At 73.0% G+C, this 55,670-nt stretch carries 52 protein-coding genes, 1 tRNA gene and 1 pseudogene (2 of these 54 running past the window's edge); 33 read left to right on the forward strand and 21 right to left on the reverse strand.

Annotation, left to right across the window (positions count from 1 at the left end; translation table 11 throughout):
- Positions 1 to 1,037, forward strand: partial view of an AMP-binding protein gene (locus ACIRNI_RS07980; protein ID WP_403549345.1) — the 3' portion only. The gene continues 667 nt to the left of window position 1, outside the view; the window shows 1,037 of its 1,704 coding nt (coding positions 668-1,704); the start codon falls outside the window, past its left edge; its stop codon occupies positions 1,035 to 1,037.
- Here the strand turns inward: ACIRNI_RS07980 and ACIRNI_RS07985 are convergent.
- Positions 1,012 to 2,310: a M6 family metalloprotease domain-containing protein gene (locus tag ACIRNI_RS07985; protein WP_403549347.1), complete on the reverse strand. Its 1,299-nt coding sequence runs from the start codon at positions 2,308 to 2,310 to the stop codon at positions 1,012 to 1,014. The two genes, ACIRNI_RS07980 and ACIRNI_RS07985, sit on opposite strands and share 26 nt — an antisense overlap.
- A 260-nt stretch (positions 2,311 to 2,570) precedes the next feature.
- Here ACIRNI_RS07985 and ACIRNI_RS07990 point away from each other — a divergent pair, with 260 nt between their 5' ends.
- The 3 genes from ACIRNI_RS07990 to ACIRNI_RS08000 all read left to right on the forward strand — a co-directional run bounded on the left by ACIRNI_RS07990 (position 2,571) and on the right by ACIRNI_RS08000 (position 5,194).
- Positions 2,571 to 3,476, forward strand: coding sequence for a LysR family transcriptional regulator (locus ACIRNI_RS07990; RefSeq protein WP_403549349.1), 906 nt, complete (start codon positions 2,571 to 2,573; stop codon positions 3,474 to 3,476).
- A gap of 84 nt (positions 3,477 to 3,560) precedes the next feature.
- The gene (locus ACIRNI_RS07995; RefSeq protein ID WP_403549351.1) at positions 3,561 to 4,124 is read left to right on the forward strand and encodes a cysteine dioxygenase; all 564 of its coding nucleotides are present in this window, start codon (positions 3,561 to 3,563) and stop codon (positions 4,122 to 4,124) included.
- Positions 4,124 to 5,194 (forward strand): YeiH family protein, encoded by a 1,071-nt coding sequence (locus ACIRNI_RS08000; protein ID WP_403549353.1) that lies wholly within the window; start codon positions 4,124 to 4,126, stop codon positions 5,192 to 5,194. Before ACIRNI_RS07995 ends, ACIRNI_RS08000 begins: the two co-directional genes overlap by 1 nt.
- A 24-nt stretch (positions 5,195 to 5,218) precedes the next feature.
- On the opposite strand, the gene ACIRNI_RS08005 is transcribed toward ACIRNI_RS08000, so the two are convergent.
- Positions 5,219 to 5,716, reverse strand: a complete 498-nt coding sequence (locus ACIRNI_RS08005; protein WP_403549354.1) for a MarR family winged helix-turn-helix transcriptional regulator — start codon at positions 5,714 to 5,716, stop codon at positions 5,219 to 5,221.
- A 151-nt stretch (positions 5,717 to 5,867) separates the two neighbouring features.
- Here ACIRNI_RS08005 and ACIRNI_RS08010 point away from each other — a divergent pair, with 151 nt between their 5' ends.
- Both ACIRNI_RS08010 and ACIRNI_RS08015 read left to right on the forward strand, forming a co-directional pair.
- Positions 5,868 to 6,638 carry a dioxygenase gene (locus tag ACIRNI_RS08010; protein ID WP_403549356.1) on the forward strand — a complete coding sequence of 257 codons (771 nt, stop codon included), beginning with the start codon at positions 5,868 to 5,870 and terminating at the stop codon, positions 6,636 to 6,638.
- Positions 6,639 to 6,737: 99 nt separating this feature from the next.
- Entirely contained in the window at positions 6,738 to 8,990 is a 2,253-nt protein-coding gene (locus tag ACIRNI_RS08015; RefSeq protein WP_403549358.1) for an FG-GAP repeat domain-containing protein, read from the forward strand.
- Here the strand turns inward: ACIRNI_RS08015 and ACIRNI_RS08020 are convergent.
- Positions 8,987 to 9,514, reverse strand: coding sequence for a GNAT family N-acetyltransferase (locus ACIRNI_RS08020; RefSeq protein WP_403549360.1), 528 nt, complete (start codon positions 9,512 to 9,514; stop codon positions 8,987 to 8,989). The genes ACIRNI_RS08015 and ACIRNI_RS08020 overlap by 4 nt on opposite strands.
- A 150-nt stretch (positions 9,515 to 9,664) precedes the next feature.
- Between ACIRNI_RS08020 and ACIRNI_RS08025 the strand changes: the two genes are divergently transcribed.
- Positions 9,665 to 10,678, forward strand: coding sequence for an RNA polymerase sigma factor RpoD/SigA (locus ACIRNI_RS08025; protein WP_403549362.1), 1,014 nt, complete (start codon positions 9,665 to 9,667; stop codon positions 10,676 to 10,678).
- Positions 10,679 to 10,792: 114 nt separating this feature from the next.
- On the opposite strand, the gene ACIRNI_RS08030 is transcribed toward ACIRNI_RS08025, so the two are convergent.
- Positions 10,793 to 12,037 (reverse strand): helix-turn-helix domain-containing protein, encoded by a 1,245-nt coding sequence (locus ACIRNI_RS08030; protein WP_403549363.1) that lies wholly within the window; start codon positions 12,035 to 12,037, stop codon positions 10,793 to 10,795.
- A 566-nt stretch (positions 12,038 to 12,603) separates the two neighbouring features.
- On the opposite strand from ACIRNI_RS08030, the gene ACIRNI_RS08035 reads away from it, so the two are divergent.
- Both ACIRNI_RS08035 and ACIRNI_RS08040 read left to right on the forward strand, forming a co-directional pair.
- Positions 12,604 to 12,858, forward strand: a complete 255-nt coding sequence (locus ACIRNI_RS08035) for a hypothetical protein (protein ID WP_403549366.1) — start codon at positions 12,604 to 12,606, stop codon at positions 12,856 to 12,858.
- The gene (locus ACIRNI_RS08040) at positions 12,855 to 13,043 is read left to right on the forward strand and encodes a hypothetical protein (protein WP_403549368.1); all 189 of its coding nucleotides are present in this window, start codon (positions 12,855 to 12,857) and stop codon (positions 13,041 to 13,043) included. The genes ACIRNI_RS08035 and ACIRNI_RS08040 overlap by 4 nt, the downstream gene beginning before the upstream one ends.
- 112 nt (positions 13,044 to 13,155) lie before the next feature.
- On the opposite strand, the gene ACIRNI_RS08045 is transcribed toward ACIRNI_RS08040, so the two are convergent.
- Positions 13,156 to 14,115: a helix-turn-helix transcriptional regulator gene (locus tag ACIRNI_RS08045; protein ID WP_403549370.1), complete on the reverse strand. Its 960-nt coding sequence runs from the start codon at positions 14,113 to 14,115 to the stop codon at positions 13,156 to 13,158.
- A gap of 62 nt (positions 14,116 to 14,177) precedes the next feature.
- Here ACIRNI_RS08045 and ACIRNI_RS08050 point away from each other — a divergent pair, with 62 nt between their 5' ends.
- The 4 genes from ACIRNI_RS08050 (at position 14,178) to ACIRNI_RS08065 (ending at position 19,627) form a co-directional block, all read left to right on the forward strand.
- A complete protein-coding gene (locus tag ACIRNI_RS08050; protein WP_403549372.1) occupies positions 14,178 to 15,692 on the forward strand; it encodes an MFS transporter in 1,515 nt (504 codons plus the stop codon).
- A gap of 140 nt (positions 15,693 to 15,832) precedes the next feature.
- Positions 15,833 to 16,594, forward strand: coding sequence for a DeoR/GlpR family DNA-binding transcription regulator (locus ACIRNI_RS08055; RefSeq protein WP_403549374.1), 762 nt, complete (start codon positions 15,833 to 15,835; stop codon positions 16,592 to 16,594).
- Positions 16,591 to 17,559: a 1-phosphofructokinase gene (gene pfkB, locus ACIRNI_RS08060; protein WP_403549376.1), complete on the forward strand. Its 969-nt coding sequence runs from the start codon at positions 16,591 to 16,593 to the stop codon at positions 17,557 to 17,559. Before ACIRNI_RS08055 ends, pfkB begins: the two co-directional genes overlap by 4 nt.
- A complete protein-coding gene (locus ACIRNI_RS08065; protein WP_403549378.1) occupies positions 17,552 to 19,627 on the forward strand; it encodes a fructose-specific PTS transporter subunit EIIC in 2,076 nt (691 codons plus the stop codon). The genes pfkB and ACIRNI_RS08065 overlap by 8 nt, the downstream gene beginning before the upstream one ends.
- A gap of 16 nt (positions 19,628 to 19,643) precedes the next feature.
- On the opposite strand, the gene ACIRNI_RS08070 is transcribed toward ACIRNI_RS08065, so the two are convergent.
- The 3 genes from ACIRNI_RS08070 to ACIRNI_RS08080 all read right to left on the reverse strand — a co-directional run bounded on the left by ACIRNI_RS08070 (position 19,644) and on the right by ACIRNI_RS08080 (position 22,776).
- Positions 19,644 to 20,402, reverse strand: coding sequence for a DUF6227 family protein (locus ACIRNI_RS08070; protein ID WP_403549380.1), 759 nt, complete (start codon positions 20,400 to 20,402; stop codon positions 19,644 to 19,646).
- 143 nt (positions 20,403 to 20,545) lie between these two features.
- Complete coding sequence (locus ACIRNI_RS08075; protein WP_403549382.1) at positions 20,546 to 21,592, reverse strand: P1 family peptidase; 1,047 nt, start codon at positions 21,590 to 21,592, stop codon at positions 20,546 to 20,548.
- A 5-nt stretch (positions 21,593 to 21,597) separates the two neighbouring features.
- Entirely contained in the window at positions 21,598 to 22,776 is a 1,179-nt protein-coding gene (locus tag ACIRNI_RS08080; RefSeq protein WP_403549384.1) for a low temperature requirement protein A, read from the reverse strand.
- Positions 22,777 to 22,884: 108 nt separating this feature from the next.
- Here ACIRNI_RS08080 and ACIRNI_RS08085 point away from each other — a divergent pair, with 108 nt between their 5' ends.
- Both ACIRNI_RS08085 and ACIRNI_RS08090 read left to right on the forward strand, forming a co-directional pair.
- Positions 22,885 to 23,076: a hypothetical protein gene (locus ACIRNI_RS08085; protein WP_403549386.1), complete on the forward strand. Its 192-nt coding sequence runs from the start codon at positions 22,885 to 22,887 to the stop codon at positions 23,074 to 23,076.
- Between the two features lie 63 nt (positions 23,077 to 23,139).
- Positions 23,140 to 23,346: a hypothetical protein gene (locus ACIRNI_RS08090; RefSeq protein WP_403549389.1), complete on the forward strand. Its 207-nt coding sequence runs from the start codon at positions 23,140 to 23,142 to the stop codon at positions 23,344 to 23,346.
- A 115-nt stretch (positions 23,347 to 23,461) separates the two neighbouring features.
- On the opposite strand, the gene ACIRNI_RS08095 is transcribed toward ACIRNI_RS08090, so the two are convergent.
- The 6 genes from ACIRNI_RS08095 to ACIRNI_RS08120 all read right to left on the reverse strand — a co-directional run bounded on the left by ACIRNI_RS08095 (position 23,462) and on the right by ACIRNI_RS08120 (position 28,889).
- The gene (locus ACIRNI_RS08095) at positions 23,462 to 23,971 is read right to left on the reverse strand and encodes an MscL family protein (protein WP_403549391.1); all 510 of its coding nucleotides are present in this window, start codon (positions 23,969 to 23,971) and stop codon (positions 23,462 to 23,464) included.
- A gap of 62 nt (positions 23,972 to 24,033) precedes the next feature.
- Positions 24,034 to 24,303 (reverse strand): hypothetical protein, encoded by a 270-nt coding sequence (locus tag ACIRNI_RS08100; RefSeq protein WP_403549393.1) that lies wholly within the window; start codon positions 24,301 to 24,303, stop codon positions 24,034 to 24,036.
- Between the two features lie 144 nt (positions 24,304 to 24,447).
- Positions 24,448 to 25,299, reverse strand: a complete 852-nt coding sequence (locus ACIRNI_RS08105; protein WP_355353780.1) for an S-methyl-5'-thioadenosine phosphorylase — start codon at positions 25,297 to 25,299, stop codon at positions 24,448 to 24,450.
- 97 nt (positions 25,300 to 25,396) lie between these two features.
- On the reverse strand, positions 25,397 to 25,720 hold the full coding sequence (locus tag ACIRNI_RS08110; protein ID WP_403549395.1) for an FmdB family zinc ribbon protein: 324 nt from the start codon (positions 25,718 to 25,720) through the stop codon (positions 25,397 to 25,399).
- Positions 25,721 to 25,789: 69 nt separating this feature from the next.
- A complete protein-coding gene (locus ACIRNI_RS08115) occupies positions 25,790 to 27,082 on the reverse strand; it encodes an MFS transporter (protein WP_403549397.1) in 1,293 nt (430 codons plus the stop codon).
- Positions 27,083 to 27,401: 319 nt separating this feature from the next.
- Positions 27,402 to 28,889, reverse strand: a complete 1,488-nt coding sequence (locus tag ACIRNI_RS08120; RefSeq protein WP_403549873.1) for a potassium/proton antiporter — start codon at positions 28,887 to 28,889, stop codon at positions 27,402 to 27,404.
- Positions 28,890 to 29,175: 286 nt separating this feature from the next.
- Between ACIRNI_RS08120 and ACIRNI_RS08125 the strand changes: the two genes are divergently transcribed.
- Positions 29,176 to 32,007: a penicillin acylase family protein gene (locus ACIRNI_RS08125; protein WP_403549399.1), complete on the forward strand. Its 2,832-nt coding sequence runs from the start codon at positions 29,176 to 29,178 to the stop codon at positions 32,005 to 32,007.
- An 18-nt stretch (positions 32,008 to 32,025) separates the two neighbouring features.
- Here ACIRNI_RS08125 and ACIRNI_RS08130 read toward each other — a convergent pair whose 3' ends face one another.
- Positions 32,026 to 32,637: a 5-formyltetrahydrofolate cyclo-ligase gene (locus ACIRNI_RS08130; protein ID WP_403549875.1), complete on the reverse strand. Its 612-nt coding sequence runs from the start codon at positions 32,635 to 32,637 to the stop codon at positions 32,026 to 32,028.
- 94 nt (positions 32,638 to 32,731) lie between these two features.
- Here ACIRNI_RS08130 and galU point away from each other — a divergent pair, with 94 nt between their 5' ends.
- The 8 genes from galU (at position 32,732) to ACIRNI_RS08170 (ending at position 38,740) form a co-directional block, all read left to right on the forward strand.
- Entirely contained in the window at positions 32,732 to 33,634 is a 903-nt protein-coding gene (galU, locus tag ACIRNI_RS08135) for a UTP--glucose-1-phosphate uridylyltransferase GalU (protein ID WP_403549401.1), read from the forward strand.
- Between the two features lie 3 nt (positions 33,635 to 33,637).
- Positions 33,638 to 34,948 (forward strand): gephyrin-like molybdotransferase Glp, encoded by a 1,311-nt coding sequence (glp, locus tag ACIRNI_RS08140; RefSeq protein WP_403549403.1) that lies wholly within the window; start codon positions 33,638 to 33,640, stop codon positions 34,946 to 34,948.
- Positions 34,949 to 35,076: 128 nt separating this feature from the next.
- On the forward strand, positions 35,077 to 35,580 hold the full coding sequence (gene moaC, locus ACIRNI_RS08145; protein ID WP_403549405.1) for a cyclic pyranopterin monophosphate synthase MoaC: 504 nt from the start codon (positions 35,077 to 35,079) through the stop codon (positions 35,578 to 35,580).
- Between the two features lie 92 nt (positions 35,581 to 35,672).
- Entirely contained in the window at positions 35,673 to 36,143 is a 471-nt protein-coding gene (locus tag ACIRNI_RS08150) for a molybdenum cofactor biosynthesis protein B (protein ID WP_403549876.1), read from the forward strand.
- 14 nt (positions 36,144 to 36,157) lie between these two features.
- Complete coding sequence (locus ACIRNI_RS08155; RefSeq protein ID WP_403549878.1) at positions 36,158 to 36,760, forward strand: GNAT family N-acetyltransferase; 603 nt, start codon at positions 36,158 to 36,160, stop codon at positions 36,758 to 36,760.
- Positions 36,761 to 36,905: 145 nt separating this feature from the next.
- Positions 36,906 to 37,961, forward strand: coding sequence for a gephyrin-like molybdotransferase receptor GlpR (gene glpR / locus ACIRNI_RS08160; protein WP_403549407.1), 1,056 nt, complete (start codon positions 36,906 to 36,908; stop codon positions 37,959 to 37,961).
- An 81-nt stretch (positions 37,962 to 38,042) separates the two neighbouring features.
- A tRNA-Ala gene (locus ACIRNI_RS08165) sits at positions 38,043 to 38,116 on the forward strand.
- Positions 38,117 to 38,245: 129 nt separating this feature from the next.
- The gene (locus tag ACIRNI_RS08170; protein WP_403549409.1) at positions 38,246 to 38,740 is read left to right on the forward strand and encodes an FBP domain-containing protein; all 495 of its coding nucleotides are present in this window, start codon (positions 38,246 to 38,248) and stop codon (positions 38,738 to 38,740) included.
- On the opposite strand, the gene ACIRNI_RS08175 is transcribed toward ACIRNI_RS08170, so the two are convergent.
- Complete coding sequence (locus ACIRNI_RS08175) at positions 38,725 to 40,374, reverse strand: amidohydrolase (protein WP_403549411.1); 1,650 nt, start codon at positions 40,372 to 40,374, stop codon at positions 38,725 to 38,727. The two genes, ACIRNI_RS08170 and ACIRNI_RS08175, sit on opposite strands and share 16 nt — an antisense overlap.
- Positions 40,375 to 40,473: 99 nt before the next feature.
- Entirely contained in the window at positions 40,474 to 41,664 is a 1,191-nt protein-coding gene (locus tag ACIRNI_RS08180) for an FAD-dependent monooxygenase (RefSeq protein WP_403549880.1), read from the reverse strand.
- 64 nt (positions 41,665 to 41,728) lie between these two features.
- On the opposite strand from ACIRNI_RS08180, the gene ACIRNI_RS08185 reads away from it, so the two are divergent.
- Complete coding sequence (locus ACIRNI_RS08185) at positions 41,729 to 42,304, forward strand: TetR/AcrR family transcriptional regulator (protein WP_403549413.1); 576 nt, start codon at positions 41,729 to 41,731, stop codon at positions 42,302 to 42,304.
- 40 nt (positions 42,305 to 42,344) lie between these two features.
- On the opposite strand, the gene ACIRNI_RS08190 is transcribed toward ACIRNI_RS08185, so the two are convergent.
- Positions 42,345 to 43,319, reverse strand: coding sequence for a trypsin-like serine peptidase (locus ACIRNI_RS08190; RefSeq protein ID WP_403549415.1), 975 nt, complete (start codon positions 43,317 to 43,319; stop codon positions 42,345 to 42,347).
- 149 nt (positions 43,320 to 43,468) lie between these two features.
- Positions 43,469 to 43,948 carry a GNAT family N-acetyltransferase gene (locus tag ACIRNI_RS08195; RefSeq protein ID WP_403549417.1) on the reverse strand — a complete coding sequence of 160 codons (480 nt, stop codon included), beginning with the start codon at positions 43,946 to 43,948 and terminating at the stop codon, positions 43,469 to 43,471.
- A gap of 51 nt (positions 43,949 to 43,999) precedes the next feature.
- On the opposite strand from ACIRNI_RS08195, the pseudogene ACIRNI_RS08200 reads away from it, so the two are divergent.
- Positions 44,000 to 44,817, forward strand: a pseudogene (locus tag ACIRNI_RS08200) (exodeoxyribonuclease III).
- Between the two features lie 84 nt (positions 44,818 to 44,901).
- Entirely contained in the window at positions 44,902 to 45,936 is a 1,035-nt protein-coding gene (locus tag ACIRNI_RS08205; protein ID WP_403549419.1) for a DUF6528 family protein, read from the forward strand.
- A 9-nt stretch (positions 45,937 to 45,945) separates the two neighbouring features.
- Here ACIRNI_RS08205 and ACIRNI_RS08210 read toward each other — a convergent pair whose 3' ends face one another.
- A complete protein-coding gene (locus ACIRNI_RS08210) occupies positions 45,946 to 46,614 on the reverse strand; it encodes a MerR family transcriptional regulator (RefSeq protein ID WP_403549881.1) in 669 nt (222 codons plus the stop codon).
- Between the two features lie 170 nt (positions 46,615 to 46,784).
- Between ACIRNI_RS08210 and ACIRNI_RS08215 the strand changes: the two genes are divergently transcribed.
- The 4 genes from ACIRNI_RS08215 (at position 46,785) to ACIRNI_RS08230 (ending at position 50,354) form a co-directional block, all read left to right on the forward strand.
- Positions 46,785 to 48,296, forward strand: a complete 1,512-nt coding sequence (locus tag ACIRNI_RS08215) for a flavin-containing monooxygenase (RefSeq protein WP_403549421.1) — start codon at positions 46,785 to 46,787, stop codon at positions 48,294 to 48,296.
- Positions 48,293 to 49,168 (forward strand): alpha/beta fold hydrolase, encoded by an 876-nt coding sequence (locus ACIRNI_RS08220; protein WP_403549423.1) that lies wholly within the window; start codon positions 48,293 to 48,295, stop codon positions 49,166 to 49,168. Before ACIRNI_RS08215 ends, ACIRNI_RS08220 begins: the two co-directional genes overlap by 4 nt.
- On the forward strand, positions 49,165 to 50,061 hold the full coding sequence (locus ACIRNI_RS08225) for an SDR family oxidoreductase (protein ID WP_403549425.1): 897 nt from the start codon (positions 49,165 to 49,167) through the stop codon (positions 50,059 to 50,061). Before ACIRNI_RS08220 ends, ACIRNI_RS08225 begins: the two co-directional genes overlap by 4 nt.
- Before the next feature lie 98 nt (positions 50,062 to 50,159).
- Positions 50,160 to 50,354 (forward strand): hypothetical protein, encoded by a 195-nt coding sequence (locus tag ACIRNI_RS08230; RefSeq protein WP_403549427.1) that lies wholly within the window; start codon positions 50,160 to 50,162, stop codon positions 50,352 to 50,354.
- A 145-nt stretch (positions 50,355 to 50,499) separates the two neighbouring features.
- Here ACIRNI_RS08230 and ACIRNI_RS08235 read toward each other — a convergent pair whose 3' ends face one another.
- Positions 50,500 to 53,775, reverse strand: coding sequence for a S41 family peptidase (locus ACIRNI_RS08235; protein ID WP_403549429.1), 3,276 nt, complete (start codon positions 53,773 to 53,775; stop codon positions 50,500 to 50,502).
- Positions 53,776 to 53,938: 163 nt separating this feature from the next.
- Here ACIRNI_RS08235 and ACIRNI_RS08240 point away from each other — a divergent pair, with 163 nt between their 5' ends.
- Positions 53,939 to 54,511 (forward strand): TetR/AcrR family transcriptional regulator, encoded by a 573-nt coding sequence (locus ACIRNI_RS08240; RefSeq protein ID WP_403549431.1) that lies wholly within the window; start codon positions 53,939 to 53,941, stop codon positions 54,509 to 54,511.
- Between the two features lie 114 nt (positions 54,512 to 54,625).
- Positions 54,626 to 55,670, forward strand: partial view of an MMPL family transporter gene (locus tag ACIRNI_RS08245; RefSeq protein ID WP_403549433.1) — the beginning only. Its footprint extends 1,124 nt past the window's final position; only the first 1,045 of its 2,169 coding nucleotides appear in the window; it begins with the start codon at positions 54,626 to 54,628; its stop codon lies off the right edge, out of view.

A 55,670-nucleotide genomic window follows, 5' to 3' on the forward strand; every position in this document is an offset into this window, starting at 1 on the left:
GCCGCCCCAAGGGCGCGGTCGCCACGCACCTCGCCCAGGCCGGGGCCGCGATGAACCCGCGCTACCAGGCGGCGGACGCCGCGCTGCGGCGCGGCGAGGTGCCGGGGCTGGGGCCGGCGCCCGTGACGCTGATGACGTTCCCGTTCTTCCACGTCGCGGCGTTCACGGCGTTCTACTCCGCCATGGCGACCGGCGGCACGCTGGTGCTCATGCGGAAGTGGGACGCGGCCACGGCCCTGGAGCTGATCCACGAGCACGGGATCACGCACTACGCCGGGGTCCCGGCGACCGCCCTGCAACTGCTGGACGCGGCGGAGGAGAGCGGGAAGGGCCTCGGCCCTCTCAAGCATCTCAACACCGGCGGCTCCGCCGCCCCGCCCAGCCTGGTGACCCGCTGCCCCGGCGGCGTCGAGCCCCGCAACGGCTACGGCCTCACCGAGACCAGCGGCGGCGTCCTCGCCACGTACGGCGACGAGTACCGCCGCTTCCCCGGCGGCGCCGGGCGGCCGACCCCCGTCACCGAGGTGCGCGTCGCGGGCCCGGACGGGCGGCCGCTGCCCGACGGCGAGGTGGGCGAGCTGTGGCTGCGCGGCCAGACCCTGGTGCGCGGGTACTGGGGCGACGACAAGGCGACGGCCGAGGCGTTCACGGACGACGGCTGGTTCCGCACCGGCGACCTGGCGACGGTCCACGACGGGCGGGTCAGCGTCGTCGACCGGCTGAAGGACATGGTCATCCGCGGCGGCGAGAACGTGTACTGCGTCGAGGTCGAGGCCGCGCTCTACACCCACCCCGACGTGCTGGAGGCGGCGGTGCTCGGCGTCCCGCACCCCGTCCTCGGCGAGGAGGTCGCGGCCGTGGTCCGGCTCCGGGAGGGGACCCCGGCGGCTGTCGAGGAGCTGCGGGCGCACGCGGCGAGGAGCCTCGCCGCCTTCAAGGTGCCCGCCCACGTCCTGATGCAGGACGGGCCGCTGCCGCGCAACGCCACGGGGAAAGTGCTCAAGCGGGAGCTCAGGACGAGGTTCCCGAGCGCGTGACGCGGATCCGGTAGGTGCCGGAGCGGCGGTTCTCGGCCAGTACCGTGATCCGTACGCCGTTCTCGCGGTCGACGAAGGACTCGCCCGGCCGGAAGGGCGCGTCCGACAGCTCCGCGTGCACATTGGGGCGGCGCGTGCAGCCGCCGCTGTCGCGGTCGCTGTCCAGGACGGTGACCGGGCCCTCGCCGGTGTTCACGTCGGACCGTACGTGGTAGATGAGGACGCCGGGCTCGCAGACCGCCTCGTCGTTGCCCTCGCGGGTGCGGACCTCGACCGCGTACCCCATCTCCTCCGTCAGGGGTATGACCGCGAGCTTGGTGCCGTCGCCGCGGGTGGCGAGCGGGGCGAGGTCGTAGACGCGGCTGCCGGGGGACGCGGCGCACCGCACCTGGTCGTTGCCGAGCCAGCCGAGCTTCCACTTGTGCCAGCCCAGCAGGTCGTTGTTGGCGCCCCAGTCCTCGGACATGATGTCCCAGTGCCCGACCGCGCCGCCGCCCTCGGCCGTGTAGAGGTCGGGCAGGCCGAAGACGTGGCCGTTCTCGTGCGGCAGGACGCGGTAGCCCGTCTCGTGGTACGTACCGGAGCCGTCGTCCTGGCGGCTGTAGACGAAGGACGTGTGGGCGAGCGGGGTGCCGTCCGCGTGTGGGGCCTCGGTGTTGCCGGAGAAGGTGACGGACAGGACGGTGTCGAGGGCGGAGGGCCCCGCGTTCGGCGTGACCAGGATGTTGACCAGGTCGTACGCGCTGAAGTCGACCTTCGGGTCGGCGGCCTCCACGATGTCCTCGACGAGCTTGCGGTAGCCCGGCTCGTACGGCGAACCGCGCTCTATGCCGTACTCGGCGAACGGCATCGGCATCCGCAGCCAGTCGGGGAGGGGCGCCTCGGGACGGTAGACGAGCCGTCCGTACGAGCTGACGCGGAACCAGTCGGAGGTCTGCGGGAAGAACTCGGCGTACCGCTCCATCGCCGGGCCCTCACCGGGCGCGTCCGGAAAGTCGATCATCAGGTTGAGGGCGCGGACCTCGCCGGTGGAGCGCGCGTAGCCGGACGGGGTGGGGATGCCCTCCGACATCTGTACGCCCACGGTGGCCGGGATCCGGCACGGGCCGAGGGCGGCGAGCTCGTCGCCGGCGTTCTCGGCGGCGACGGGGCCCGCGGAGGCACGGGAGGAATCCGGGAGGGTCGTGCTCGCCGTGGCCAGCGTGGCGAGGGCGAGCGTGGTGGCCGCCCCGAGGGCGACCGGTCTGCGTATCCGCCGGCGCGTCCGCTCCATAGGTGCTGGTCGCCTTCGGTGTCCGCGGCAGGCGGCCGGATCCGCGCTGCGCTCCTGTCCGAACAGCCTGGGCCGGGCGGGTCGCGGGCGCGCGCCGGGTGGCCCGAACGTGGGTTTTTCCGCGGACGGGTGAGGGGCGCGGGCCTCTCCGGGTTGCGGAAACGCGGCCTTTCGGGTGGCGCCGGAGTGGCCTCGAAGAGACCTGGGAACGGCCGGGAAACGTCCTTTCCGGGACCCAATTTCTCCTTATGCTTTCGAGCGTGTTCGATTCCCGGTACATCAAGACCTTCCACGAGGTCGTCCGCACCGGTTCGTACACCGCCGCCGCCCGCGCCCTCGGCTACACCCAGCCGGCCGTCAGCCAGCAGATGAAGGCGCTGGAGCGGGACGTCGGCACGCCGCTGTTCACCCGCGTCGGCCGGGGCCTGCGCCTCACCGAGGCGGGCCAGGCCCTCACCCGCCACACCGGCACCATCCTCGACAGCCTCGCGGCCGCGCAGGAGCAGATCGACGCCATCGCCCGCCTGCGCTCCGGGCGCGTACGGGTCTGCGCCTTCCCCAGCGCCGGGGCGACGATCCTGCCCGAGGCGATGGCCCGGATGGCGGACGAACACCCGGGGATACGGGTGGAGTTGGTGGAGGCGGAGCCGCCGGAGTCGCTGCGGATGGCCGCGCGGGGCGAGTGCGACATCACGCTGGCCTTCAGCTACCCCGGCCTGCGCGTCGAGGTCCCCGACGAACTCGCCGAGTACAAGCTGCTGGAGGACCCGCTTACGGTGCTCCTGCCCACCGGCCACCCCCTGGCCCGCCGCCGCGCCGTCCACGTCGGCGACCTGCGGCACGAGCGGTGGATCGCCGGCTGCGCCCGCTGCCGCGCGAACTTCCTGCACGTCTGCGCCGAGGAGGGCTTCACCCCGGACATCGCCTGCACGACGGACGACAACCTGGTGATGCAGAGCCTGGTGGCGGCGGGCGTCGGCGTCGCGCTGGTCCCGGCGCTGGTGCTGTCGTTCCTGTGCCACGCGAAGGTCACCGGCCGGATGGTCGAACCGCACACCCGCCGCCAGGTGTACGCGTACGTCCTCCGCGACCACCTGCGGATCCCGGCCACGTCACTGGCGCTGGAGGCGATCGTCGCGGTGGCGGAGGCGAAGGTCGGCTGCTGAAGTCGCCGTCCATAAGCGGGTGTTGGGGTCCCGCCAACGAACTCTCCTTGGACGGCGTCGGCCCGCCGGGCCGACGCTCCCGCCATGACCACCCCCTCCATCGCTTCGCTGGAACCGACGGCCACCGCCCGTCTGCTGACGCTCGTCGGCGAGGTGCGCGCGACCGTGGACCGGGGCCTGCCGCCCGGACCGACGGCCCGGCTCGTGGCCGAGCGCCTCGCCCCGCACCTCGGCGCGCCGGACCTGCTCACCGCCGCCCAGTGCGAGGGCGACCCCGCCCGCTACCGCCAGCACGTGCTGCACGCCGAGCCCGACGGCTCCTTCTCGCTCGTCGCCCTCGTCTGGCTGCCCGGCCAGGCCACGCCGATCCACGACCACGTGGCGTGGTGCGTGACCGGCGTGCACGAGGGCGAGGAGCACGAGCGCCGCTACCGGCTCGTGCCGGACGGCGACGCGGCACGGCTGGTCACCACCGAGGACGTGGTCAACGCGCGGGGCACGGTCGCCGCGCTCGCGCCCCCCGGCGACATCCACCTCGTCCGGAACGGCGGCACCGAGACCGCCGTGTCCCTGCACGTGTACGGCGCCGACGTCACGCGGCTCTCCACCAGCATCCGGCGCGTGTACCGGCTGCCGGTGGACGTGTGATGACCCTCCTCGGCGCGCGGACGGCATCCGGAAGACAAGCCCTGGCCGCCGGGCCGCTGCGCCCGCTGCCCGGGCTCGCGCTCGCCGCCGGGGGAGCCGGTGCCGCGTGGCTGGCGCACCGCGCGCTGCCCTCCGTGCCGATGCTCACCGCCGCGGTGGTCCTGGGCGTCGCCGCCGCCCACGTCCCGGGGCTGCGCACCGCCGTGCGGGGCCGGGGCCGGTGCCGTCCGGGGCTGGGCCTGGCCGCCCGGCGGCTGATGCGGCTCGGGGTCGTGCTGCTCGGGCTGAAGCTGAGCCTCGCCGACGTGCTGGGCCTCGGCTGGCGCACGGTCGCGATGGTGCTCGCCGTCGTGGCCGCCACCTTCGGCGGCACGTGGTGGCTGGGGCGCCGGCTGCGGCTCCCCGGCGACCAGCCGCTGCTCATCGCCGCCGGGTACGCGATCTGCGGGGCCTCCGCGATCGGCGCGGTGGGCGCCGTGCGCGACAGCGACGAGGACGACGCCGCCGCCTCCGTCGCGGTGGTGACGCTGTGCGGGACGCTCGCCATCGCCGTACTGCCGCTGCTCCAGGGGCCCTTGGGCCTGACGGACGAGCAGTTCGGGCGGTGGGTCGGCGCCGGGGTGCACGACGTGGGCCAGGTGGTGGCCGCCGCGCAGACCGCCGGTCCGGCCGCCCTCGGCGAGGCCGTCCTGGTCAAACTCATGCGGGTCGCGCTGCTGGCCCCGCTGGTGGCGGCTCTCGTCGTCGCGTCCCGCCACCGCGACCGGCCCGCCCCGGACGCTCGGCCCGCCGGGCCTGCCGACCGGACGCGCCCGCCACTCGTGCCGCTCTTCGTCGCCGGGTTCCTCGCCATGGTGGCGCTGCGTACGACGGGCCTGGTCCCCGCGCCCGTCCTCGCGGCCGCCGGAACGGCCCAGGAGCTGCTCCTCACCGCCGCCCTCTTCGCCCTCGGCAGCGCGGTCCACCTCCCGAGCCTCGCGCGGACGGGCGCCCGGGTGGCGGCGCTGGGCCTCGCGGCGTGGGCGCTGGTGGCGGTGGCGGCGTACGCGGGGGTGCTGCTGACGGTCTAGGGGGTGCCTTGTCGATCTCGCCGGCTAGCGCAGCCAGGGCAGGTCGGCGCCCGGCTCCGAGGGCTGGAGCCCCTCCGCCATCAGCCGCATGATCTCGCCGAGCTGCTCGACCTGCTCGGGGCTGAGCCGGTCGAAGATGGCCTGCCGTACGGCGGCGACGTGGCCGGGGGCGCTGCGCTTGAGGACCTCATACCCCTCGTCCGTCAGGTAGGCGTTCTGGCCCCGCTTGTCGGAGGGGCACTCCTCGCGGCGTACCCAGCCGCTCTTCTCCAGCCGCGCGATCGCGTGCGAGAGGCGGGAGCGGGTGATCTTGGCCCCCTTGGCGAGCTCGGTCATGCGCATCCGGCGGCGGGGTGCCTGGGAGAGCTGGACGAGGAGGCCGTAGTAGATGTGCGGCATGCCGGCGTCGCGCTGGAGCTGGCGGTCGAGGTGGTCCTCCAGCAGCGTGGTGGCGTGCAGGTAGGCGCGCCAGACGCGCTGCTCGTCGTCGCTGAGCCAGCGCGGGCCGTCGTGATCGCTCATGCGTCCCACTCTACGTCTCTTGAAAGTTGAACTAGATAGCTGTTACGGTCGGGATCCGTAGAAGTTTAACTTTCAAGCACTACCGTCGAGCTCTGCTGTCGCGTACCGGCTGCGCGTAGTGTCGGAACCATCGACCCGGGAGTCGATCGCCATGACCCGGATGCCCGCCCTCTACCTCTCCCACGGCGCGCCCCCGCTCGCCGACGACCCCGTCTGGCCCGGCGAGCTCGCCGCCTGGTCGGCCGCCCTGCCCCGGCCCACCGCGATCCTCATCGTCTCCGCCCACTGGGAGGAGGCCCCGCTCGCCCTCGGCGCCACCACCACCGTGCCGCTCGTGTACGACTTCTGGGGCTTCCCCGCGCACTACTACCAGGTGCGGTACGCGGCACCCGGCGCGCCGCACCTCGCCGAGGCCGTCCGCGCACTGCTGCGCGGGCCCGGCACGCCCGTACAGGACATCCCCGACCGGGGCCTGGACCACGGGGCGTACGTCCCGCTCGTCGAGATGTACCCGGACGCCGACATCCCCGTACTCCAGATCTCGATGCCGACGCTCGACCCGGCGGCGCTGATGGACATCGGGCGCAAGCTGGCGCCGCTGCGCGACGAGGGCGTACTGATCGTCGGGAGCGGTTTCTTCACGCACAACCTGGCGGCGCTGCGGCACCAGGGCGTGCCCGGCTGGTCCGCGGAGTTCGACGAGTGGGGGCGCCTCGCCCTGGAGTCCGGCGACGTGGACGCGCTGCTCGACTTCGAGCGCAAATCCCCGGCCGGGAAGCTCGCGCATCCGCGCACCGAGCACTTCGCCCCGCTCTTCGTCACGCTGGGCGCGGCGGACGCGACGGCGGACCTGACGTCCGGGCGGAGCGTCGTGGAGGGGTTCTGGATGGGCCTGGCGAAGCGTTCGCTCCAGTTCGGGTAGCAAAAACGGGCAACGTGTGCAACCACCCTCCCTTCTCGCGTGTCTGAGTGATACGTGCGCACTGATGTGCGTGCGGCTCGCTCATCAGGAGGGACTTACTTGTCTTCCGTACGCACCACCCGCCGCCGGCTCGGCGCCGCCGTCGCCACCGTCCTCGCCGTGACGGTCGGTGCCGGTGTCCTCGCCTCGCCGGGGGCCGTGGCCGCCCCCGCGGCCGCCGCCCAGGCCGGGGCCACCACCGCCGCCGTGACCGGGGCGAACCTGCCGCTCGACGCCGAGATCGTCAGCACCGGCGACACCGGCTACCTCACGTCCCGCAAGGACGACGCCGGCAACCCGGTCCTGGAATGGCACAAGTACGCCGACGGCTCGGTGCTGCCGGTCACCACGGGCACCGTGGGCCACGGCAGCAACTCCGACATCGTCGTGACCAGCGACGGCGGCAGCACGGTCTACCTGAGGGACATGCAGGACGGCGGCACCCTGTCCGCGTCCTTCGACCTGGAGGCCGAGTTCAAGCCCGGCGCGAAGCTCGTCGGCGTCGTCGGCGCGAACCTCTTCGTGAGGGTTCCGACCGGCAACCAGGACTACCACGAGCTGTGGCAGCTCACCCCGGTCGACGGCGTCGCCAAGAAGACGCTGCGCCAGGGCGGCCCCTACGGCCTCGACTTCAAGGTCATCGCCTCCACGAGCGACGTCATGCTCGTCCTCAGCAGCAACCGGGTGTTCCCGAGCTCGGCGACCCGCAAGACCGAGTTCTGGATGACGCGCAGGAACGTCAACCCCGACTCGACCGTCAAGGAGGGCAGCAGCGCCTACACCGCCCCGTGGACCCACGCCTCGACGGGTGCCTACAGCGCCGACTACGAGACGTGGGTCGAGTACCGCAGCGGGGTCACCACGCTCCGCGTGGAGGGGCAGTACGTCCACCGGACGTACTCCATGGACAGCTCCATGAGCGGTGCCGTCATCGCCGGCGTCCTCGGGGACACCCTGCTCTACGGCGTCCCGGGCAAGGCGGCGGCGGCCGGCGAGGCGCCGAGCCCGCTGTACGCCCGGAACGTCAAGAGCTCCACGGCCGCGCCGTACAAGCTCCTGGAGCACTTCTCCAGCGTGGCCCAGGCGCCGGACGGCGGCTACCTCGTGCGCGGCGCCACGGCCGAGGCGGACGGGCTGTTCCGGATCTGGCCCGGGGACGACGGCCGCCCGACCGCCACGCTCGTCGCGGACACGGGCCGGGTCCTGCCCGTCACGGTGATGGGCTCGAAGGTCCCCACCGCGGTGAACCTGGAGACGCCGGGCACCACGGTCCCGATGGAGTGGACCCTCTCCCGCGCCGACGCCACCGTGGACGTCACGCTGACGCACACGGCCACCGGCAAGAAGCGCACCCAGCGCCTGACCCAGCCGGTCGCCGACAAACGCTTCGCGTACGTCTGGGACGGCGTCCTGGACGGCATCAGCGCCCCGAACGGCGCCTACACCTGGCAGATGACCGCCACCCCGGCGGACGGCACCGGCGCCCCGGCGACCGCCGCCGGCAGCTTCGAGGTCACGCGCCAGGCCAACCCGCACGACTTCAACGACAACGGCTCGACGGACGTCCTCGCGCGGGACGCCTCCGGCGTGCTGTGGCGGGACGACCTCTTCGACTGGCCGTCGAGCGGCGGCCAGGTCACCCCCGCCCAGCGGACGAGGGTCGGTTCCGGCTGGCAGGTCTACAACCAGATCGAGGCCACGGGCAACCTCGCCGGCAGCCCCGTGGGCGACCTCGTCGCCCGCGACACCTCGGGCGTCCTGTGGCTGTACACGGGCAAGGGTGACGGCACCTTCACGACCCGCGCCAAGGTCGGCACCGGCTGGCAGATCTACACCAAGCTCACCGGCGGCAGCGACGTCACCGGCGACGGCCGCGCCGACCTCTTCGCCACCGACACCGCCGGCGTCCTGTGGCTCTACAAGGGCACCGGCAGCGCGACCGCCCCCTTCGCCACCCGCACCAAGGTCGGCGGCGGCTGGCAGATCTACAACCAGCTCACCGCCGTCGGCGACATCGCGGGCAGCGCGGCCGGTGACCTCATCGCCCGTGACACCGCCGGCGTCCTCTGGCTCTACCAGGGCAACGGCACGGGCGGCTTCGCCACCCGCGTCAGGGTCGGCAGCGGCTGGAACGCCTTCTCCCAGCTCGTCGGCGCCGGCGACGTCACCGGCGACGGCCGCCCCGACCTGATCGCCTACGGCACGAACGGCACGTACGTCTACCGCTCGACCGGCTCGGCGACGGCCCCGTTCACCCGGCAGACGACCACGCTGTACGCGGGCGAGGGGAGCAAGTTCAACACCGTCGCCTAGCCGCCTGTCCGGCCCAGCTCCTTCTCGTACCAGGCGACGTCCCAGTACCGCCCGAGCTTCCGCCCCACCTGGGTGAACGTCCCGGTGTGGCGGAAGCCGAAGCGGGCGTGGAGCCGGACCGACGCGTCGTTCGGGACCGTGATGCCCGCGTAGGCGCGGTGGACGTCCTCGCCCGCGAGGGCGTCGAAGAGGCGCTCGTACAGCAGGGTGCCGATGCCGCGCCCGGCGGCGTCCGGGGCCAGGTAGACGCTGACCTCGACGGAGGTGGAGTACGCGGCCTTCGGCCGGAAGGGGCCGGAGGTCGCGTACCCGAGCCGGTGATCGCCTTCGTGGGCAACCAGAAGCCGGTGCGGGCCGTCTTCAGGGTGGGAACGCAGCCACGGAAGGCGCTGTTCGGGGGTGAAGGGGGCCGTGTCGAATGTGATGGCCGTCTCACGAACGTAGTGGTTGTAGATGTTTGTGAGGGCCCCGATGTCGGCCTCCGCCCCCGCCCTGACCTGCAGATCCGTCCGCGCTCGCGGCATGAGCCCTCCCTCGGTGGCCCGAGAGGATACTGCAAGATCGCGAAAATCGGTGGGTGCCATGGGAATTCTGTCCTGATTCCGGTCGTTGTTTCCGTCGGATGCAGGGCACCCGGAAGGGTGTCGCGACACCTACTCAGCAAGGGAGCTCGCATGGCAACCCGTGCCGTCGCCCAACGTCAGTCGGCCGCGACCCGTTCCGCCGCGTCCGGCACCGACCGGGGCAGCAGTGCTCGCGCCGTGGGCGGGGAGATCGCCGACCGCGACCTGGTCGGCATGTACCTGGACGAGATCGCGCGCACGCCCCTGCTCGACGCCGCGAAGGAGGTCGAGCTCTCCCAGACCATCGAGGCGGGCGTGTACGCCCAGCAGATCCTCGACGGCGAGGTGGAGAGCGAGGCGGGCGGAGCGACCCGTGAGGAGCTGGAGGCGCTGGTCGCCGAGGGGGAGCGGGCCAAGGACGTCTTCATCCGGTCCAACCTGCGGCTCGTCGTCGCGGTCGCCCGGCGCTACCCGCGCAGCGGCCTGCCACTGCTCGACCTGATCCAGGAGGGCAACGCGGGCCTGGTACGGGCGGTGGAGAAGTTCGACTACACCAAGGGCTTCAAGTTCTCGACGTACGCGACGTGGTGGATCCGCCAGGCCATCACCCGCTCGATCGCCGACCAGTCGCGCACGATCCGGCTCCCCGTCCATCTGGTGGAGGAGCTGGGCCGCATCCGCCGCGTGCAGCGCGAGTTCAACCGCGAGCACGGCCGCGACCCGGAGCCCGCCGAGATCGCCGAGGAGCTCGGGTCCTCGGCGGAGCGCATCACCGACGTCCTCGACTGGGCGCGCGACCCCGTCTCGCTGAACATGTCGGTCGACGACGCGGGCGAGACGCAGTTCGGCGACCTGCTGGAGGACACGTCGGCGGTGTCGCCCGAGCAGTCGGTGCTGACGCTGCTGCGCAGCGAGGAGCTCGACGACCTGATCGACAAGCTCGACCACCGCACCGCCTCGATCATCCGCATGCGGTACGGCATCGAGGACGGCCGCGAGCGCACCCTCACGGAGGTCGGCAAGGAACACGGCCTCACGCGCGAGCGCATCCGCCAGATCGAGAAGCACGCGCTGCTGGAACTGAAGCGCATGGCCCACGACACCGGCTTCGACGCGGCGGCGTAACCCTCGGGGGGCGCCGCCGCGCCGCTCTTCCGCTGCGCGGGGTGGTGGCTTTGCTGCCCGGTGGGCGCGGGGCGGGTGCCGGGGGCTCCGGCTGGGCCCCGCCGGGCTGGTAGCTCAGGCGACCAGTAGGTGCCCGTGGTCGTCGAACAAGGCGCGGACTTCCGGTACGTCCTCGAACCCTTGCAGGCGCCGCAGCACAGTGCGTGATCGCTCGGCCGTACGCTCGGACGCCAAGTCGCCGGACACCTCGATGACCTGCCGTGCTTCCTCCGCTGCCTGCTCAGGCTCATTCGCGTCGGCGAGGGCGACAGCCAGCCATGACCGGTACAGGGCCAGTTCCCGGGCGTGGGTGGCGTCGTAACGGCCGAGTACGCCGCTCAGGAGCGGCACGGCACGCAGGGGGCGTCGCAGCTCTGTGAGGACGCGGGCGTCCATGACCTCGAGTTCCTCACGGCTCACCCAGTAGGCCCATGCCGGTTCTTCCGCACCGTCCGTGTCCGTCAGGGCGTCGTGTGCCTCGCCGAGCGCACGCATCGCCTCTTGAGCCTCCCCGACTCGGGTATGCGCCCAGGCCACGCGGTCCAGAAACAGGGCGCGGGTCTTGGCCGGGGCGGCCGAGCCGGCTTCCGTCACGGCCGCACGCGCCAGCTCGACACCCTCGCGCTCCCGACCGGTATTGGCATGCTGGTAGGCGAGGCTGCCCGCCAGGTTGGCGACCAGCGGTCCGTTGCCCGCCTGGCGTGCGGCGGAGATCCCGAGCGTGTAGGCGCGCTCGGCCTCCTCATGACGCCCCGCGTCGGACGCGATCCACCCGGCGATCTGGGCAAGCTCGCCCACCTGTACGAGCAGGGCCCGCTCCGTTTCCTCGGTGTACGTGGCTTCGCGGTGCAGGTGTACGGCGGCGCTCAGCTCGCGGAACGCGGGCGTGATGAGATCGCCGCCCGCCAGGAGGTCGTCGGCGAGCCTGAGCCCGTGAACGCGCGCCGCGAGGGCGCTCACGGTGTCGCGGCCGATGCGACGCCCGGTGCGTGCCCTCAGTGGCTCGAGCGCGTCGCCGGGAGGAAGCAGCTCGGCAAGGGTTGTGGCGGATCCGGGAAGGTGGCCGTGCTCGTCGCCCCTGGCGTAAGCGGCAGCCCGTTCAAGATCGGCCAATGGCGCGCTCAGGGCCTGTGCGATGAAGGGCAGCCATGACTCCGGGACGCGTGCGCCGCGCTCCCATCGGGAGACCTCGTTCCGCGTGACCGACTGGACGCCGGACAGGGCGCACAGCATGTCGGCCAACCGCCGCTGACTGATCCCCGAGCGCTTACGCAGCCGCGCCAGGTACGCGCCGAACTGCCGCCTCCGCTCCCTCACCATGGCAGCCCCCTTCCCCTGCCAAGTCTGGCCCCTCCCTGGCCCCCTGTCCGGCTCCTCCCAGAGTTCTCCGGCAGCGATTTCATTCCATGAAAGGACCCCGGCGACCGCGCCAACGGCCCCGGGGCGTAGCCGATCTGAAGGAAGCAGACCGACATGCCATGCCTATCACGAGCACTCGAACGGGTGAGAGCGCTTCTGGTCGGGCCGCCTGCGCCCGGTAAACAGAGGTGCCCCGCCGCGCAGCACCAGCAGCAGCACCCGCAGCCTCGCCACCGCTCGCCGGAGGAATGGGGTGCCGTCCTGACCCGGGCGCGGCTGCGCCGGGCCTTTTACGCCGTGCCGCCCGCGACCGTTCCCGTACGCCGTTACGTGCTCGACCCGCAGGAACGGGAATGCGCCCTCGGCCCGGAGGTGGCGCGGTGACGCCGAGTCGTGTGGAGCCGTGGGCGCCACCGCAGGGGCCCGACGTCGAGTTGGTGCCCGCCGGTCGGTGGTGGGACGCCGTGAGGACGCCTTCGTGTATCGGGGTCCGTGTCCTTGAGCGGCTGGGCGAAGACGGCGGCGCGGTGATCGAGGACGGGTTCGGAGCCACGTTCTACTGGCTCGTGGGGCCAGGCGCGGCGGACGCGTGGGAGCTGCCGCAGCCCTACGTGACCGTCAGGGGGACCGCGACGTACGTCGCCGTGCCGCCCGTGACCCGCACGGAAGGCCCCGGCCTGCGCTGGGCCGTGCCGCTCTGCGCGACGCGCCACCTCACGGATCCGGCGCTGCTGCACGCCACCCTCGCGGCGGAGCTCGACGCCATGATCGGCCCGCGATGACCACCGAGCCGACGGAGCAGCGCCTCTTCGTGCTGGGCACCCTCCTCCTGCCCTGCGAGCCCTGCTGCGGTGCCCGCATTTTCGGCGGGAGCCACGACTGCACGGGCACGACCTCGATGGGCCTCACCGGCCGGGAGATCGTCCCGGTGCGGCCGGCACCCTGCCCCTGTGACCACCGGCCCTGAGGCGGAGGGCCCGTTGTAGCGGCCCGCCCCACTGGGCCTCGCCGTGGGTGGCGTACGGGCCGAAGGGGTTGGGCCTCCGGGCATGTCGAGCGGACGGCGTACGCGACACTGCCTAGGCCCCCACCGCCCGCCCCAGCCGCGCCGCCAGATCGCCGACGTACGACGCCAGCGCCTCCGGCCCGTGGACCGTGAACTCGCAGTCCACCAGGGCCAGCCGGACCGCGAGCCACTCCACCGCGTCGGCGGAGCGGGTGCGCAGGTGGCAGGTGTCGGGGCCCGTCGGGGTGGGGGCGAGGTGGTCGGGGAGGCGGGCCGCCACGAAGGAGGCGGGGGCCGCGAAGGTGACGTCCAGCTCGTGTTCCGCGCGCGAGCGCGCCGCCGAGTGCGACAGCATCTGGGCCGCGTCACCGCCCGGCAGCTCGCGGGGCGTGAAGCGCGCCCCGGTGGGGAAGGGCTCGCTGACGCGGTCGACGCGGAAGGTGCGCCAGTCCTCGCGCCCGAGGTCGTACGCGACCAGGTACCACCGCCACCCCGTCGAGACCAGCCGGTACGGCTCGACCTGCCGCTTGCTCTCGGCGCCGTCGCCCGCGCGGTACGCGAAGCGCAGCCGCTCCTGCCGGGTCACCGCGCCCGCGAGCGCGGTCAGCGTGGAGGGCGCGACCGTCGCGCCGTCGCCGCGCGTCAGCGGGATGGTCGCGCTCTGGAGGGTGGAGACCCGGTGCCGCAGCCGCGACGGCAGCACCTGCTCCAGTTTCGCCAGCGCCCGCACCGATGCCTCCTCGACGCCCTCGATGGCGTGCCCGGCCCCCGCCCGCAGCCCGACGGCGATGGCGACGGCTTCCTCGTCGTCGAGGAGCAGCGGCGGCATCGCGGCCCCGGCGACGAGCCGGTAGCCGCCGAGCGGGCCCTTCAGCGCCTCGACCGGATAGCCCAGGTCCCGCAGCCGGTCGATGTCCCGCCGGATGGTGCGCGCGGTCACGCCCAGGCGCTCGGCGAGCTCGCTTCCGGGCCATTCGCGCGGCGTCTGGAGGAGCGACAGGAGAGTCAGGAGTCGTGCCGGAGTGTCCGTCATGCCTTCCAGGATGCGGCCGCTATAGGACACGCCCTGTCCTATAGCCCGATTAGCTTTCCGGCATGACCTTCACGCAGGACCTGTCACCGACCAGCAGTCCCTCGGCGGCCGAACCGAAGAGCTCCGCCGAGGGCGCCGTCAGCGGCGCCGACCGGCGGCGCTGGCTCGCGCTCGCCATCGTCATGACCGCCGCCTTCATGGACCTGGTCGACGTCACCATCGTCAACATCGCCATCCCCAGCATCGAACGCGACCTCGCCGCCTCCTTCGGCGCGATCCAGTGGATCACCGCCGGGTACGCGCTCGCCTTCGCCGCCGGGCTCATCACCGGCGGCCGCCTCGGCGACATTTACGGCCGCAAGCGGGTCTTCCTCCTCGGGATGGCGGGCTTCACCCTCGCCTCCGCGCTGTGCGGCTTCGCCGCGAGCCCGGAGATGCTCGTCGGCTCACGCCTCCTCCAGGGCGCGATGGCCGCACTGATGGTGCCGCAGGTGCTGGCGATCATCCACGTCACCTTCCCGGCGCACGAGCGCGGCAAGGTGTTCGGCATGTTCGGCGCGATCGTCGGCCTCGGAGCCGTATCGGGCCCGCTCCTCGGCGCCCTGCTCACCCAGTGGAACCTCTTCGGCCTCGAATGGCGCCCGATCTTCCTGATCAACCTGCCCGTCGGCATCGCCGGCCTCATCCTGGGCCGCCGGTTCATCACCGAGTCGCGCGCCGACAAGGCGCTCCGCCTCGACCTGGTCGGCGTGGCGCTGGCGACGCTCGCCCTGCTGATGCTGCTGTATCCGCTGACGCGCGGCCGCGAGACGGGCTGGCCGCTGTGGGGCCACGTCTGCATGGTGGGCAGCCTGGCGGTGTTCGCCGCGTTCGTGGCGTACGAGAAGTACAAGGCGCGCAAGGACGGCTCGCCGCTCGTCGAGCTGTCGCTGTTCCGGGTGAAGAGCTTCGCCGCGGGCATCGCCGTACAGCTCACCTTCGGTGTCGTCCTGGGCATCTTCTTCCTGGTCTGGACGCTGTACATGCAGGTCGGCCTCGGCTGGAGCCCGCTGAAGGCGGGGCTGACCGGGGTGCCGTTCTCCATCGCCGTGTCCGTCGCGGCAGGCATGTCCGTGCAGAAGCTGGTGCCGCGCTTCGGGCGGAAGGTGCTCCAGGCGGGCGCGCTGACGATGGCCACCGGGCTGCTGCTCTACATCTGGGAAGCCGGGCAGTACGGCACCGGCATCACGCCCTGGCAGATGACCGCGCCGCTGGTGATCATGGGCGCGGGCATGGGCCTGATCGTGGCGCCGCTGACGGACGCGGTGCTGTCGGGGGTGCCGCGCGAGCACGCCGGTTCGGCCTCCGGTCTGATCAACACGACCGGGCAGATGGGCAACGCCCTGGGCCTCGGGCTGGTGTCGGTGGTCTTCTTCGGCACGGTCGACGAGGCGGCCCCGGTCCCGGCGCAGCTCGGCGCGGTGTTCGTGGACGCGTTCCAGAACGCGCTGTGGTGGGTCGTGGCGGTGCTGGCCCTGATCTTCGTGGTGATGTCGGCGCTGCCGGCCAAGCCGCAGCAGGAGTCGGGCGCGCACTGAGTCCGGCCGACACGGGGAAGGCCCGGCACCCGAGGGGGTGCCGGGCCTTCCCCGTGCCCGAGTGTGTTTACGTACGCGCCGACCGGGCGTACGGTGAGGGAAGAACAACACACTCGGGCATCGAACGGAAGCAATCCCACATGTACGCACCGGAGCGCCAGCACGAGATCGTGCGCCTCGCCCGCGAGAGCGGCCGGGTCGACGTGCTCTCCCTCGCCGAGGAGTTCCAGGTCACCGCCGAGACCATCCGGCGCGACCTCAAGGCACTCGACCGCGCCGGGCTGCTGCGCCGGGTGCACGGCGGGGCCATCCCGGCCGGGCGGCTGGACTTCGAGCCCGACCTCTCCGAGCGCGAGTCCACCGCCGCCGACGAGAAGGACCGCATCGCGAAGGCGGCACTCGCCGAGGTGCCCGAGGACGGCACCGTCGTCCTCGACGCGGGCTCCACGGTGGGGCGTCTGGCGGCGGTCCTGCCGCCGGACCGGTCGCTGACCGTCGTCACCCACGCCCTGCCCGTCGCCGCGCGGCTCGCCGACCACCCCGGCATCGCGCTCCACCTGGTCGGCGGCCGGGTCCGGCACAGCACGCGCGCCGCCGTCGACGCGTGGGCGCTGGCGGCGTACGGGCAGATCCGCGCCGACGTCGCCTTCGTCGGCGCGAACGGCTACTCCGCCGCACACGGCCTGACCACCCCGGACCTCGCCGAGGCCGCCGTCAAGCGGGCCGTCGTCGCGGCGGCGCGCCGCGTGGTGCTGCTCGCCGACTCCGGCAAGTACGGCCAGGAGCACTTCGCCCGCTTCGGCGGCCTCGCCGACGTGGACCTCCTCATCACCGACACCGGGCTCGCCCCCGAGGACGCGGCGGCCATCGAGGCGGCCGGCACGGAGGTCGTACGCGCATGATCCTCACGGTCACGCCCAACCCCTCGCTGGACCGGACGTACGAGGTGCCGGCGCTGGAGCGCGGCGGGGTGCTGCGCGCCACCGGCGAGCGCACGGACCCCGGCGGCAAGGGCGTCAACGTCTCGCGGGCCCTCGCGGCGGCGGGGCACCGCACCGTCGCGGTCGTACCGCTCGGCGGCGCGCCGGGCGCGCTCGTCGCCGAGCTGCTCGCCGCACAGGGCATCGAGGTCGCCGCGGTCCCGCTCAAGGGGGACACGCGTTCCAACATCGCCGTCGCCGAACCGGACGGCACCCTCACCAAGATCAACGCGCCCGGGCCCGCACTCACCCCCGCCGAGTCCGAGGCGATCCTCGCGGCGGTCGGCGCGTACGCGTCCGCCGCCGACTGCACCTGGGTCGCCTGCGGCGGCAGCCTGCCGCGGGGCCTGCCACCCGAGTGGTACGCCGACCTCGTGACGCGCGCGCACGGGTACGGGGCACGCATCGCCCTGGACACCTCGGGGCCCTCGCTGCCGGCCGCGCTGCGCGGCCGGCCCGACGTGGTGAAGCCCAACGCCGAGGAGCTCGCCGAGGCGGTCGGCCGGCCCCTCGCCACGGTCGGCGACGCCGTCAAGGCGGCCGAGGAGCTGCTGGCCGCGGGCGCGGGAGCGGTGCTGGCCAGCCTCGGCGCCGACGGCCAGCTCCTCGTCACCGCCTCCGGCGCCCTCTACGGCCACGCCGCCGTCCCCGCCGGCTCCGTACGCAGCGACGTCGGCGCCGGCGACGCCTCCCTGGCGGGCTTCCTCGCGGCGGGCGGCGAAGGCCTGGACGCCCTCGCGGCGGCGGTCGCGCACGGAGCGGCAGCGGTCCAGCTGCCCGGCAGCGAGATGCCGACCCCCACGGACCTGGACCCGTCGGCGGTCACCGTCACCGCCGACGTACCCCTCGACCTGGCACTCGGCGAGCAAGGAGCCCTCGATGCATGAGCTGATCACCGCGGACCTGGTCGACCTCGACCTGGCCGCGCGGACGAAGGAAGACGCGGCCCGCTCGCTGGCCGAGCGCATGGTGGCGCGGGGCCGGGTGACGGACCTCGACGGCTTCCTGGTCGATGTGGCGGCGCGCGAGGCGCAGATGCCGACGGGCCTCGACGGCGGCATCGGCATCCCGCACTGCCGCAGCGCGCACGTGACGGCGCCGACGCTCGCCTTCGGGCGCGCGGCCGACGGCATCGACTTCGGCGCGGCCGATGGCCCCGCGGACCTGGTCTTCCTCATCGCGGCCCCCGCGGGCGCGGACGACGCCCATCTGACGATCCTCTCCTCGCTGGCCCGCAGCCTGCTGGACCCCGACTTCACCTCCGCGCTCCGCTCCCTGAGCTCGCCGGAGGCCGCAGCCGCCCTGATCCGCGGTGACGCCACCGCTGCGGCCGGCGGTACGGAGCAGGAGCAGGAGCAGGAGCAGGAGCAGGAGCAGGAGCAGGAGCAGGACCGGGAGCCCGCGGCCGCGGCCGTGGCCGATGCGCCCGAGCCCGAGCCCGGGCCCGAGTCCGAGCCCGCGCTCTTCCGGGTCGTCGCGGTGACCTCCTGCCCCACTGGTATCGCGCACACCTACATGGCCGCCGAGGCCCTCGAGCGGGCCGGGCAGGACGCCGGGGTCGAGGTGGTCGTCGAGACGCAGGGGTCGGCCGGATTCGCGCGGCTCGACGCGGACGTCATCGCCGGCGCCGACGGCGTGATCCTCGCCCACGACGTGCCGGTCCGCGACAAGGAGCGGTTCGCCGGGAAGCCGACCGTCGACGTCGGCGTCAAGGCGGGCATCAACCGGGCCGCCGAGCTGATCGCCGAAGTCCGCGGCAAGGCCGAGCGCGGGGAGGTCACCGCCCCGGCAGCCCCGGCAACCCCGGGCGCCCCCGGCACTCCCGTCGAGAGCTCCGGCGAGCCGGGCGAGGGATACGGCACCAGGCTGCGCACGTGGCTGATGTCGGGCGTCAGTTACATGGTGCCGTTCGTCGCCGCCGGCGGGCTCCTCATCGCCCTCGGCTTCGCCATCGGCGGCTACACCATCGACAAGGCGCCCTCCGTCGCCGAGCAGTTCGCCTGGGGGCAGGCCGACAGCTGGGCCGCGCTGCTGTTCCAGATCGGCGGCCTGGCCTTCCAGTTCCTCATCCCGGTCCTCGCCGGTTACATCGCGTACGGCATGGCCGACCGCCCCGGGCTCGTCCCCGGCTTCGTCGGCGGCGCCGTCGCGCTGACGATCGACGCCGGGTTCCTCGGCGGCCTCGCCGCCGGACTGATCGCGGGCGGCGTCGTCCTGGCGATCCGGCGCGTCACCGTGCCCGCCCCGCTGCGGGGCATCATGCCCGTCGTCGTCATCCCCCTCCTCTCCGCCGCGGTCGTCGGTTTCCTGATGTTCCTGGTGGTCGGCAAGCCCATCGCCGCTCTCCAGAAGGCGCTGACCGACTGGCTGTCGGGCCTGACCGGTGCCAACGCCGTCGTCCTCGGCGTGGTCCTCGGCCTGATGATGTGCTTCGACCTCGGCGGCCCGCTGAACAAGGTCGCGTACGCCTTCGCCATCGGCGGCCTCGCCCACCCGAACGAGGGCTCCCTCAAGGTCATGGCCGCCGTGATGGCCGCGGGCATGGTCCCGCCGCTCGCGATGGCGCTGGCCACCGTCGTACGGGCCAAGCTGTTCAGCCGCGCCGAGCGGGAGAACGGCAAGGCCGCCTGGGTGCTGGGCGCCTCGTTCATCACCGAGGGCGCCATCCCCTTCGCCGCCGCCGACCCCCTGCGGGTCATCCCGTCGGCGATGGCGGGCGGCGCGGTCACCGGCGCCCTGTCGATGCTCTTCGAGTGCACCCTGCGCGCCCCGCACGGCGGCGTCTTCGTCGTGCCGCTGATCGGCAACCCGCTGCTCTACCTGGTCGCCGTCCTCGCGGGCACGCTCGTCACCGCCGCGCTCGTCGTCCTGCTCAAGGGCCATGCCCGCAGGACGGCGGCCACCCCGGCCGGACCGGAGGCCGACACCGCGGCCAGGGTGGCCGTCGCCGCCTGAACGGCGCCGGTCGGCGTCAGCGCACCCGCGCGCGGTGCTCCATCGCCTCGCGCGCGGTGCGCTCGTCCTCGTACACCTCGCACATGTGGCGGCCGTCCGGCGTCGCCGTGTGCTCCACCTCCCACACGCTCATCTCGGTGCCGTCCAGCAGCAGGAACCCGTGCTCGTACAGCGTGAACCCCGCCTCACGGCCCGCGACGCTGCACTGGCGGCCGAACACCTGCCTGATGTGGTGCGCGAACGCGCCGCGCAGCCGCGCCGCGACCTCGCGGCCCGGCCGGTCGGCGTTCTCCGCGCGGCGCAGCACCCGGCGCGCGTGGTCGGCGGAGTCGTCCGGTTCGTACAGCGGAGCCGAGGCCGCCAGGGGGTCGGACATCAGCGCGCCCAGCACGTCCATGTCGAACTCCAGCTCCAGGCCGTCGTCCGCGGGGTCCGGGAAGGCACCGGCGGCGCCGCCGTGCAGGCGGGACGCGGCGAGCCGGACGTCCGACTCCTCCGTGTACAGCTCGTGGTGGTCGGCGCCGTCCCGTCCGCTGTTGTGCACCAGCTCCCACAGGGTCAGCGACGAACCGTCCGCCAGCAGGTACGTATGCCGGTACGTCGCCCGGTGCAGCCGCGCGCTGTAGTGCGACGAGTGCAGCGAACTGGCGTGGGCCAGCGCCGAGTCCAGGCGCTCGACCAGGGCATCGGGCAGCTCGAAGGAGTTGAGCGCCCGACCCAGGAGACGCTCGAGGTGGGTCTCCGGCGTTTCGTAAGGATCGTTCGGAACGTTCAAGATGGGACTCCAGGCCGTCGCCGCGTGTCACTTGATGCTTGCTTAAGGTAGTGCCTGGGTCGGACAACGCGACCGGCTTCGGCAAAACGAAGGGCGCACGTGACCGGTTCCCGCGCCCCCTCACCGCCCTGGCCGCCCGCCGGTCAGCCCCCGTACAGCTCGCGGTACGACGGAAAGTCGCCACCCGGCCCCGACACCGACCCGGCGGCCTCCACCGCCCGCACGATCGCCCTGGTCACGACGGACGCCCCGGCCGCCAGCACCTCGTTGAGCGCCAGCGGATGCGCTGCACGCGCCGGTTCCGTGAGCGGGCGCGCGCCGGTCGTGAGGGCGAAGACCGTGTCGCCGTCATTGAGCAGGTGCACGGGCCTGACGGCGCGCGCGATGCCGTCGTGCGCCGTACCGGCGAGCTTGTGCGCCTGGGCGCGCGTCAGGTCGGCGTCCGTGGCGACGACGGCGAGGGTGGTGTTCAGCGGCGGCGGGCCCCCGCTGCGCTCCCGCGCCGCGGCGAGGCGGCGCAGCGCCGCCTCGTGCACCCCCGGATCCGGGAACGCGGGCCGCGTCCCGTCGCCGTACCGCCCGTACAGCACGCCCGTGGCGGGATCGACGGCCGAGCCGACCGCGTTGGCCACCACCAGCGCGGCGACGGTGACACCGGAGTCCAGAACGGTGCTCGCCGTGCCGACACCGCCCTTCATGGCGCCGACCACCGCGCCCGTCCCGGCGCCCACCGCACCGCACTCCACCGGGGCCCGCTCGGCGGTCGCGGCCGCCGCCTCCACGGCCGCGCGCCCCGTCGAGGCGTCGGGGCGCGCGGCGAAGTCGCCGCCCCGGCCGAGGTCGAACACGCACGCCGCCGGCACGACCGGCACCACGTGCGTCGGGCCGGGACCCACCCGCACGCCGCGGCCCCGCTCCTCCAGCCAGGCCATCACCCCGGCCGCCGACTCCAGCCCGTACGCGCTGCCGCCGGTCAGGACCACCGCCTCGATGCGCTGGACCACATTGCGCGGGTCGAGCGCGTCCGTCTCCCGGGTGCCGGGGCCTCCGCCCCGCACGTCGACGGCCGCGACGACCCCGCCCTCGGGCGCCAGGACGACGGTGGTGCCGCTCAGCGCGCGGTCACCCGCGACGCGCGCGTGCCCGACGCGGAGCCCGGCGACATCGGTCAGTGCGTCATTGGTTGCCATCCCCCCTACGTACCACGCGCGGCCGTCCGCCAGGTGAGGGTCACCCCGCTCGCCACCGCCGCCGCCGCGACCAGCCCGGCCGCGAGGACGGCCCAGCGCCCCGCGAACGTACAGAGCAGGATCGCCAGCGCCGCGCTCGGCAGCACGAGCTGCTGGGCGATACCCACCTTGAAGTAGCGGGCGTGCAGGGCCCAGACGAGCAGCAGGAACAGCGCGGAGGGCAGTGTCACGGCGGCCGCGGCGGCGATGTCCGACACGTGCGCCTTTCCGACCGCCTGCTCGACGGCGACCTCGATGCCCGCGCCGATCGCCGCCGCCGACGCGGAGATCCCGTAGTGGCCGTACCCCCACAGGAACGCCTCGCGGTTGGAGCGCAGACGGCGATCGGCCGGAACCACGAAGTACACCCACCACGCGGCGAAGATCAGCAGCAGCCCGCCGGCGGCGATGGGCAGCAGCTCGCCCAGCGCGTCGTTCTCCTCCACCCCCGTCTTGACCCCGACCGTCGCGGCGGCGATCGTCTCGCCGAGCACGATGATCGTGAACAGCCCGTACCGCTCCGCGATGTGGTGCGCGTGCCAGCTGCTCGCGAAGTCCCGCTCGGCGAGCGGCGGTACGGCCATCTCGGCGAGCGCCATCACCAGGAACACCCACGGCCTGAACCCCTCCGGCACGAACAGCAGCGCCGTCCACCCCACCTGGCAGGCCGCCACCCCGCCCGCGTACCGCAGCGCCATGGTCCGCTCGGCCCCGGAAGCACCCCGGGCGGCCCGCAGCCACTGCGAGGCCAGCGCGAGCCGCATCACCACGTACCCCAGCCATACCACCAGGAACTCGTGCTCCTCGAAGGCGCGCGCCACCCCGGCGGCGAGGATGAGGACACCGGCGATCTGGACGAGCGTCACGGTCCGGTACAGCGCGTCGTCGTTGTCGTACGCCGACGCGAACCACGTGAAGTTCATCCACGCCCACCAGATGGCGAAGAACACCATCACGTAGCTGACGAGCCCCTCCCCGGCGTGCCCCTCGGCGACGGCGTGCACCAGCTGCGCCCCGGCTTGGGCCACCGCCACGACGAAGCACAGGTCGAAGAACAGCTCGAGGAGCGTGGCGGCACGGTGCGCCTCGTCGCGACGGCGCGACACCAGGGGCCGCACGGGCCGCATGCGGGGAGTGGAGGTCATCGCCCCACCACAGCAGAGCGCGTGGGCGCGGACGCCGACCGTGGTACGCCGTCACCCGCAAAGTCCCCACAACGGGCGAAGCCCGGGTGCTCCCCCTACGGTGACCGCGTGCCCACCCCACCACGCGACATCCCGCAGCCCGCCGAGCCCGGAGCACCCGAAGAGCCCGCGCCGGGCGAGCCAGGCCGGCAGGACGAACCGGAGGACCAGCCCGCCCCGACCGGCGACCCGGCGCCCGGAGAGCCGCCCGCGCCCACCGGCGACCCCGGACCCGCGGAACCGCCCGCGCCCACCGAGTAGACGGGGACCCGGGACCGGGCGGGCCCCCTCCGCACGGCGTCCGCACCGGCGTACGCTGGGAGTATGAGCACCGCCCCCACCCCCGGCCCGCGAGCTGCGAAGCCCGAGCCGGCGCCGTCGAAGAAGAAGCCGGCGCTGGACTTCGACGATCCGCTCGACCAGCAGTCCGCGGACGACACGGACCGTGGTTGGGGTGAGCGGACTCCTGAGGGTGACGGCGCCGCCGATCTGGCGCGCTTCATCGACGAGAAGCCGCCGCACCACATGTGAGCCGGCGCCCGAGCCGACACCCGGGCCGGGACCCGAGCGGCCCCGGCCGCGGGCTGCGGTGCGTCCGGCCGCTGCGGTGCGTCCGGCCGCCGCGAGGTGTCCGTCCGGAGACGTCCTAGCCGCTCTGCCCGCCCCGCTGGGCGACGAGCGCGTCGCGGATCTGCTTGAGCACCTCCAGCTCGGTGACCTCCAGGGTCTCCTTGACGCCCGCCTTCTCCTTCTGCAGCGCCGCCCGCCGGGCCAGGTACTTGGCCATGGGCAGCACCATCAGGAAGTACACGACCGCGGCCGTGATCAGGAAGCTCAGCGTGGCGCTGAGCACCGAGCCCCACAGGATGGGGATGCCGCTGACGATGTCCCCGCTCGCGTTCACCCGGCACGGGCCCTTCAGGCAGGACTGGTAGCTCTCCAGGTCCTTGGTGCCGAAGGCGCCGACGATCGGGTTGATCACGCCCCGCACCACCGAGTTGACGACATTGGTGAACGCGGCGCCGATCACCACCGCGACCGCCAGGTCGATCACGTTGCCCCGCATCAGGAAGGCCTTGAAGCCCTCCAGCAGGCTCTGCTTCTTCTCCTGGCTCACCACGGTGCCCTTCGTCGGATGTGCGGTTGGCCCAGCCATTACGCCGGGTACCGTGCGTAACCGTCCAGTCCGTACACACGGACAGGCGATGACCCAGGAACTCAGTGCGAGCCGAGCCGGTACGCATCGGCGCACACCGCCTTCCCCTCCGGAGCCGTGACCGCGTCCGAAGCCGCCAGTGCCGCGGCCGTCACCACCAGCCCGGCGGCCATGGCCCGTCGCCTGCGCCGCACGGCCCGGCGGAGGCGGTGCCGGCCGCCCCGCACCCGCAGCGGCGCGAAGGGCGGCACGCCGCAGAGCTCCGGGACGGGCGAGTGGGAGGGGGAGGCGGAGGCGGAGGGGGCAGAGGAAGGGGAAGGGAGGACGGACATGGGGCACCACCCGTGGTCGTGAGGAGAGTCGTGAGGAGATCCGGCGGCGTTCCGCCGACGCCCTCACGATCCCGCGTCCTCACCGATCCCGCTTGAGCCTGTGGACAACCCCGGGCTTGTGGAAAACACAGCCCCCCGAGGGGACTACGGCAGCTCGATGCCGAGATCCCACCCGTCGTGCGCCCGCGTGCACAGGCACGACCGGCTCTCCGTCTCCGGCAGCGCCGCCACCGCGTCGAAGAGCACCTCCCGCAGCCGCCCGACGTTCTCGCCGAACACCCGCAGCACCTCGGTGTGCGAGACGCCCTCGCCCGTCTCCGCGCCCGCGTCCAGGTCCGTGACCAGCGCCATCGACGTGTAGCAGAGTGCCAGCTCGCGGGCGAGCACCGCTTCGGGGTGCCCCGTCATCCCCACCACCGACCAGCCCAGCGCCGCGTGCATCCGCGACTCGGCCCGGGTCGAGAAGCGGGGGCCTTCTATGACGACCATGGTTCCGCCGTCCACCGCCTGCCACCCGCGGCCGTCCGCCGCCGCCAGCGCCACCTTGCGCCCCTCGGGGCAGTACGGGTCGGCGAAGGTGGTGTGCACGACGTTCGGCACGCTGCCGTCGGGCAGCGGCTCACCGTCGAAGTACGTCTGCGTCCGCGCCTTCGTACGGTCCACCAGCTGGTCCGGTACGAGCAGGGTCCCCGGTCCGTACTCCGGGCGCAGCCCGCCCACCGCGCACGGGCCCAGCACCTGGCGTACGCCGACGGACCGCAGAGCCCAGAGGTTGGCGCGGTAGTTGATGCGGTGCGGCGGCAGGTGGTGACCGCGGCCGTGTCGTGGCAGGAACACGACGCGCCGACCGGCCAGTTCGCCGAAGAACAACGAGTCGCTCGGGCTCCCGTAGGGAGTGGTGACCTCGACCTCGGTGACGTCCTCCAGGAAGGAGTAGAAGCCCGAGCCACCGATCACGCCGATCTCAGCGCGGATCTCCGCGTTCGCGTTCGCCATGCGGTCACCCTAGCCGCGGGCCCGAACGCCGGGGACCCCGCCGTACGAAACGGCGGGGTCCCCGGAAAGCGCGCGTGATGCGTGGGAAGGAGGAGGATCAGGCGGCGGAGCTGGTGCTCCCGCTCGACGTGCTGGACGAGCTCGACGAGGTCGAGGCGCTCGACGCGGCAGGCTTCGCGTCCGAGGACGAGCCCTTCCCCGAAGAGGACGTGGACGACGACGCGGGCGAGCTGCTCGACGACGCGCCACGGCTGTCGTTGCGGTAGAAGCCGGAGCCCTTGAAGACGATGCCGACGGCCGAGAACACCTTCTTCAGGCGTCCCTGGCAGCCGGGGCACTCGGTCAGCGCGTCATCGGTGAACTTCTGCACCGCCTCGAGGCCCTCGCCGCACTCGGTGCACTGGTACTGGTAGGTCGGCACTGTGTCTTCCTCCTGGCACTCTCACTCATTGAGTGCTAACGAGAGTCAATAGTGACGCATTCCGCGGGATCAGTCCACCGTCACCGGCACTCGGTGACCGACGCCACGTGCCACGGTGAGGCTCGCGGCGCGCGGCGCCAGCCGCGACCGGAGTGCCACCAGGGTGGCCAGCGCCAGCGCCGTACCGGCCAGCGGCACCAGGAAACCGGTGCTCGCGCCGTAGCCGTCCGCGAGCCGGCCGGCCACCGTCACGGCCGCCGCCTGGCCCAGCGCCACGGCGCCGGTCAGCCAGGTGAACGCCTCGGTACGGGCCGAGGCCGGCACCAGCGACTCGACCAGCGTGTAGCCGGTGATCAGCGCGGGCGCGATGCACAGGCCGACGATCAGGCCGAGGGCGCCGAGCAGCACCACCGAGTGCGCCGTCCACAGCAGGGAGGCGGTCACGGTCAGCGCCGCGTAGCCGAGGATCAGCCGGCGGCGGGGCCCGGTCTTCCAGGCGATCGCGCCGACCGCGAGGCCGGCCAGCATGTTGCCCGCGGCGAAGAGCCCGTACAGCACGCCGTTGACGCCGGGGTTCCCGATCTCCTCCGTGAACGCGGTCAGCGAGACCTGCATTCCGCCGAAGACCGAACCGATGCCGAGGAAGGCGACCGCCAGCACCCGGATGCCGGGAATGGACAGGGCCGAGGCCCGCTCGCCGCGTGCCTGGCCGCCGGAGAGATCGGCCTCCAGGCCGAACGCCGGCTGGGTGCGCCGCTGGGCGGCGAAGAGGAGGCCGCCGACGAGCGTCAGCGACGCCTCGGCGATCAGACCGGCCGCGGGGTGGACGCCGGTGCACAGCGCGGTCGCGAGGACCGGGCCCACGACGAAGGTGAACTCGTCGGTGACGGACTCGAAGGCCGCCGCCGTCGACATGAGGGGCGAGCCCTCCAGGCGCGCCGCCCAGCGGGCCCGCACCATGGGCCCGACCTGCGGCACGGAGGCGCCGGTCGGCACGGCCGCGGCGAACAGGGCCCACAGGGGCGCGCCGGCGAGCGCCAGCGCCGTCAGCACGGAGACGGACGCGGCGTGCACGAGGACGCCCGGGACCAGGACGGCGCGCTGGCCGAAGCGGTCGGCGAGCTTGCCGCTCTGCGGCGCGAACAGCGCCATGGAGACACCGGTGACGGCGGCGACGGCACCCGCGCTGCCGTACGAACCGGTGGTGTGCTGGACGAGCAGGACGATGCCGATGGTCAGCATCGCGAAGGGCTGCCGCGCGGCGAAGCCGGGGAGCAGGAACGTCCAGGCGCCGGGGATGCGCAGGAGCTGTCCGTAGCCGGGACGCTTGACAGCGTCAGTGGTGTTGACCGTGGATGCCACGGCCCGTGCCTTTCTGCCGCCTGGTGGCGCGCCCCGGGATGTGGGGAGCCGCCGAGAGCTGTCCTCTTGCGCGGAACTGCGGTAGATACCGGTGCCCGCAGCCTCAGGCTGCTTCAGGGGCTTCACGGCCGCCATACGGTCGCGCCAGCTCTGCGTCAGGCAGAGTTGGTCGATCTGGTTCGGTCGATCAGTGTGCCTTCATGATACAGGGGGAGCGGCGTGTGTCGCCTGTGAAATTGCCGACGTCATCTTCTGTTCACCTATGAACAGCCGACCGGCCAGGGGACGGGAATCGTGACCGGTCGGCAAACGCGTCCGGTCAGCCCGTTCCCAGCCATCCGGCCAGCTTGCCGCCCTGCCCGACCGCCCGCAGCCGCCGCTCCGCCGCGTCCCGCACCGGGTCCGTCGCCACCACCAGCAGCTCGTCCCCCCGCCGCAGCACGGTGGACGGCGACGGTACGAAGCTCTTGCTCTCCCGTACGACGAGGGTGACGGCGGCGCCCGGCGGCAGGCGCAGCTCCGCGACCTCCACGCCGTGCATCTTGGACGCTTCCGGGATGGACAGCGACAGCAGGTGTCCGCGCAGCCGCTCCAGGGGCGCGGACTCGATGCCCAGGTCGGCGGCCTCGCCGGAGTCGCGCAGGCGCAGGGCCTTCGCGAGCCAGGGCAGCGTCGGGCCCTGGACCAGCGTGTAGACCACGACGAGGACGAAGACGATGTTGAAGATCTTCTCGCTGCCCTCGATCCCGGCCACCATGGGGATGGTCGCCAGGATGATGGGCACGGCGCCGCGCAGGCCCGCCCAGGAGAGCAGGGCCCGCTCCTGCCAGGGCAGGCGGAACGGCACCAGGCTGAGGACGACCGACAGCGGCCGTGCCACCAGGGTCAGCACCAGTCCGACGACGACCGCCGGCCAGAAGTCGTCGATCAGCTCGTGCGGGGTCACCAGCAGCCCCAGCAGCACGAACATCCCGATCTGCGCGATCCAGCCCAGTCCCTCGGCGAAGCCCCGGTTCGCGGGCGCGTGCGGGAGCTTCGCGTTGCCCAGCACCACCGAGGCCAGGTAGACGGCGAGGAAGCCACTGCCGTGGGCCATGGCGCCGGCGGCGTACGCGACCACCGCGATCGCCATCACGGCGATCGGGTACAGGCCGGAGGCGGGCAGGGCCACGTGTCGCAGCCCGAACGACCCGAGGAAGGCCACCGTCAGGCCGATGGCGGCGCCGATGGCCAGCTCCAGGGCGATCTCGCCGACCAGGACGTACCAGCTGTCGACCGGGCCGGCCGTGGAGAAGGCCACCACCAGGATGACGACGGGGGCGTCGTTGAAGCCGGACTCCGCCTCCAGGACGCCGGTCACGCGCGAAGGGAGGGGCACTTTGCGCAGCACGGAGAAGACGGCGGCGGCGTCGGTCGAGGAGACGACCGCGCCGATGATCAGCGCCTGCCGCCAGTCCAGGCCGACCAGGTAGTGCGCCCCCGCGGCGGTGACGCCCACGCTCACCGCGACGCCGACGGTCGACAGCACCGCCGCCGCCGGCAGGGCGGGCCGGATCTCCCGCCACTTCGTGCCCAGGCCGCCCTCGGCCAGGATCACCACGAGGGCGGCGTAGCCGATCACCTGGGTCAGGCCGGCGTTGTCGAAGTGGACGCCGCCGATGCCGTCCTGGCCGATGGCGATGCCGATCCCCAGGTACAGGAGCAGGCTGGGCAGCCCGCTGCGGGACGAGATGCGCACCGCCGCGACGGCGATGAGCAGGACGAGCGAGCAGACGAGCAGGAGTTCGTTGAGCTGGTGGACAGTCAGTGGCCGATCCTTCCCTCACGCACGCGCCGGACCGTTTCGTCGCTCCAGCCGCCGGTTACTTCGTTACCTTACCTAATCTTTAACGTTTTCTTGACTCCTCCTCCATCTGCGGAGCACCGGCGGAGCGCCCGCGGAGCACCGCCTCCGGGTGCTGCCGGGGGCCGCAAGGGGCCTGCCGAGACCCCCTGGGACGGCCCCGTACTGACACCGCGTCCGGGCCCGGCGAGCGCTGCGCCTATGGTTGCTCCCAGCACACCAGGACCAGCCTGCGCCTCGAAGGACAGCGATGCCCGCCAACACCACCGCCGCTTCCACCAAGAAGAAGGGGCGACGCGCCCGCCTGCTCGTGTTCGCTCTGGTGCTGGCGCTGGTCGCGGGCGTCGGTTACGGGGCCTACTGGACCGTCAGTACGGTGCGTGCCCCCTTCCCGCAGACCAGCGGCACCATCGACCTCGAAGGGCTGAGCGCCCCCGTCGACGTCAAACGCGACGGACACGGCGTTCCCCAGCTCTACGCCTCCACCGACGAGGACCTGTTCCGCGCGCAGGGGTACGTCCACGCGCAGGACCGGTTCTGGGAGATGGACGTACGCCGCCACATGACGTCCGGCCGGCTCTCCGAGATGTTCGGCAAGGGCCAGGTCGACACGGACGCCTTCCTGCGCACGCTCGGCTGGCACCGGGTGGCGGAGGAGGAGTACCGCACCAAGCTGTCGCCGGAGACCAAGAAGTACCTCCAGGCGTACGCGGACGGCGTCAACGCCTACCTGAAGGGCAAGGAGGGCCGTGACATCTCCGTCGAGTACGCCGCCCTCGCCTTCGACAACGACTACGCCATCGAGCCCTGGACGCCGGTCGACTCCGTCGCGTGGCTCAAGGCGATGGCGTGGGACCTGCGCGGCAACATGCAGGAGGAGATCGACCGTTCGCTGATGACCAGCCGGCTCAGCGAGAAGCAGATCAAGGACCTCTACCCGGCGTACCCGTACGACCTGCACCGGCCGATCGTGGACAAGGGTGGGGTGGACGCCGCCAAGGGCGAGTTCGACCCGTCCGCCAAGCCGTCCGACGCGGATGCGGACGCGAACACGGGTACTGGCGACACCGGCACGGCGGGCTCCGAGGGCACCTCCGGGGCCTCCGCGGACGGCTCCGGCGCCTCGGGTGCCGGCGGGGGCGCGAGCACGCCTCAGGGGGCCGCTGAGGGCTTCCAGGCGCAGCTGTCCTCGCTGTCCGCGTCCCTGGAGGAGATTCCGGCGCTCCTCGGCCCCAACGGCAACGGCATCGGATCCAACTCCTGGGTCGTCTCCGGGAAGTACACGACCACCGGGAAGCCGCTCCTGGCCAACGACCCGCACCTGGCGCCCCAGCTGCCGTCCCTCTGGTACCAGATGGGGCTGCACTGTCGCGAGGTGTCCGACAAGTGCCGTTACAACGTCGCCGGGTACACCTTCTCCGGTATGCCCGGTGTGATAATCGGTCACAACCAGGACATCGCCTGGGGCTTCACCAACCTGGGCGCCGACGTCAGCGACCTCTACCTCCAGAAGGTCTCCGACCGGGGCTACCAGTACGGCGGCAAGGAAGTGCCCTTCACCACCCGCGAGGAGACGATCAAGATCGCGGGCGGCGGCAGTCGGACCATCACCGTCCGGACGACCAACAACGGCCCCCTGGTCTCCGACCGCAGCAACGAGCTGGAGAAGGTCGGCGAGAAGGCCCCCGTGACCGCCTCGGCCCCGGACCGCGGCGACGGGTACGCGGTCTCCCTCCGGTGGACCGCCCTGGACCCGGGCAAGTCCATGGACGCCGTGTTCAAGCTGAACCGCGCCAAGGACTTCAAGGAGTTCCGCGAGGCCGCCCGCGACTTCGAGGTGCCGTCGCAGAACCTCATCTACGCCGACGCCAAGGGCGCCGAGGGCCACATCGGCTACCAGGCACCCGGAAGGATCCCCGTCCGCGCCGAGGGCCACGACGGCACGATGCCCGCGCCCGGCTGGGACCCGAAGTACCAGTGGAAGAAGGACCCGGTCCCGTTCGAGGAGCTCCCGTACGAGGAGAACCCGGACCGCGGCTACATCGTGACCGCCAACCAGGCCGTGATCGACGCGGAGAAGTATCCGCATCTGCTCACCAAGGACTGGGGCGCCGGCTCGCGCAGCCAGCGGATCAACGACCTCATCGAGTCGAAGATCAAGGACGGCGGCAAGATCTCGACCGACGACATGCGCACCATGCAGATGGACAACAGCAGCGAGATCGCCGAGATGCTGACGCCCTACCTGCTCAAGATCGACATCTCGGACCCGTACGTCCGTGAGGCCCAGAAGCTCCTGGAGGGCTGGGACTACACCCAGGACGCCGATTCGGGCGCGGCCGCGTACTTCAACGCGGTCTGGCGCAACGTCCTCAAGCTCGCCTTCGGCGACAAGCTCCCCAAGGAGCTTCGGGTCAAGGGAGAGTGCCTCAATGTGCGCCCGGCCGACTCCACCAGCCCCATCGACGAGCAGAACAAGCTCGTGCGCGAGTGCGGCCAGCGCGACGGCGACACCGCCCAGCCGGACGGCGGCGACCGCTGGTTCGAGGTGGTCCGCCCGCTTCTGAAGGACGAGAAGAACGGGTGGTGGCAGTCGCCGGCCAGCCGCATCGACGAGGGCACCAACACCCGCGACGAGCTGCTCAAGCGCGCCATGGTCGACGCCCGCTGGGAGCTGACGGCCAAGCTCGGCAAGGACGTCGGCAGCTGGAGCTGGGGCCGGCTGCACCAGCTGACCCTGAAGAACCAGACCCTCGGTACCGAGGGCCCGGGCTTCCTGCAGTTCCTGCTGAACCGGGGCCCCTGGAACCTGTCCGGCGGTGAGGCGGCGGTCAACGCCACCGGCTGGAACGCCGCGGCCGGCTACGAGGTCGTCTGGGTCCCGTCCATGCGGATGGTGGTGAACGTCGGCGACTGGGACAAATCCCGCTGGATCAACCTGACCGGCGCCTCCGGGCACGCCTACAACGCGCACTACACCGACCAGACGGAGATGTGGGCCAGGGGCGAGCTGCTCGACTGGGCCTACAGCGACCGGGCGGTGGACGCCAAGACGGTCGACCGGCTGGTGCTCAAGCCGTAAAAGCCGACCGGCGCCGTCTCACGCCATCAGGCCCCGGAAGGGCCTGAACCGCAGCGTGACGTCCGGGGTCACCACCGCGTGCACGGGGTGGTCGTGCGGTTCCTCCGGGACCCGCTCGACCACCTCGTTCGCGTAGAGCAGCACCACGAGGTACGGATCCTCCCCGGCCCGTACGAAGCGGGCCAGGACCCGGTCGTACGAACCGCCGCCCCGCCCCAGGCGCATGCCCCGCGCGTCGACGGCGAGGCCCGGCAGCAGGACCGTGTCGGCCTCCAGGACGGCGTCCACGCCCAGGGTCGGCCCCGACGGCTCCAGGAGCCCGCGCCGGGCCCGCACGAGCCGCTCAGGGCCCTCGTAGGGGGCCCAGTCGAGGTCGTTGTCGGGCAGCAGCACCGGCAGCAGGACGCGTACGCCCCGGGCGCGCAGCGCGTCGAGGAGCGCGCGCGTGCCCGGTTCGCTCCCCACCGACACATATGCGGCAACCGTCCGGGCCCTGCGCAGCTCGGGCAGCTTGAGGGCCAGCTCGGCGAGAACCGAGGCCGCTTTTTCGACGTCCTCACTGGTCAGAAGGGTCCGCGCGTCGAGCAGTTGGCGCCGCAGAGCGGTCTTTTCGGACATGCCGCCGGTCATCATGAACTCTCAAACCCCTCATATACGCCTTTATGGGAGGGAAGTTAACCGGACGCTAATCTTCTGCCCATACCAACCCGATAGGGTGCTCCGCATGACTCAGTCGCACCACAGGATCAGCAAGGCTGTCATCCCGGCCGCAGGCCTTGGCACCCGGTTCCTGCCGGCCACGAAAGCCACTCCCAAAGAGATGCTCCCTGTGGTCGACAAGCCCGCCATCCAGTACGTCGTCGAGGAGGCCGTGGGTGCCGGCCTCTGCGACGTACTGATGATCACCGGCCGCAACAAGCGGCCCCTCGAGGACCACTTCGACCGCAACTACGAGCTCGAGGAAGCCCTCGTCAAGAAGGGCGACCAGGAGCGCCTGGGCAAGGTCCGGGAGTCCAACGACCTGGCCACCATGCACTACGTCCGCCAGGGCGACCCGCGCGGCCTCGGCCACGCCGTCCTGTGCGCCGCGCCGCACGTCGGCGACCAGCCCTTCGCCGTCCTCCTCGGCGACGACCTCATCGACCCGCGCGACCCGCTGCTCCAGCGCATGATCGAGATCCAGGAGCGCGAGGGCGGCAGCGTCATCGCCCTCATGGAGGTCGAGCCCTCCCAGATCCACCTCTACGGCTGCGCCGCCGTCGAGTCGACCGGCGACTCCGACGTCGTCCGCGTGACCAACCTGGTCGAGAAGCCCGACCCCGCCGAGGCGCCCAGCAACTACGCCATCATCGGCCGCTACGTCCTGGATCCGGCAGTCTTCGGGATACTCCGCGAGACCGAGCCGGGCCGCGGCGGCGAGATCCAGCTCACCGACGCCCTCCAGAAGCTCGTCGCCGACGAGAAAATCGGCGGCCCCGTCCACGGCGTGGTCTTCAAGGGCCGCCGCTATGACACCGGTGACCGAGGCGACTATCTGCGGGCGATTGTCAGACTCGCGTGCGAACGTGAAGATCTGGGACCGGACTTCCGTTCCTGGCTTCAGCGTTACGTCACCGAGGAGATGTAGGGATTGAGCAGCACGACCTGGTCGGTGGACGACCACCTGGAGGACATCCTCGGCGCCATCCGCCCGCTCGACCCCATCGAGTTGCAGCTGCCCGACGCCCAGGGCTGTGTCCTGGTCGAGGACGTCATGGTGCCCGTCGCCCTGCCGCCCTTCGACAACAGCTCCATGGACGGGTACGCGGTACGGGTCGCGGACGTCACCGGCGCCAGCGAGGAGTTCCCGGCCGTCCTCACCGTCATCGGTGACGTCGCGGCGGGCACCGGGGGACTGCCCACCGTCGGCCCCGGCCAGGCCGCCCGCATCATGACCGGCGCGCCGCTGCCGCCCGGCGCGGAGGCCGTCGTCCCGGTCGAGTGGACCGACGGCGGCACCGGCGGCGCGCCCGCCACCACCATGCGCGCCGCGAGCGCCGCCCCCGAGGGCGCGAGCGGCGAGGTCCGCGTCCACCGCCCGGTCGAGCCCCGCGCCCACGTGCGCGCGCGGGGCAGCGACGTCCAGGCGGGCGACCTCGCCCTGGAGGAGGGCACGGTCCTCGGGCCGCCGCAGATCGGCCTGCTCGCCGCCATCGGGCGCGGCACCGTGCGGGTGCGTCCCCGCCCGCGCGTGGTCGTGCTCTCCACCGGCAGCGAGCTGGTCCAGCCGGGCGAGGAGCTCGGCCCCGGCCGGATCTACGACTCCAACAGCTTCGTGCTGGCCGCCGCCGCGCGCGACGCCGGGGCCATCGCGTACCGGGTCGGCGCCGTCACCGACGACGCCGAGACGCTCCGCGCCACCATCGAGGACCAGCTGATCCGCGCCGATCTGCTGGTCACCACCGGTGGCGTCAGCGTCGGCGCGTACGACGTCGTCAAGGAGGCCCTGTCCTCCGTCGGCGACCAGGACGAGCCGGGCAGCGGCATCGACTTCCGCAAGCTCGCCATGCAGCCGGGCAAGCCCCAGGGCTTCGGCTCCATCGGCCCCGAGCACACCCCGCTGCTCGCCCTGCCGGGCAACCCGGTCTCCTCGTACGTCTCCTTCGAGCTGTTCGTCCGCCCCGCCATCCGCGCCCTCATGGGCCTGGCGGACCGCCCGGACGTCCACCGCCCCCGCGTGCGGGCCGCCCTCGCCGCCGACGAGCCGCTGTCGTCGCCGTCCGGCAAGCGCCAGTTCCTCCGCGGCCGGTACGACGCCGAAGCGGGCACCGTCACCCCCGTGGGCGGCACCGGCTCCCACCTGATCGGCGCCCTCGCGCACGCGGACGCGCTGCTCGTCGTCCCGGAGGACACCACCACCGTCGAGCCGGGCGCCGAGCTGGAAGTGGTCCTCATCGGCTGACGGGACGGGTGTGGCGGTACGGTGTCTGCCGCTGTGCCTTCCCGGGGGACCACCCCCGGCCCCCGCCGGCGCGACAATGGGCCGTGGCGGGGCAATCGGCGCCGGAACACGCGAGGCGGAGTTCAGCAGTGAGTACGCAAGGCAGCCTGACGCACATCGACGAGGCCGGAGCGGCCCGCATGGTCGACGTCTCCGAGAAGGACGTGACCGCCCGCACCGCCCGCGCCACCGGCCGGGTCCTGGTCTCCCCCCGCGTGGTCGAGCTGCTGCGCGGCGAAGGCGTCCCCAAGGGGGACGCGCTGGCCACCGCCCGTATCGCGGGCATCATGGGCGCCAAGCGCACGCCCGACCTGATCCCGCTCTGCCACCCCCTGGCCGTCTCCGGCGTCACGCTCGACCTGACGGTCGCGGACGACGCGGTCGAGATCGCGGCGACCGTGAAGACCACCGACCGCACGGGCGTCGAGATGGAGGCGCTGACCGCCGTGTCGGTGGCCGCGCTGACCGTCGTCGACATGGTCAAGGCCGTCGACAAGGCCGCCGTCATCACGGACGTACGGGTGGAGGAGAAGACGGGCGGCAAGTCCGGCGACTACCGCCGCGCCGCCGAGGCGGACGGAGCGGCCCAGTGACCCCCCGGGCCGGCCACGTCCACGGCGCGCACGACGCCCACGAGCCGCAGGCGCGGGCCGAGCAGGAGGCCCAGGGGCCGGCGTACCGCGCCCTGGTCGTCACCGCTTCCAACCGGGCGTCCGCCGGGGTGTACGAGGACAAGGGCGGCCCGATCCTCGTCGAGGGCCTCACCGCGCTCGGCTTCGCCGTCGACGGCCCGGTGGTCGTCCCCGACGGCGACCCCGTGGAGGCGGCCCTGCGCGAGGGGGTCTCCGCCGGGTACGACGTCATCGTCACCACCGGCGGCACCGGCATCTCGCCCACCGACCGCACCCCCGACGTCACCCGGCGCGTCCTCGACCACGAGGTGCCCGGCATCCCGGAGGCGATCCGCGCGTACGGCCGCGACAAGGTCCCGACGGCCGCCCTCTCCCGGGGGCTCGCCGGGGTCGCCGCCGGCACCCTGATCGTGAACCTGCCGGGCTCCACCGGCGGTGTACGCGACGGCCTGGCCGTCCTCGGCCGGCTGCTCGTCCACGCGGTCGACCAGCTGCGCGGCGGCGACCACCCCAGACCGTCATGAACCCCGCCTGGCCCGTGACCCTGGTGGACGGACGGGTCGCCCTGCGCCCGATAAAGCTGCGCGACCAGCGGGCCTGGCGCGAGGTCAACCGGCGCAACCGCGACTGGCTGCGCCCCTGGGAGGCGACCATCCCGCCACCCGCCCCCGGCGGCCCGCTGGTGGAGCGCCCGACGTACCGCCAGATGGTCCGCCATCTGCGCGCCGAGGCGAACGCGGGCCGGATGCTGCCCTTCGTGATCGAGTACGAAGGGCAGCTCGTGGGCCAGCTGACGGTCGCCGGCATCACGTGGGGCTCGATGTGCTCGGGCCACGTGGGGTACTGGGTGGACCGCGAGGTCGCGGGGCGCGGTGTCATGCCGACCGCCGTGGCGCTCGCCGTGGACCACTGCTTCCGCGCGGTGGGACTGCACCGGATCGAAGTCTGCATTCGCCCCGAGAACATGCCGAGCCGCCGGGTCGTCGAGAAATTGGGATTCCGCGAGGAAGGCCTGCGCCCGCGCTACCTCCACATCGACGGCGACTGGCGCGACCATCTCGTCTTCGCCCTCACGGCGGAGGAGGTCCCGGAGGGGCTGCTGCGCCGCTGGCACCGGGTCCGACCGGGAACACCCCGGTAAATAAGAAATGTGTTCGAATTAAAGCGTGAGTCGACCAGAACCGGTCTGATCAATCACAAAAAAATTCAGTGATATCAGCCAGATCGTGCGACACACCGGCCCAATTGGCCGATGGCCTGCTGCGAACCCCTCTACGGTGTGGGATGTGAGCAGCAGCGGCCTCATCTACGCAGTCATCGTCGGGGCCTGGGCCGCCTACTTGGTGCCGATGTGGCTCCGACGGCAGGACGAGCTGAACGAGGCCCGTCCGACGGAACGCTTCAGCACCGCCATCCGGCTCCTGTCCGGACGGGCGGGGATGGAGCGCCGGTACGCCAAGGAGCTGGACCGGCGCACCGCCGAACAGGTGGGGCCCGAGGCCGACCCGGACGCCGAGACGGAGCATCTGAGCTCCGTCGACGTCCGGGCCTTCGCCGCGCCCCCGGCCCTGACGGAGGCGCGCCTGGAGGTCCCCGACGCCCCGCCCGCCAGGCCCCGCCCGGCGGGCCCGCGTGCTGCGGCCGCCGCCGCCGAACGCGCCCGCCGCTCCCGGGTCCTGGCCCGGCGTCGGCGCACCACCGTGGTCCTGTTCCTGGCGTTCACCCTCGGCGCGATCGTCGCGGCCGTCGGCGGCCTCGCCTTCCTGTGGGCCCCGGGCATCCCGGCGGTCCTGCTCAGCGCGTACATCGTGCACCTGCGCGCGCAGGAGCGCCGCCGGTTCGTGTACGTCATGGACCGGCGCCGCGCCGAGGCCGCCGCACAGCGCCTGCGCGAAAGCCGCCGGCGTCCCCGGCCCGCCCCGGAGCAGCCCGCCGACCCGCAGTCGGCCGGCCCCGAGCCGGAGCCGGCGCCGACGGTCTCCCCGCAGGAGGCGGGCCGCCGCGCGCTGGTGGAGCAGACGGACCACGCGGAGTGGGTGGACCAGCAGCGCGACCGGGGCCCGGCGCGCGGCGACAGCTGGGACCCGGTCCCGGTGCCGCTCCCCACCTACGTCACCGCCCCGGTGGCGCCGCGCGCGACCGGCGGCGTGGACGTCACGGACCCGGAGACCTGGAGCGCCGCCCGCTCCTCGGTGGCCGAACCGACCCCGCCCCCGCCCACCCGCCAGAACCCGAACCCGAGCGCCACCGCGCCCCCGCCCCGCCGCAGCCGCGACCACGGCCGCACGCCGCTCTTCGACCAGTACGCGGACGAGGACCGCCCCCGCGCGGCCAACGAGTGACGCGGGTCTCCTTCGCCGCCACCGACGGGGAACGGATTTCCAAGCAGCCCGATCGGGATGCTAATGTTTCACACGTCGCAAGGGCCTGTGGCGCAGACTGGTAGCGCACCTCGTTCGCATCGAGGGGGTCAGGGGTTCAAATCCCCTCAGGTCCACGCACATCGAAGCCCCCGCCGGGATTCCCGGCGGGGGCTTCGCGTTGTACGTGCGGGTGTGCGCCGGCCTCGTGCCTAGGGGGATTAATCGTTTGCCTAGTAGTCCTAGGCTCGTTACGGTCCTTCACCATGAAGGCAGTCAGTGACCGCACCATCCGTGCCTCGTTCGTCAATTGCTCGAAGGGCGAAGCCGCCCGCCTCCCCCTCCCGCGGGACCTCGCCGAGCGGCCGTGGGACGACCTCGACTTCCTCGGCTGGCGCGACCTGTCCGCGCCCGACCGGGCCTACATCGTCGCCGAGCGCGGCGAGAAGGTGGTCGGCGTCGCGCTGCGCCTCGCCTCCCGGCAGTCCGCCGGGCTGCGCCGCAGCCTGTGCTCGATCTGCCTGACCACCCACCCCCTCAGCGGCGTCTCGCTGATGACGGCCCGCAAGGCCGGGACGGCGGGCCGCGAGGGCAACTCGGTCGGGCTGTACGTGTGCACCGACCTCGACTGCTCCCTCTACGTACGCGGCAAGAAGCGCCCCGAGTCCGGCGCGCGCTTCGACGAGCGCCTCACCGTGGAGGAGCAGATCGAGCGGACCCGGGGCAAGCTCGCCGCCTTCCTGGATCAGCTGTACGCGTAGACGCGCGCGCCGCCGACGAAGGTCTGGAGGACCCGCGTCGAGGCGATCTCCTCCGGCGGCGCGGCGAACGGGTCGCGGTCCAGGACCACCAGGTCGGCGAGGTTGCCGGCGCGGATGACGCCGGTGTCGTCGAGGTGGTTCACGTACGCGCTGCCCGCGGTGTACGCGGTGAGGGCGGCGTCCAGGCCGATGCGCTGCTCCGGCAGGAACACCGGTGCGTCCGGACCGTCCTCCGGCAGGACGCGGTTGACCGCGACGTGCAGGGCGGCGAGCGGGTCCGGGCTGCTGACCGGCCAGTCGCTGCCCGCCGCCAGCCGCGCCCCGGCGCGCAGCAGGTCGCCGAAGGGGTACTGCCACGCGGCCCGCTCCGGGCCGAGGAACGGGATCGTCAGCTCGTCCATCTGCGGCTCGTGCGCCGCCCACAGCGCCTGGATGTTCGCGGTCGCGCCCAGCCGCGCGAAGCGCGGTACGTCGTCGGGGTGGACGACCTGGAGGTGCGCCAGGTGCGGCCGGGTGTCGGCGCAGCCGCCCGCCTCACGCGCGGCCTCCACGGCGTCGAGCGCCTCGCGCACCGCGCGGTCGCCCAGCGCGTGGAAGTGCGTCTGGAAGCCGTGCGCGTCCAGGGCGGTGACGTACTCGGCGAGCGCCTTCGGATCGATGAAGGAGATGCCGGAGTTGTCGGAGGCGCAGCCGCACGCGGTGAGGTAGGGGCCGAGCATGGCCGCCGTGTGGTTCTCGGCGATGCCGTCCTGCATGATCTTCACGGTCGTGGCGCGCAGCCTGCCGTGCGTCAGCTCCTCGCGCCGGGCCAGCAGTTCCGGAAGCTGCTCCAGGCCGCGCGCCCGGTCCCACCACAGCGCCCCGACGACCCGGGCCGTGAGTTTCCCGGAGCGCGCGGCGGCCGCGTACGCCGGTGCCGGGTCGGCCATCCCCGCGTGGTCGCCGAGCAGCGCGTCCTGCCAGGCCGTCACGCCCAGCGAGTGCAACAGCTCCTGCGCCCGCAGCAGGCCCGCGGTCAGCTCGTCGAGGGTCGGTGCCGGTACGAGGGCGGCGATGAGGGTCATCGCGCCCTCCTGGAGCATGCCGGTGGGGTGCCCGTCGGCGTCCCGCTCGATGCGGCCGTCGACCGGGTCGGGGGTGTCGGCGGTGATCCGGGCGAGCTCCAGGGCGCGGGAGTTGGCCCAGCCGCCGTGGTGGTCGCGGTTGACGAGGTACGCGGGCCGGTCGGGGACCAGTTCGTCCAGGAACCGGCGGTCCGGGGTGCCGCCGGGGAAAGCCTCCATCGACCAGCCGCCCCCGGTGATCCACTCCGCCTCCGGGTGGGCGTCCGCGTACTCCCGGATGCGGCGGCGGTACGCCTCCGCCGTCGTGGCCCCGCTCAGGTCGCAGCGGCCCATCTCCACGCCGCCGCCCACCGGGTGGACGTGCGCGTCCTGGAAGCCCGGTATCAGCAACCGGCCGCGCAGGTCCACGACTTCGGTGCGCGGACCGATCAGCCCGTGGACCTCGGAGCCGCCGACGGCCACGATCCGCCGACCGCGGACGGCCACGGCGCTCGCCCGGGGGCGCACGGGATCCACGGTGTGGACGGGGCCACCGGTGAAGACGAGGTCCGCGGTGCGGTGAGGGGCCATGGGCGTACTCCTGGTTCACGGAGGTGTCGTTCGTCGTTCAGTCTGCGGCGGGACACGGCGGTGTCCATGCGCAGGATGAACGTTTCGACCCCCGTACCCCTACGAGTTGGCCAACTCTGGCCGAAGCTCCAGGGGTGTCCAGGACGCATGACGGAGGATCGTCCGAATCGTCGCGCCCGAAGGGGTCAGCCGCATCGCCGCGTTGCGGACGGCGACGGCGGCCGGGTGTGCGAGCTGCTGCCCCATCCGGCCCGCGCGGCGGGCGGCGAGCGCGACCGCCTGGCTGCGCGGACGCCGCTCGGCGTCGTACCGGGCCAGCGCCGTACGGACGTCGGGTGCCCCGGCGGCCGCCGCGGCCAGGGTCACGGCGTCCTCCAGGGCCTGGCAGGCGCCTTGGCCGAGGTGTGGCGTCATGGCGTGGGCGGCGTCGCCGAGCAGCGCGACGCGCCCGACGGCGTACGTGGGCAGCGGCGTGGCCAGTTCGTTGATGTCGTGGTGCAGCACCGCGCCGGGTGCTGTGGCCGCGAGCAGCGCGGGGATCGGGTCGTGCCAGCCGGCGAACCGGCGGCGCAGGGCGTCGAGCGGATCGCGCGGGCGCACGCCCTTCGGCGCGTTGAGCACCGCGTGCCACTCCGCGCGCCCGTCGGCGAAGAGGATGTGGCCGAACTCGGCGCCCCGGCCCCAGGTCAGCTGGAAGTCGGCGCCGCCCACGTCCACCGGGCGCTCGGTGATCGCCCGCAGCACCGTGGAGCCGCTGTACGCCGGGCCCGGCGCGTCGGGCAGCAGCCGCGCCCGGACGCGGCTGTTGACGCCGTCCGCCGCGACGACGAGGTCGGCGTCGTACGTCCGCCCGTCGGCGGTGCGCACGCGCGCGTGCGGCGCGTCCAGGGCGCCGTCGACGGCCGTCACCTCGGCGCCGGTGACCAGCGCGCCGGGTGGGAGCGGGGCGCGCAGCAGCCGGTGCAGGGTGGCGCGCGGGATGCCGAGGATCGGCGCGCCCAGGGCGCGTTCCAGGGCGTGGCCGTCCATCCGCGCGAGCACCCGGCCGTTCGGGGTGCGGGTGGCGCCGGTGAGCTGGCGGCGCGCCGCCGCGCGGACGGCGGGCCCGGCGCCGAGCGCGTCCAGGGCGTGGATGCCGTTGGCGGCGAGGGAGATCCCGGCGCCCGCGTCGGCCAGGGCGTCCGGGGCGCGTTCGACGACGGTGACCCGCCAGCCGGTGCGCAGGAGCCCGAGGGCCGCCGCGAGGCCGCCGATTCCGCCGCCGATCACCACTGCTCGTCCAGGCCGCATCATTCCCCCTCGCCCTTCCTTCTACAGATGTAGAAAGAGGCTACTACGGGTGTAGAAAGGGGCCATGACCAGGGATCGCCGTACCGTCCTCGCCGACGCCGCCCTCTCCGTCCTCGCGGACGGCGGCATGCGCGCGCTCACGCACCGCGCCGTCGACGCGGCCGCCGGGCTGCCGACCGGCACGACCTCGGCGTACCTGCGGACCCGCAAGGCGCTGCTGTCCGCCCTTGCCGTACGACTGGTCGAGCTTGACCAGACGGAGCTGAGGGAGGCCGCCGAGAGCACGCCGCTGCGGCCGCAAGCGGACCCGGACGAACTGGCGGAAGCCCTGGCGCGGTTCAGCGAGGCGCGGTTGACGGGCGAGGGGAGGCGGCGGACGCTCGCCCGGTACGCGTGCGCGGTGGAGAGCGTGTATCACCCGGAGCTGCGGGAGGTCCTCGCACCGCGCGAGAACGCCGCGCGCGACGCCGTACGGGCGGTCCTCGCCGCGCACGGGGTCGCCGACCCGGACGGGCGGACCGTCACGCTGCTGGCGTGCGTGGACGGGCTGGTCTTCGAGCGGCTGACCGGCCCCGCGGCGGACGCGGGCGGGCTGTGCGACGAGATCCGGGCGCTGGTGCGGGCTGCCCTGCGGCCGTAGCCCGGCGGGGGTGCCCCCGCCGGGCCGGTCGCTCATCGGGTCAGGACACCTGCGCCTTGTCGTACAGCGCCTTCGCCACGTCGCCGAAGTACGGGCCGAACATGCGGTTCGGCAGGAAGGTGTAGCCGAAGCTGTTCACCGAGACCTGCAGACCCGTGCCGGTCGACTCGCTGAAGCCGGTGAACCACGGGCCGCCGCTGGAGCCGCCGGTCATGTTGCAGGCCAGGCTGTGGTCCTGCGAGAAGAGGAAGTCCTTGGAGGAGTTCCCGCTGCAGTGGATCAGCTTGGAGCCGTCGTACGGGGAGGCGGCCGGGAAGCCGAAGGCGTACATCGGCTTGTTGTAGCCGCCGTTGAACTGGATGCCCTGCGCGCCGGTGACGGCGGTGAGCTTCTGGCCGTTCAGCGGGGCCACGACCGCCGCGCCGATGTCGTGGTTGATGTCCTCGCTCGCCTCCCACTGCGGAGTGGTCAGCGTCTTGGTGGCGGTCCACTGGCCGTAGGGCGCCTGGCCGTTGTCGTACGCGGGGACGAAGACCCAGTTGGTGTGCCAGCTGCCCTGGTACTTCACGCAGTGGCCGGCGGTGATGACGGTGGAGGCGTTCTGGCTGGTGACGGCGTTGCCGGAGCAGGAGGCGGTACGGCCCTGGAAGGTGAAGAACACCCGCCCGGACGTCTTGACCACCACCCCGCCGCCGGTCCAGGGCCCGCCCGCCTGCGGGAAGGCGGTGGGCGCGACGGTGGTGGTCTCCTTGCCGGGCTGCGGCGCCTTGAGGTTCTTCAGCGCCCGGGGGGTGAGCTCCAGGTCCAGCGGGGTGGCCGCGCGCATGCGCTCGGCGGTCCAGAAGGCGCGGGCGCCCTGCTGCTCGGCGGCCGTGACGGTCTTGGACGCCGCGGCCGGGGCGGGGGCGGGGGAGGGCGCCGGTCCGGCCGCGGTGGCGGCCGTCGCGGACAGGGCGCTCGTGACGAGGGCTCCGACGGTCAGCAGGATGCCCGTGGGGGTGCGGTGGCGTCTCACGCATGTCTCCTTCTGCCGTGCCCGGGCGCGGTCGCGCGGCCCGGGCAGGGTGGGGGAACGAAGAGCGGTGCGGATCAGCGGTGCGTGCCGTGCGTGAGGCAGGGTCCCACGGGCGGAGGTCGGTTGTCAGGAGCGCGTCAGTAACTCCTTCAGTGCAGCGGCTTCGCGAAGCAGCGGCTGTTCGGGTACGCGCGGTAGTAGCCGAACTTCGCGCACGGCTCGTACCCGCTCGACGTGTACAGCCCGATAGCCTCCGGCTGCATGTCCCCGGTCTCCAGCACCATCCGGGTGCGCCCGGCGGCGCGCGCGTCCTCCTCCAGGGCGGCGAGGATGCGGCGGGCCAGGCCCAGGCCGCGCACCTCGGGGATCACGTACATGCGCTTGAGCTCGGCGTCCCCGTCGGCGTACCCCTCTTCGTTCTCGTCCTGCGTGCGCCAGCCGCCGGTCGCCACCGGGCGGTCCCGCTCGTCGTACGCGAGCAGGTACAGACCGTGCGGCGGGCGGAACATCGACGGGTCGAGCGGTGTGAGATCGCCCTCGTCGCCGTACCGCTCGGCGTATTCGAGCTGGACGGCATCGTTGAGTTTGACGGCGTCGGGGTGGTCGAAGGGGACCGGGCGGATAAGCATACGGTGGATGGTACATGTATGCGGCCATCTGTGGTCGGTTATCGTGCCGGGATGCTCACTGTGACGTCCGCCAATGTCAATGGCCTGCGCGCCGCCGCGAAGAAGGGCTTCGTGGAATGGCTGGCCGGGACCGCCGCCGACGTGCTCTGCCTCCAGGAGGTGCGCGCCGAGGAGTCCCAGCTCCCCGAGGCGGTCCGCACGCCCGACGGCTGGTTCGCGGCACACGCCCCGGCCGCCGCCAAGGGCCGCGCGGGCGTCTCCCTCTACACGCGGCGCGAGCCGGACGCGGTGCGCGTGGGCTCCGCGCGTCCGAGTTCGACGGCAGCGGCCGCTACCTGGAGGCCGACCTGCCGGGCGTCACGGTCGCGAGCCTCTACCTCCCCTCCGGGGAGGTCGGTACGGAGCGGCAGGACGAGAAGGTCCGCTTCATGGACGCCTTCCTCCCGTACCTCAAGGAGCTGAGGGAGCGGGCGGCGTCCGAGGGGCGCGAGGTGCTGGTCTGCGGCGACTGGAACATCGCCCACCAGGAGGCCGACCTCAGGAACTGGAAGGCCAACCAGAAGAGCTCCGGCTTCCTTCCCGAGGAGCGCGCCTGGCTCTCGCGCGTCCTCGCCGAGGGCGACGGCGGCTACGTCGACGTGGTCCGCGCCCTCCATCCCGACCAGGCGGGCCCGTACTCGTGGTGGTCCTACCGCGGCCGCGCCTTCGACAACGACGCGGGCTGGCGCATCGACTACCACGTGGCCACCCCGGGCCTGGCCGCCCGCGCCGTCAAGGCCTGGGTCGAGCGCGCCGCCTCCCACGGCGAGCGCTGGAGCGACCACGCGCCGGTGACCGCGGTGTACGAGCTGTCGTCCGGAAACCGGTAGTTCCCGGTTCCGGAAGTGATGATCTGTCAGAGCAGGTGTGGGGAGCATCACTTCGCGGGAATGCTTCTGGCACGCTGAGCTCTCGTGCGCATCGCCACCGTACGAACGCTCAGGTCCGCCCTGCTCGCCGCGGTCACGCTCGCGCTGCCGCTGACCACCCCCGTACCGACGTCGGCCTCCGTCCCGGTTCCCGCTTCCGAGATCCCCGCCGGGACGCCCGACGTCCTCCTCACCGATCAGGCGTCCAAACGGGTCCTGCTGCTCGACGGCGCGCGCCGCGCCTGGGACCCGGCCGCCGATCCCTCCGCCGTGCGGTGGGCGTTCTCGCCGCTCGGTGATCCCCGGTACGCCGACCTGGAGCCGGGCCTCAGCTGGGTCCACCCCAGCGAGGCCAAGGTCCGCACCTGGCAGGGGAGGACGTACGTCCTCACCGTCGCCTCGTACGGCTTCGCCGCCGTCGTGGAGTACCCGTCGGGGCGGCGCCACTGGGGCGGCACCCTCGCGCCCGGCACCACGCGCGTCAACCCGCACAGCATCGAGCTGCTGCCGAACGGCAACGTGGCCGTCGCGGGCAGCACCGGCGATGTCGTACGCCTCTACGCGGCCTCCCAGGGGCCGGCGGACGTGCCGTTCGCGTCGTACGCCCTGGAAGACGCCCACGGCCTCCAGTGGGACGGCGCGCGGCGGGTGCTGTGGGCGCTGGGCGGCGCGCGGCTCGTGGCGCTGAGGGTCGGCGGCACGGCGGCGAGGCCGGCGCTGATGAAGGCCTTCGAGGTACCGCTGCCGACGCCGCACGGGCACGACCTCGGCCAGGTCGCCGGGCGGCCGGACCGGCTGTGGGTGAGCAGCGGGTCGGCCGTGTACCAGTACGTGAAGAGCGCCCGCGCCTTCACGCAGGACTTCACGGGCGTGGCGGACATCAGCCGCGCCCGGGTCAAGGCGGTCGGCAACGATCCGGTGACCGGCCAGGTGGTCTCGACCGTGCCGGAGAGCGGGCTGGGGGAGACCTGGTGGACCCGGAAGGTGGCGGTGCACCGGCCGGCCGGGACGTACGAGCTCGCCGGCGGCGGGATCTACAAGGCGCGCTGGTGGCTGCCGGTGCCGGTGTCGACGGGATGAGCCACCGGGCTACGGCCTGAGGTCGCGCAGGCGGCGGTCCAGCGCCATCGACACCTCCGCCTCCACCACGCTCTTCGCCAGCGGGCGCAGCCGTACGGCGTCGGCCTCGCCGCCCGCGTGGGCGCGCAGCAGCTCGGCGAAGAGCCCGGCGAGCGCGTCGGCGTGTTCGCGGACGCGGGCGGCGGCGGCCAGGACGGCGGAGAGTGGGATGCCCTCCTTGACCAGGGCGGCCGAGACCTCCAGCAGGCGGCGGCTGACGTGGACGATCTCCTCGCCGTCGGTGGCGAGGTAGCCGAGGTCCAGGGCGGCGGCGAAGTTCTCCGGGGTGACCTGGTCGCCGAAGTGGTCGGCGAGCTGCTCCGGGGTGAGCCGGACCGGCTCCTCCTCGGTCGGTTCGCCGAGGCCCAGCACCTGGCCGACGTCGCGGCCGCTCTCGAAGGCGGCGGCGAGGTCGGCGATGCCGTTCAGGGTGTGGCCGCGCTCCAGGAGGGCGGAGATGGTCCGCAGCCGGGCCAGGTGGTGGGGGCCGTACCAGGCGATGCGGCCCTCGCGGCGGGGCGGCGGGATCAGGCCGCGCTCGCGGTAGAAGCGCAGGGTGCGCACGGTGATGCCGGCCGCGGCGGCCAGTTCCTCGACGCGGTACTCGCGCGGCGCCGTCTCCGTGACCGTCTCCTCCACCGCCGCGCCCCCGGTGGTCGTCCCCTCGTCTGCCACAGCCGCAACCCTATGTCGTACCGCCGGTAACTTTTCCGCGCGAGACCCCTACCGCTCGGTAAGGAGCTGCTCTACCCTCCCAACCGTGCCAGCAATTGCTGGCAAAGTCATGCGGACGGGTATGCGGAGGCGGCATGGGCCAGCACGAGCACGTACGAGTGGCGGTGATCGGATCGGGATTCGGCGGCCTCGGGGCCGCCGTCCGGCTGCGCCGCGAGGGGATCACCGACTTCGTCGTCCTGGAGCGCGCCGACTCCGTGGGCGGCACCTGGCGCGACAACAGCTACCCGGGGTGCGCGTGCGACGTGCCGTCCCACCTGTACTCCTTCTCCTTCGCGCCCAACCCCGACTGGCCGCGCACCTTCTCCGGCCAGCGGCACATCCGCGCGTACCTGGAGCACGTCACCGACACCTTCGGGCTGCGGCCCCACCTCCGCTTCCGCCACGAAGTCACGATGATGACGTGGGACAACGACGCGCTGCGCTGGCGGATCGAGACCACGCGGGGCACCCTCACCGCCGACGTCGTCGTCTCCGCGACCGGGCCGCTGTCCGACCCGAAGATCCCCGACATCCCCGGGCTCGCCTCCTTCGAGGAGGCCGGCGGCAGGGTCTTCCACTCCGCCCGCTGGGACCACGACTACGACCTGGCCGGCAAGCGCGTCGCCGTCATCGGCACCGGCGCGTCCGCCATCCAGATCGTGCCGTCCATCCAGCCCGAGGTCGGCCGGCTCACCCTCTTCCAGCGCACCCCGGCGTGGGTCATGCCCCGCATGGACCGCCCCATCACCGGCGCCGAGCGGTGGCTGCACCGGCAGCTGCCCTTCACCGGCAAGGCGCGGCGCGGACTGCTCTGGGGCATCCGGGAGTTGCAGGTCAGCGCCTTCACCAAGCGGCCCGCCGAGCTCGGACTCGTCGAATCCATCGCCAAGGCCAACATGGCCAGGGCCATCAAGGACCCGGCGCTGCGGGCCAAGCTGACGCCGTCGTACCGCATCGGCTGCAAGCGGATCCTGCTGTCCAGCGACTACTACCCGGCCCTCGCCCGGCCCAACGTGGACGTCGTCGCCTCCGGCCTCGCCGAGGTGCGGGGGCGCACGCTCGTCGCCGCCGACGGCACCGAGGCCGAGGTCGACGCCGTCATCTTCTCCACCGGCTTCCACGTGACCGACATGCCCATCGCCGAGCGGGTCGTGGGCGCGGACGGGATCACCCTCGCCGAGGCGTGGAAGGACGGCATGGAGGCGCTGCGCGGCGCGACCGCGGCCGGATTCCCCAACTGGATGACCATCATCGGCCCCAACACCGGGCTCGGGAACTCCTCCATGATCCTCATGATCGAGTCCCAGCTGAACTACATGGCCGACTACCTGCGCCAACTCGACGTGCTCGACGGCACGGGCCACGGTCGCGCCGCCCTCGCCGTCCGGCCGTCCGCCGTCGCCGCCTGGAACCGGCGCGTACAGACCCGCATGGAGCGCACCGTGTGGAAGTCCGGCGGCTGCGACAGCTGGTACCTCGACGCCAACGGCCGCAACACCACGCTGTGGCCCGGCACCACGAGCGAGTTCCGGCGCGCGACGCGCTCCGTCGACCTGAGCGAGTACGAAGTCGTCCGCGTGCGGGAAGGGGCTGCTGCCCGATGAACGTGATCCACGCGACCTCCGCGGACGGCTCCTCCCTCCACGTCGAGGTGTACGGCGCCGACGGCGCGCCCGCCGTCGTGCTGGCGCACGGCTGGACCTGCTCGACGGAGTTCTGGGCGGCGCAGATACGCGACCTCGCCGCCGACCACCGCGTCATCGTCTACGACCAGCGCGGACACGGCCGTACGCCGGCCGTGGGGCGCGACGGGTACTCCACCGACGCCCTCGCCGACGACCTGGAAGCCGTGCTGGCCGCCACCCTCGCGCCCGGCGAGAAGGCCGTGCTCGCCGGGCACTCCATGGGCGGCATGACCCTCATGGCGGCCGCCGCCCGGCCCGGCGTACGCGAACGCGCCGCCGCCGTCCTGCTGTGCAGCACCGGCGCCTCCCGCCTGGTCGCCGAGTCGCTGGTGCTGCCGCTGCGCGCCGGGCGGTTGCGCACCCGGCTCACCCGTGCCGTCCTGGGCGCGCGGGCGCCCCTCGGGCCGGTCACGCCGGTGTCGAAGGCGCTCCTCAAGTACGGGACCATGGCGCCCGGTTCCGCGCCGGCCGCCGTCGCCGAGTGCGCCCGTATCGTGCACGCCTGCCCGCGCGCGGTCCGGGTCGCCTGGTCGCGCGTCCTCGCCGAGCTCGACCTGGAGAAGGGCGTACGGGAGTTGACGGCGCCGACCGCCGTGATCGTCGGCACCGCCGACCGGCTCACCCCGCCGGTGCACGCGCGGGCGATCGCCGCCGCGCTGCCCAACTGCGTCGGGGTCGACGAACTCGTGGGCGTCGGGCACATGACGCCGATGGAGGCGCCGGAGGCCGTCACGGCCCGCGTCCGCGCGCTGGTGACGACGTACCTGACGCAGAAGGAGGAAGCGGCATGAGCAAGGTGAGCCTCGACGGCCAGGTCGCCGTCATCACGGGCGGCGCGCGCGGCGTCGGTGAGCTGCTGGCCCGCAAACTCTCCGCGCGCGGCGCGCGGATCGCGCTCCTCGGCCTGGAGCCCGACCAGCTCAAGCAGGTCTCCGGGCGGCTGCACACCGAGAGCGACTGGTGGCACGTCGACGTCACCGACCACGAGGCGATGGCCCGCGTCGCGGGCGAGGTGAAGGAGCGCTTCGGGAAGGTGGACATCGTCGTCGCCAACGCGGGCGTCGCGGCCGGCGGCCCCTTCACCGCGTCCGACCCCGACGCGTGGCGGCGCGTCATCGAGGTCAACCTCATCGGCAGCGCCGTCACCGCCCGCGCCTTCCTGCCCGTCCTGCTCGAAAGCCGCGGCTACCTCCTCCAGATCGCCTCGCTCGCCGCCATCACCCCGGCGCCCATGATGACCGCGTACTGCGCCTCCAAGTCCGGCGTCGAGGCCTTCGCGCACAGCCTGCGCGCGGAAGTCGGCTACCGGGGCGTCCGCGTGGGCGTCGGCTACCTGTCGTGGACCGACACCGACATGGTCCGCGGCGCCGACCAGGACGACGTCATGCGCGAGCTGCGGCAGCGGCTGCCGTGGCCGTCGAACCGCACGTACCCCCTCGGCCCGGCCGTCGACCGGATCGTCGCCGGCATCGAGCGGCGCTCGGCCCACGTGTACGCGCAGTGGTGGCTGCGCGGCATGCAGTCCGTGCGCGGCTACCTCCCCGGCCTCATCGCCACCGTCGGGCAGCGCGAGATGCGGCGCTTCGAGCCGCGCCTCGGGAGCGTGCCGACGGGGCTGGTGGGAGCGGGCGGGGAGGCCGACGAAAAGGCGCGTACGGAGCGTGACGGAACCGTCACCGCTTGATCGAAATGCGCAGTATGTCGGGCCGTGCCACGCTGGTCGAGGCCGGGGGCCGAATGGCCCCCGCACCCCCCACACCACCACTTTCAGGAGTGACCTCGATGGGTATCTCGGACCAGTTCAAGGACAAGTCGCAGGAGCTCAAGGAGCAGGCCAAGCAGCGTGCGCAGGACGCGAAGCGCGAGGCGCAGCAGCGTGCGCAGAAGGGCCGCCAGCAGCGTGACGAGCGTCGACCGGGCGTCGACGAGGACGCGCGGGCGGCGCAGGAGCGGGCCGACCGGAGCTACGACGTCTGAAGCGACGTGACGTGACGCGCGGTTGAAGCAGGGGCGCACCCGGGACGCCGGGTGCGCCCTTCGCGTTGCGCGCGTGCGTTCGCCCCGGAACCGCACCGGCAGGTACCGCCCACCCGGGCGCCCGCCGTAAACGGAAACCGCGACCTCAAGCGCGCCGCGGCGGCAGCGGCGGCCGCTTCAGGGACGGGACCTGGGAGTAGTCCGGGGGCCGGGACGCCGGGTGGGAGTCCAGGAGTCGGAGCGCCACCTCGACCGCGTCGGAGAGCTGGCGGTGGCGGCCCTCCGCCCAGTCCAGCGGGGTGCGCAGGATCTCGATGTCCGGCGCCACGCCGTGGTTCTCCACGGACCACCCGTACTCGTCGAACCACGCCGCGTTCATCGGCACCGTGATCACCGTGCCGTCCCCCAGCCGGTGGCGCCCCGTCATCCCGACGACCCCGCCCCACGTGCGCTGCCCCACCACGGGCCCGAGCTTCAGCAGCTTGAAGGCCGCCGTGATCATGTCGCCGTCGGAGGCCGTGGCTTCGTCGGCGAGCGCGACGATCGGGCCGCGCGGGGCGTTGGAGGCGTACGAGACGGGCTGGGCGCCGCGCGTGAGGTCCCAGCCGAGGATCTTGCGGGTGAGGGACTCGACGACGAGCTCGCTGATGTGGCCGCCCGCGTTGCCGCGTACGTCCACGATGAGGGCCGGGCGCGCCACCTCCAGCCGCAGGTCGCGGTTGAACTGGGCCCAGCCCGAGCCGCCCATGTCCGGGATGTGGAGGTACCCGCACTTGCCGCCGCTCAGCTCGCGGACCACCTCGCGGCGCTTGGCGACCCAGTCCTGGTACCGCAGCGGCCGCTCGTCGATGAGCGGGACCACGGCGACGCGCCGCGAGCGGCCCTCGCCGCCCGCGGGCTGGAAGGTCAGCTCGACGGTGGTGCCGCCGGCCGCCGCGAGGAGCGGGTAGGGGCCGGCGACGGGGTCCACGGGCCGGCCGTCGACGTGGGTGAGGACGGCGCCCTCGCGGATGCCCGTACCGGCGAGCGGGGAGCGGGCCTTGGAGTCGGACGACTCGCCGGGGAGGATGCGCTGGACGGTCCACCGGCCGTCGCGGCACACGAAGTTGGCGCCCAGCAGGCCCTGCGCCCGCTGGTAGTGCGGCGGCCCTTCGTTGCGGCGGGCGGCGGTGACGTACGCGTGGGAGGTGCCGAGCTCGCCGAGGACCTCGCGCAGGAGGTCGGCGAACTCGTCGGGGGTGGCGACGCGTTCGACGAGGGGCCGGTACTGGTCGAGGATCCCGTCCCAGTCGATGCCGCTCATCCCGGGGTCCCAGAAGTACGCGCGGATGATCCGCCCCGCCTCCGCGTACGCCTGCCGCCACTCCGCGCCGGGGTCCACCTCGTGCTGGATGCGGCGCGCGTCGACGTACACCGTGGTGTCGCTGTCGCCGGCCTCGGTCGCCGGGACCGCCCGCAGTTCGCCCTCGTCGACCACGACGAGGCGCGTGCCGTCGCCGCTGAGGGCGAACCAGTCGAGGTTGCCGACGAGCTCGGTCTTGCGGGCCTTGGTGAGGTTGAAGTGTTCGAGCGTGGGCCGCCCGGAGGTGTCCGCCGGGTTCACGAACGTCTCGCCCAGCGCGCCCGAGATGGGCCACCGCAGCCACACCAGTCCGCCGCCGCTGACCGGCGCCAGCGAGGAGTACTTGGACGCGGCGACCGGGAACGGCGTCACCCGGTTCGCCAGGCCCTCGAACTCGACCACCACCGTCCCGTCGCCCTCCGCTTCCTCGGAGAGGTCCAGCCCGCCCGCCGCCGGCCGCCCCTCGGGCGACAGCGCGAAGGGCGAGGGCGTGGTGGAGGAGAGGGGCACGAGGTAGGGGCGGCAGCCGAGCGGGAAGGACAGGTCGCCGGTGTGGACGTCGTACACCGGGTCGAAGCCCCGCCAGGAGAGGAAGGCGAGGTAGCGGCCGTCGCGGGTGAAGACGGGGCTCTCGTCCTCGAAGCGGCCGTTGGTGACGTCGACGATCGTCCGGTCCTTGATCCGCGCGATCTTGATCTGCCGCAGGGACCGGCCGATCCCCGGGTGCGACCAGGTGAGCCACGCGCCGTCCGGTGAGAAGGCGAGGTCCCGGACGGGGCCGTTGATGGAGCGGGTCAGCTCGGTGAGCCCCTGCGGTTCGCTCTCCGCTTCCGGTTCGGCTTCCGGTTCCGACACGTCGAGCAGCAGCAGCCGCCCGTCGTGGGACGCGATCGCCAGCCGCGCCCCGTCCGCGTCGGCGGTCATCTCCCGTACGTGCCCGAGCTCGCCCGCCGCCAGGCGCCGCCGTTCCCCGGCGCCGCTCGCCCGGGGCAGGTAGGCGATCTCGATGGCCTCCTCGCCCTCCGCGTCCGTGACGTACGCGATGCGCCCGCTGCTGCCGAGCATCTCCGGGAGTCGTACGCGGACGCCCGGGGTGTCGACGATCGTGCGGGCGGGCCCGTCCCGGTGCGTCAGCCAGTACAGGCTGCCGCGTACGGACACGGCGCTCGCCCGCCCGGTCTCGTCCACGGCCACCCCGTCCACGTGGCTCGCGGCGGGCACCTGGTAGCGGCGCCGCCCGGTGCGCGGGCCGCCGAGCCGGACGGCGAGCTTGCGCGGCTGGGAGTCGGGGGTCAGGGCGTCGACGATCCACAGGTCCCCGGCGCACTGGTAGACCACGCGCCGCCCGTCGGAGGAGGCGTGCCGGGCGTAGAAGGCGTCGTGGTCGGTGTGCCGGCGCAGGTCGGTGCCGTCGGGCAGGCAGGAGTAGAGGTTGCCGACGCCCTCGTGGTCGGAGAGGAACGCGATGCGGCCGTCCACGAACATCGCGCAGTCCAGGTGGCCGCCGAGGTCCGGCAGCAGCCGCTCCCCGTGCAGCCAGAGCCGTCCGGTCGCCCCGCCGTGGTACCGCTTCCAGGCGGCCGGCTCGTGCGGCGGCTTGCCGGTCAGCAGCAGTGTCAGGTGCCGCCCGTCGACGTCGGCGACGGCGATGTCGGACACCGGGCCCCAGGGCAGGCGCTTGCCGGGCGAGCCGTCCGTGGGGACCTTGTACGCCCACGAGAAGTGCGAGAACGGCTGCCCGTGCGAGGCCACCGCCAGGATGTCGCCCTCCGGGGTCCAGCCGCACACCCGCGTGTCGAGCGACCCCCAGTAACTCAGCCGCCGCGCGGGCCCGCCCTCGACCGGCGCCAGGTGGATCTCGGGGTCGAGGCTCCGCCAGCTCGTGTAGGCGATGTGCCGCCCGTCGGGCGAGAAGCGCGGGTGTCCGACTCTGGTCCGGTCGACGGTCAGCCGCCAGGCGCGGCCGGGCGCCTCGCCGTCGGCGGCGAGGGGGGCGACCCACACGTCGTCCTCGGCCGCGAAGCACAGCAGGTCCTGGTGGAGGTGGGGATACCGGAGGTACGCGCCGTCGCTGCTCACACAGCCATGCTTTCGGCGCGGCCCGGCGCTGGCAACTCGGCTGACACGCGCCTCCGTGCCGTGATGCCGACCACACGCGTACGAAACGGTTTCGTTTCGCACGCGCCCGCGTGTACCGTCCAGGTGTACGAAACCGTTTCGTCTCGATGGAAGGCCGGCGGACATGGCCCGTACCAGGCTCACCCCGGAACGCGAGTCCGAGCTGTACGAAGCCGTGCTCGACCTGCTCCGCGAAGTCGGCTACGACGCGCTCACCATGGACGCCGTCGCCGCCCGCACCCACTCCAGCAAGGCCACCCTCTACCGCCAGTGGGGGAGCAAGCCCCAGCTGGTCGCCCGCGCCCTGCGCAACAACAAGCCGGTCCGCCTCGACGAGATCGACACCGGCTCGCTGCGGGGCGACTTCCACGAGATCCTGTCGCGTTCCGACGACTGCCGGCTCGAGCAGGACTCCGCGCTGATGCGGGGCCTCGCCCACGCCGTCCACGACAACCCCGAACTGCTGCGGGCGCTGCGCGAGCTGCTCATCGAACCCGAGATGACCGGCCTCGACGGAGTCCTGCGGCGCGCGGTCGAGCGCGGCGAGGTCGCCGTGGACAACCCGGCGCTGAAGCTCGTCCCCCACATGCTGCTCGGCGCCTTCGTCGCCCGTCCCCTGGTCGACGACCGGCCGGTGGACCAGGCGTTCCTGAGGGCGTACGTCGACGCCGTGGTGCTCCCCGCCCTCGGCGTCTGACCCTCCGCCCCACGAAGTACCCGCACGACCCGCACCACCTGACACGTACCGCTCACGCTGTCGGGCCGTCTCCCCACGACCCTGTCCGATCCACACCCTCCGGGAGTCGCCCCCGTGGCCACGTTCCTCTACCGACTCGGCCGGCTCGCCTTCCGGCGCCGCCATGTCGTGACCCTCCTGTGGGTCGCGCTGCTGGCGCTCGCCGGCGTCGGCGCGGCCTCCGCGCCCGCCGCGACGTCGAGCTCGTTCTCCATACCCGGCACGGAGGCCCAGAAGGCCTTCGACCTTCTCGAACAGCGCTTCCCGGGCGCGGGCGCCGACGGCGCCACCGCCCGCGTCGTCTTCAAGGCGCCGGACGGCGCGAAGATGACCGACCCCGCGCGCAAGGCCGTTGTTGACAAGGCGGTCGGCGAACTGCGCACCGGCTCCGACCAGGTCGCCTCGGTCACCGACCCGTACGCCGTCCAGGCCGTCTCGCGCGACGGCACGACGACCTACATCCAGGTGTCGTACAAGGTCAACGGCATGGAGCTGACCGACGCGACGCGCGAGGCGCTCAAGGAGACCGGGGCGGAGGCGCGGCAGGGCGGGCTCACCGTCGAGATCGGCGGTGACGCGTTGCAGACCGTGCCCGAGACCGGCTCGGGCGAGATCATCGGCGTCATCGTCGCCGGGATCGTCCTCGTGATCACCTTCGGCTCCCTGGTCGCGGCCGGACTGCCGCTGCTCACCGCGCTCGTCGGCGTCGGCATCGGCGTCTCGGCGATCACGGCCCTGGCGAGCGTCCTCGACCTGGGCTCCACCACCTCCACGCTCGCGATGATGATCGGCCTCGCGGTCGGCATCGACTACGCGCTCTTCATCGTCTCCCGCTACCGCGCCGAGCTCGCCGAGGGCCGCGACCGTGAGGAGGCGGCCGGGCGGGCCGTCGGCACCGCCGGCTCCGCGGTCGTCTTCGCGGGCCTCACCGTCGTCATCGCGCTGGTCGGCCTGGCCGTCGTCAACATCCCGATGCTGACGAAGATGGGCTTCGCCGCCGCCGGCACGGTCCTGATCGCCGTCCTCATCGCGCTCACCTTCATCCCGGCGCTGCTCGGATACGTCGGCAAGCGCGTCCACGGCCGCAAGGCCCGTAAGAACCCGGTTGCGGCGTCGGACG

The organism is Streptomyces sp. NPDC093546 (assembly GCF_044765045.1).
Taxonomy (GTDB): domain Bacteria; phylum Actinomycetota; class Actinomycetes; order Streptomycetales; family Streptomycetaceae; genus Streptomyces.

Bases quoted from the DNA above. Each gene is read 5' to 3' on its own strand.
- ACIRNI_RS07985 (WP_403549347.1), bottom strand. From the start codon at position 2,310: ATGGAGCGGACGCGCCGGCGGATACGCAGACCGGTCGCCCTCGGGGCG.
- ACIRNI_RS07995 (WP_403549351.1), top strand. From the start codon at position 3,561: ATGACCACCCCCTCCATCGCTTCGCTGGAACCGACGGCCACCGCCCGT.
- ACIRNI_RS08000 (WP_403549353.1), top strand. From the start codon at position 4,124: ATGACCCTCCTCGGCGCGCGGACGGCATCCGGAAGACAAGCCCTGGCC.
- ACIRNI_RS08005 (WP_403549354.1), bottom strand. From the start codon at position 5,716: ATGAGCGATCACGACGGCCCGCGCTGGCTCAGCGACGACGAGCAGCGC.
- ACIRNI_RS08010 (WP_403549356.1), top strand. From the start codon at position 5,868: ATGACCCGGATGCCCGCCCTCTACCTCTCCCACGGCGCGCCCCCGCTC.
- ACIRNI_RS08020 (WP_403549360.1), bottom strand. From the start codon at position 9,514: ATGCCGCGAGCGCGGACGGATCTGCAGGTCAGGGCGGGGGCGGAGGCC.
- ACIRNI_RS08025 (WP_403549362.1), top strand. From the start codon at position 9,665: ATGGCAACCCGTGCCGTCGCCCAACGTCAGTCGGCCGCGACCCGTTCC.
- ACIRNI_RS08030 (WP_403549363.1), bottom strand. From the start codon at position 12,037: ATGGTGAGGGAGCGGAGGCGGCAGTTCGGCGCGTACCTGGCGCGGCTG.
- ACIRNI_RS08040 (WP_403549368.1), top strand. From the start codon at position 12,855: ATGACCACCGAGCCGACGGAGCAGCGCCTCTTCGTGCTGGGCACCCTC.
- ACIRNI_RS08045 (WP_403549370.1), bottom strand. From the start codon at position 14,115: ATGACGGACACTCCGGCACGACTCCTGACTCTCCTGTCGCTCCTCCAG.
- ACIRNI_RS08050 (WP_403549372.1), top strand. From the start codon at position 14,178: ATGACCTTCACGCAGGACCTGTCACCGACCAGCAGTCCCTCGGCGGCC.
- ACIRNI_RS08055 (WP_403549374.1), top strand. From the start codon at position 15,833: ATGTACGCACCGGAGCGCCAGCACGAGATCGTGCGCCTCGCCCGCGAG.
- pfkB (WP_403549376.1), top strand. From the start codon at position 16,591: ATGATCCTCACGGTCACGCCCAACCCCTCGCTGGACCGGACGTACGAG.
- ACIRNI_RS08065 (WP_403549378.1), top strand. From the start codon at position 17,552: ATGCATGAGCTGATCACCGCGGACCTGGTCGACCTCGACCTGGCCGCG.
- ACIRNI_RS08075 (WP_403549382.1), bottom strand. From the start codon at position 21,592: ATGGCAACCAATGACGCACTGACCGATGTCGCCGGGCTCCGCGTCGGG.
- ACIRNI_RS08080 (WP_403549384.1), bottom strand. From the start codon at position 22,776: ATGACCTCCACTCCCCGCATGCGGCCCGTGCGGCCCCTGGTGTCGCGC.
- ACIRNI_RS08090 (WP_403549389.1), top strand. From the start codon at position 23,140: ATGAGCACCGCCCCCACCCCCGGCCCGCGAGCTGCGAAGCCCGAGCCG.
- ACIRNI_RS08095 (WP_403549391.1), bottom strand. From the start codon at position 23,971: ATGGCTGGGCCAACCGCACATCCGACGAAGGGCACCGTGGTGAGCCAG.
- ACIRNI_RS08100 (WP_403549393.1), bottom strand. From the start codon at position 24,303: ATGTCCGTCCTCCCTTCCCCTTCCTCTGCCCCCTCCGCCTCCGCCTCC.
- ACIRNI_RS08105 (WP_355353780.1), bottom strand. From the start codon at position 25,299: ATGGCGAACGCGAACGCGGAGATCCGCGCTGAGATCGGCGTGATCGGT.
- ACIRNI_RS08125 (WP_403549399.1), top strand. From the start codon at position 29,176: ATGCCCGCCAACACCACCGCCGCTTCCACCAAGAAGAAGGGGCGACGC.
- ACIRNI_RS08130 (WP_403549875.1), bottom strand. From the start codon at position 32,637: ATGACCGGCGGCATGTCCGAAAAGACCGCTCTGCGGCGCCAACTGCTC.
- galU (WP_403549401.1), top strand. From the start codon at position 32,732: ATGACTCAGTCGCACCACAGGATCAGCAAGGCTGTCATCCCGGCCGCA.
- ACIRNI_RS08170 (WP_403549409.1), top strand. From the start codon at position 38,246: ATGAAGGCAGTCAGTGACCGCACCATCCGTGCCTCGTTCGTCAATTGC.
- ACIRNI_RS08175 (WP_403549411.1), bottom strand. From the start codon at position 40,374: ATGGCCCCTCACCGCACCGCGGACCTCGTCTTCACCGGTGGCCCCGTC.
- ACIRNI_RS08180 (WP_403549880.1), bottom strand. From the start codon at position 41,664: ATGCGGCCTGGACGAGCAGTGGTGATCGGCGGCGGAATCGGCGGCCTC.
- ACIRNI_RS08185 (WP_403549413.1), top strand. From the start codon at position 41,729: ATGACCAGGGATCGCCGTACCGTCCTCGCCGACGCCGCCCTCTCCGTC.
- ACIRNI_RS08195 (WP_403549417.1), bottom strand. From the start codon at position 43,948: ATGCTTATCCGCCCGGTCCCCTTCGACCACCCCGACGCCGTCAAACTC.
- ACIRNI_RS08215 (WP_403549421.1), top strand. From the start codon at position 46,785: ATGGGCCAGCACGAGCACGTACGAGTGGCGGTGATCGGATCGGGATTC.
- ACIRNI_RS08220 (WP_403549423.1), top strand. From the start codon at position 48,293: ATGAACGTGATCCACGCGACCTCCGCGGACGGCTCCTCCCTCCACGTC.
- ACIRNI_RS08225 (WP_403549425.1), top strand. From the start codon at position 49,165: ATGAGCAAGGTGAGCCTCGACGGCCAGGTCGCCGTCATCACGGGCGGC.
- ACIRNI_RS08230 (WP_403549427.1), top strand. From the start codon at position 50,160: ATGGGTATCTCGGACCAGTTCAAGGACAAGTCGCAGGAGCTCAAGGAG.
- ACIRNI_RS08240 (WP_403549431.1), top strand. From the start codon at position 53,939: ATGGCCCGTACCAGGCTCACCCCGGAACGCGAGTCCGAGCTGTACGAA.